Annotated in this window: 48 protein-coding genes and 3 pseudogenes (2 of these 51 cut by a window edge); 22 read left to right on the top strand and 29 right to left on the bottom strand. The window is 69.3% G+C overall.

Annotation, left to right across the window (positions count from 1 at the left end; all coding sequences use genetic code 11):
• From addA to EZH22_RS13140, 8 genes are all read right to left on the bottom strand, one after another.
• Positions 1 to 3,376, bottom strand: the 5' portion of a protein-coding gene (gene addA / locus EZH22_RS13170) for a double-strand break repair helicase AddA (RefSeq protein ID WP_203196042.1). It extends 131 nt beyond the left edge of the window; 3,376 of the gene's 3,507 nt are visible here — the first part of the coding sequence; its start codon is at positions 3,374 to 3,376; its stop codon lies off the left edge, out of view.
• Positions 3,373 to 5,493 (bottom strand): double-strand break repair protein AddB, encoded by a 2,121-nt coding sequence (gene addB / locus EZH22_RS13165; protein ID WP_231711458.1) that lies wholly within the window; start codon positions 5,491 to 5,493, stop codon positions 3,373 to 3,375. The genes addA and addB overlap by 4 nt, the downstream gene beginning before the upstream one ends.
• A complete protein-coding gene (locus EZH22_RS31785) occupies positions 5,493 to 6,419 on the bottom strand; it encodes a PD-(D/E)XK nuclease family protein (RefSeq protein WP_231711457.1) in 927 nt (308 codons plus the stop codon). Before EZH22_RS31785 ends, addB begins: the two co-directional genes overlap by 1 nt.
• A 137-nt stretch (positions 6,420 to 6,556) precedes the next feature.
• Positions 6,557 to 7,312, bottom strand: a complete 756-nt coding sequence (locus EZH22_RS13160) for a nucleotidyltransferase family protein (protein ID WP_203196041.1) — start codon at positions 7,310 to 7,312, stop codon at positions 6,557 to 6,559.
• A gap of 11 nt (positions 7,313 to 7,323) precedes the next feature.
• Positions 7,324 to 8,895, bottom strand: a complete 1,572-nt coding sequence (tsaE, locus tag EZH22_RS13155; protein ID WP_203196040.1) for a tRNA (adenosine(37)-N6)-threonylcarbamoyltransferase complex ATPase subunit type 1 TsaE — start codon at positions 8,893 to 8,895, stop codon at positions 7,324 to 7,326.
• Positions 8,892 to 11,351, bottom strand: coding sequence for a sensor histidine kinase (locus EZH22_RS13150; protein WP_203196039.1), 2,460 nt, complete (start codon positions 11,349 to 11,351; stop codon positions 8,892 to 8,894). Before EZH22_RS13150 ends, tsaE begins: the two co-directional genes overlap by 4 nt.
• A gap of 264 nt (positions 11,352 to 11,615) precedes the next feature.
• Positions 11,616 to 12,704, bottom strand: coding sequence for a M20/M25/M40 family metallo-hydrolase (locus EZH22_RS13145; protein ID WP_333473726.1), 1,089 nt, complete (start codon positions 12,702 to 12,704; stop codon positions 11,616 to 11,618).
• Positions 12,705 to 12,984: 280 nt separating this feature from the next.
• The gene (locus EZH22_RS13140; RefSeq protein ID WP_203196038.1) at positions 12,985 to 14,208 is read right to left on the bottom strand and encodes a urate hydroxylase PuuD; all 1,224 of its coding nucleotides are present in this window, start codon (positions 14,206 to 14,208) and stop codon (positions 12,985 to 12,987) included.
• A gap of 183 nt (positions 14,209 to 14,391) precedes the next feature.
• Here EZH22_RS13140 and EZH22_RS13135 point away from each other — a divergent pair, with 183 nt between their 5' ends.
• On the top strand, positions 14,392 to 15,318 hold the full coding sequence (locus EZH22_RS13135) for a LysR family transcriptional regulator (protein WP_231711456.1): 927 nt from the start codon (positions 14,392 to 14,394) through the stop codon (positions 15,316 to 15,318).
• Between the two features lie 42 nt (positions 15,319 to 15,360).
• Here the strand turns inward: EZH22_RS13135 and EZH22_RS13130 are convergent, their stop codons facing one another.
• The gene (locus EZH22_RS13130; RefSeq protein ID WP_203196036.1) at positions 15,361 to 16,752 is read right to left on the bottom strand and encodes a nucleobase:cation symporter-2 family protein; all 1,392 of its coding nucleotides are present in this window, start codon (positions 16,750 to 16,752) and stop codon (positions 15,361 to 15,363) included.
• 257 nt (positions 16,753 to 17,009) lie between these two features.
• Between EZH22_RS13130 and uraH the strand changes: the two genes are divergently transcribed.
• The 3 genes from uraH to EZH22_RS13115 are packed head-to-tail and all read left to right on the top strand — an operon-like array spanning position 17,010 to position 20,121.
• Entirely contained in the window at positions 17,010 to 17,363 is a 354-nt protein-coding gene (uraH, locus tag EZH22_RS13125) for a hydroxyisourate hydrolase (protein WP_203196035.1), read from the top strand.
• A gap of 3 nt (positions 17,364 to 17,366) precedes the next feature.
• Positions 17,367 to 18,836, top strand: coding sequence for an allantoinase PuuE (puuE, locus tag EZH22_RS13120; RefSeq protein ID WP_203196034.1), 1,470 nt, complete (start codon positions 17,367 to 17,369; stop codon positions 18,834 to 18,836).
• Positions 18,837 to 18,840: 4 nt separating this feature from the next.
• Positions 18,841 to 20,121 (top strand): allantoate amidohydrolase, encoded by a 1,281-nt coding sequence (locus EZH22_RS13115; RefSeq protein ID WP_203196033.1) that lies wholly within the window; start codon positions 18,841 to 18,843, stop codon positions 20,119 to 20,121.
• Positions 20,122 to 20,146: 25 nt separating this feature from the next.
• Here EZH22_RS13115 and EZH22_RS13110 read toward each other — a convergent pair whose 3' ends face one another.
• The 5 genes from EZH22_RS13110 to EZH22_RS13090 form a co-directional block, all read right to left on the bottom strand.
• On the bottom strand, positions 20,147 to 20,347 hold the full coding sequence (locus tag EZH22_RS13110; protein ID WP_203196032.1) for a hypothetical protein: 201 nt from the start codon (positions 20,345 to 20,347) through the stop codon (positions 20,147 to 20,149).
• A 228-nt stretch (positions 20,348 to 20,575) separates the two neighbouring features.
• On the bottom strand, positions 20,576 to 20,800 hold the full coding sequence (locus EZH22_RS13105; protein WP_231711455.1) for a hypothetical protein: 225 nt from the start codon (positions 20,798 to 20,800) through the stop codon (positions 20,576 to 20,578).
• Between the two features lie 555 nt (positions 20,801 to 21,355).
• Entirely contained in the window at positions 21,356 to 22,369 is a 1,014-nt protein-coding gene (locus EZH22_RS13100; protein WP_203196031.1) for an Hsp33 family molecular chaperone, read from the bottom strand.
• 194 nt (positions 22,370 to 22,563) lie between these two features.
• Entirely contained in the window at positions 22,564 to 23,493 is a 930-nt protein-coding gene (argF, locus tag EZH22_RS13095) for an ornithine carbamoyltransferase (RefSeq protein ID WP_203196030.1), read from the bottom strand.
• Positions 23,490 to 24,698: an aspartate aminotransferase family protein gene (locus EZH22_RS13090; protein ID WP_203196029.1), complete on the bottom strand. Its 1,209-nt coding sequence runs from the start codon at positions 24,696 to 24,698 to the stop codon at positions 23,490 to 23,492. The genes argF and EZH22_RS13090 overlap by 4 nt, the downstream gene beginning before the upstream one ends.
• A gap of 610 nt (positions 24,699 to 25,308) precedes the next feature.
• On the opposite strand from EZH22_RS13090, the gene EZH22_RS13085 reads away from it, so the two are divergent.
• The gene (locus tag EZH22_RS13085) at positions 25,309 to 25,824 is read left to right on the top strand and encodes a GcrA family cell cycle regulator (RefSeq protein ID WP_203196028.1); all 516 of its coding nucleotides are present in this window, start codon (positions 25,309 to 25,311) and stop codon (positions 25,822 to 25,824) included.
• Positions 25,825 to 26,006: 182 nt separating this feature from the next.
• On the opposite strand, the gene hisS is transcribed toward EZH22_RS13085, so the two are convergent.
• Complete coding sequence (hisS, locus tag EZH22_RS13080; RefSeq protein ID WP_203196027.1) at positions 26,007 to 27,536, bottom strand: histidine--tRNA ligase; 1,530 nt, start codon at positions 27,534 to 27,536, stop codon at positions 26,007 to 26,009.
• A gap of 168 nt (positions 27,537 to 27,704) precedes the next feature.
• Positions 27,705 to 28,412, bottom strand: coding sequence for a L,D-transpeptidase (locus tag EZH22_RS13075; protein ID WP_231711454.1), 708 nt, complete (start codon positions 28,410 to 28,412; stop codon positions 27,705 to 27,707).
• Between the two features lie 435 nt (positions 28,413 to 28,847).
• Between EZH22_RS13075 and EZH22_RS13070 the strand changes: the two genes are divergently transcribed.
• On the top strand, positions 28,848 to 29,807 hold the full coding sequence (locus EZH22_RS13070) for a homocysteine S-methyltransferase family protein (RefSeq protein WP_203196026.1): 960 nt from the start codon (positions 28,848 to 28,850) through the stop codon (positions 29,805 to 29,807).
• A 34-nt stretch (positions 29,808 to 29,841) separates the two neighbouring features.
• Here the strand turns inward: EZH22_RS13070 and EZH22_RS13065 are convergent, their stop codons facing one another.
• Together EZH22_RS13065 and ssuD (EZH22_RS13060) are read right to left on the bottom strand one after the other, a co-directional pair.
• A complete protein-coding gene (locus tag EZH22_RS13065) occupies positions 29,842 to 31,290 on the bottom strand; it encodes an FAD/NAD(P)-binding protein (protein ID WP_203196025.1) in 1,449 nt (482 codons plus the stop codon).
• A gap of 26 nt (positions 31,291 to 31,316) precedes the next feature.
• Positions 31,317 to 32,515, bottom strand: a pseudogene (gene ssuD / locus EZH22_RS13060) (FMNH2-dependent alkanesulfonate monooxygenase).
• Positions 32,516 to 32,724: 209 nt separating this feature from the next.
• On the opposite strand from ssuD (EZH22_RS13060), the gene EZH22_RS13055 reads away from it, so the two are divergent.
• From EZH22_RS13055 to EZH22_RS13040, 4 genes are all read left to right on the top strand, one after another.
• Entirely contained in the window at positions 32,725 to 33,258 is a 534-nt protein-coding gene (locus tag EZH22_RS13055; RefSeq protein ID WP_203196024.1) for a flavin reductase family protein, read from the top strand.
• A 35-nt stretch (positions 33,259 to 33,293) separates the two neighbouring features.
• A complete protein-coding gene (locus EZH22_RS13050) occupies positions 33,294 to 34,262 on the top strand; it encodes a sulfonate ABC transporter substrate-binding protein (protein WP_203196023.1) in 969 nt (322 codons plus the stop codon).
• A gap of 84 nt (positions 34,263 to 34,346) precedes the next feature.
• The gene (locus tag EZH22_RS13045; protein ID WP_408647731.1) at positions 34,347 to 35,186 is read left to right on the top strand and encodes an ABC transporter permease subunit; all 840 of its coding nucleotides are present in this window, start codon (positions 34,347 to 34,349) and stop codon (positions 35,184 to 35,186) included.
• A complete protein-coding gene (locus EZH22_RS13040; protein WP_203196021.1) occupies positions 35,186 to 36,016 on the top strand; it encodes an ATP-binding cassette domain-containing protein in 831 nt (276 codons plus the stop codon). Before EZH22_RS13045 ends, EZH22_RS13040 begins: the two co-directional genes overlap by 1 nt.
• Positions 36,017 to 36,155: 139 nt before the next feature.
• On the opposite strand, the gene EZH22_RS13035 is transcribed toward EZH22_RS13040, so the two are convergent.
• From EZH22_RS13035 to ssuD (EZH22_RS13020), 4 genes are read right to left on the bottom strand one after another with little or no spacing between them, the layout of a single operon-like run.
• Positions 36,156 to 37,019: an ABC transporter permease gene (locus EZH22_RS13035; RefSeq protein WP_203196020.1), complete on the bottom strand. Its 864-nt coding sequence runs from the start codon at positions 37,017 to 37,019 to the stop codon at positions 36,156 to 36,158.
• Positions 37,012 to 37,824, bottom strand: a complete 813-nt coding sequence (locus tag EZH22_RS13030; protein ID WP_203196019.1) for an ABC transporter ATP-binding protein — start codon at positions 37,822 to 37,824, stop codon at positions 37,012 to 37,014. Before EZH22_RS13030 ends, EZH22_RS13035 begins: the two co-directional genes overlap by 8 nt.
• Before the next feature lie 10 nt (positions 37,825 to 37,834).
• Complete coding sequence (locus tag EZH22_RS13025; RefSeq protein ID WP_203196018.1) at positions 37,835 to 38,845, bottom strand: ABC transporter substrate-binding protein; 1,011 nt, start codon at positions 38,843 to 38,845, stop codon at positions 37,835 to 37,837.
• A gap of 22 nt (positions 38,846 to 38,867) precedes the next feature.
• Positions 38,868 to 40,040 (bottom strand): FMNH2-dependent alkanesulfonate monooxygenase, encoded by a 1,173-nt coding sequence (ssuD, locus tag EZH22_RS13020; RefSeq protein ID WP_203196017.1) that lies wholly within the window; start codon positions 40,038 to 40,040, stop codon positions 38,868 to 38,870.
• A gap of 241 nt (positions 40,041 to 40,281) precedes the next feature.
• Between ssuD (EZH22_RS13020) and EZH22_RS32880 the strand changes: the two are divergent.
• Positions 40,282 to 40,413 (top strand): annotated as a pseudogene (locus EZH22_RS32880) (IS3 family transposase); the annotation flags it as partial.
• 227 nt (positions 40,414 to 40,640) lie between these two features.
• Here the strand turns inward: EZH22_RS32880 and EZH22_RS13015 are convergent.
• Together EZH22_RS13015 and EZH22_RS13010 are read right to left on the bottom strand one after the other, a co-directional pair.
• Entirely contained in the window at positions 40,641 to 42,260 is a 1,620-nt protein-coding gene (locus tag EZH22_RS13015; RefSeq protein ID WP_203196016.1) for a sensor domain-containing diguanylate cyclase, read from the bottom strand.
• A 489-nt stretch (positions 42,261 to 42,749) separates the two neighbouring features.
• Entirely contained in the window at positions 42,750 to 43,214 is a 465-nt protein-coding gene (locus EZH22_RS13010; protein ID WP_203196518.1) for an Lrp/AsnC family transcriptional regulator, read from the bottom strand.
• A gap of 182 nt (positions 43,215 to 43,396) precedes the next feature.
• On the opposite strand from EZH22_RS13010, the gene EZH22_RS13005 reads away from it, so the two are divergent.
• The 5 genes and pseudogenes from EZH22_RS13005 to EZH22_RS12985 all read left to right on the top strand — a co-directional run bounded on the left by EZH22_RS13005 (position 43,397) and on the right by EZH22_RS12985 (position 47,322).
• Positions 43,397 to 43,915 carry a cysteine dioxygenase gene (locus EZH22_RS13005; protein WP_203196015.1) on the top strand — a complete coding sequence of 173 codons (519 nt, stop codon included), beginning with the start codon at positions 43,397 to 43,399 and terminating at the stop codon, positions 43,913 to 43,915.
• A 50-nt stretch (positions 43,916 to 43,965) separates the two neighbouring features.
• A pseudogene (locus tag EZH22_RS32875) lies at positions 43,966 to 44,202 on the top strand (ferredoxin--NADP reductase); the annotation flags it as partial.
• A gap of 471 nt (positions 44,203 to 44,673) precedes the next feature.
• Positions 44,674 to 45,216 carry a winged helix DNA-binding protein gene (locus tag EZH22_RS12995; RefSeq protein ID WP_203196014.1) on the top strand — a complete coding sequence of 181 codons (543 nt, stop codon included), beginning with the start codon at positions 44,674 to 44,676 and terminating at the stop codon, positions 45,214 to 45,216.
• 25 nt (positions 45,217 to 45,241) lie between these two features.
• Entirely contained in the window at positions 45,242 to 46,948 is a 1,707-nt protein-coding gene (locus EZH22_RS12990; protein ID WP_203196013.1) for an FAD-binding protein, read from the top strand.
• Positions 46,948 to 47,322 carry a 2Fe-2S iron-sulfur cluster-binding protein gene (locus tag EZH22_RS12985; protein ID WP_203196012.1) on the top strand — a complete coding sequence of 125 codons (375 nt, stop codon included), beginning with the start codon at positions 46,948 to 46,950 and terminating at the stop codon, positions 47,320 to 47,322. Before EZH22_RS12990 ends, EZH22_RS12985 begins: the two co-directional genes overlap by 1 nt.
• 71 nt (positions 47,323 to 47,393) lie before the next feature.
• Here the strand turns inward: EZH22_RS12985 and EZH22_RS12980 are convergent, their stop codons facing one another.
• The 5 genes from EZH22_RS12980 to EZH22_RS12960 all read right to left on the bottom strand — a co-directional run bounded on the left by EZH22_RS12980 (position 47,394) and on the right by EZH22_RS12960 (position 52,134).
• Entirely contained in the window at positions 47,394 to 48,671 is a 1,278-nt protein-coding gene (locus EZH22_RS12980; protein ID WP_203196011.1) for a TRAP transporter large permease, read from the bottom strand.
• A gap of 24 nt (positions 48,672 to 48,695) precedes the next feature.
• Entirely contained in the window at positions 48,696 to 49,241 is a 546-nt protein-coding gene (locus tag EZH22_RS12975) for a TRAP transporter small permease (protein ID WP_203196010.1), read from the bottom strand.
• Complete coding sequence (locus EZH22_RS12970; protein WP_210352039.1) at positions 49,238 to 50,155, bottom strand: TRAP transporter substrate-binding protein; 918 nt, start codon at positions 50,153 to 50,155, stop codon at positions 49,238 to 49,240. The genes EZH22_RS12975 and EZH22_RS12970 overlap by 4 nt, the downstream gene beginning before the upstream one ends.
• Before the next feature lie 186 nt (positions 50,156 to 50,341).
• Entirely contained in the window at positions 50,342 to 51,538 is a 1,197-nt protein-coding gene (locus EZH22_RS12965; RefSeq protein WP_203196008.1) for an amidohydrolase family protein, read from the bottom strand.
• Positions 51,539 to 51,549: 11 nt separating this feature from the next.
• Entirely contained in the window at positions 51,550 to 52,134 is a 585-nt protein-coding gene (locus EZH22_RS12960; protein ID WP_203196007.1) for an amino acid synthesis family protein, read from the bottom strand.
• A gap of 79 nt (positions 52,135 to 52,213) precedes the next feature.
• Here EZH22_RS12960 and EZH22_RS12955 point away from each other — a divergent pair, with 79 nt between their 5' ends.
• From EZH22_RS12955 to EZH22_RS12930, 6 genes are all read left to right on the top strand, one after another.
• Complete coding sequence (locus EZH22_RS12955; protein WP_203196006.1) at positions 52,214 to 52,882, top strand: DUF4286 family protein; 669 nt, start codon at positions 52,214 to 52,216, stop codon at positions 52,880 to 52,882.
• Between the two features lie 12 nt (positions 52,883 to 52,894).
• Positions 52,895 to 53,563 carry a GntR family transcriptional regulator gene (locus EZH22_RS12950; RefSeq protein ID WP_203196517.1) on the top strand — a complete coding sequence of 223 codons (669 nt, stop codon included), beginning with the start codon at positions 52,895 to 52,897 and terminating at the stop codon, positions 53,561 to 53,563.
• Positions 53,564 to 53,878: 315 nt separating this feature from the next.
• On the top strand, positions 53,879 to 54,652 hold the full coding sequence (locus tag EZH22_RS12945; protein ID WP_231711453.1) for an ABC transporter ATP-binding protein: 774 nt from the start codon (positions 53,879 to 53,881) through the stop codon (positions 54,650 to 54,652).
• A gap of 1 nt (position 54,653) precedes the next feature.
• On the top strand, positions 54,654 to 55,442 hold the full coding sequence (locus EZH22_RS12940; protein ID WP_203196005.1) for an ABC transporter permease: 789 nt from the start codon (positions 54,654 to 54,656) through the stop codon (positions 55,440 to 55,442).
• A 19-nt stretch (positions 55,443 to 55,461) separates the two neighbouring features.
• On the top strand, positions 55,462 to 56,220 hold the full coding sequence (locus EZH22_RS12935; RefSeq protein ID WP_203196004.1) for an ABC transporter permease: 759 nt from the start codon (positions 55,462 to 55,464) through the stop codon (positions 56,218 to 56,220).
• A gap of 149 nt (positions 56,221 to 56,369) precedes the next feature.
• Positions 56,370 to 56,833 carry the beginning of an ABC transporter substrate-binding protein gene (locus tag EZH22_RS12930; RefSeq protein WP_203196003.1) on the top strand. It continues 577 nt past the right edge of the window, so the window shows 464 of its 1,041 coding nt (coding positions 1–464); the start codon lies at positions 56,370 to 56,372; its stop codon lies beyond the right edge, outside the window.

Below are 56,833 nucleotides of genomic sequence, written 5' to 3'. Positions count from 1 at the left end.
ACGACGCCGACAGCAGCGCCCCATAGACGGCAAGCTGCGCCACATAGGCCTCGGTCACCTCGCCCGGCTGCTCCGGCGGGGTCCGGTCGGTCTTGAAATCGGCCACGAGGATTCGCCCGCCCTGGACGGCGAGGCGGTCCACCCGTCCGGAAATATGGAACGGATTACCATCCAATGCGGGCAGGCGGCCGACCACCGGCACCTCCGCCCGGCTGCCGGCGCCGAACAGGTCCGCGAGCGGCGCATGGCCCAGCACCCCCAACGCTTCCTCCAGCACCTCCCGGTGCAGCCCATCGGCGACGCCGTCGGCGGCGTGGCGCAGCAGGCGCAGCCCGGCGGCCTCACGCTCGGCCGCGGGAACGTCCGGCAGGCCGGCCAGCAGGCGATGCACCAGGTCACCGCGCACCAGGGGAGAGAGCCCGGGAAGCCCCCCCGCCACGACCGACGGCGTGCGCAGTGGCGCGGGTCCCGGCGCCTCGGCCCTGGACGGGCGCAGGACGCGCAAGGCGGCCTCGGCGGGCGCAGGATGGGGAAAGGCGGCCACGGGCCCGCCGGCCGCGGCGGGCAGCGGCGCGGCCGGGCCGGCGACGGCAAGACCCGGCCCCTTGCTCCAGCGCAGCACCGTGCCCTCGAAACCGAGGGCGGGGCATTCCTGCGCATCGTCCTCGAGCGCGGCGCGCACCAGGTCGTACCAGCAGCCCTCCGGGCGGGCGTGGGGCTTGTCCTTGCCCGCTTCGCGGGTCTCGGCGCCGCAGACGATCACCGCATCCTCGGCCCGCGTGAGCGCCACGTAGAGCAGGCGCCGGTGCTCCTCCAGCTCGCGCGCGGCGGCGGCGGCGCGGGCCGCGGCAAGCCGTGCCGGGTCCTCCGCCTTGCGGGGCGCCAGAACCGGCACCTCGCCATCCGGCCCCGGCACGCAGATGAGGCCGCCGGAGGTGCGGGTGCGGGGCATGTCCACCGTGTCGGCGAGGATGACGAGCGGCGCCTCCAGCCCCTTGGCGCCGTGCACGGTCATCACCCGCACCTCGTCGCGCCCGCTCTCCATGTCGCGCTTGGTCTCCGCCCCGCCGCAGCGCAGGAAGGCGAGGAAGCCGGCGAGGCTCGGCGGCTCGCTCGCCTCATAGGCGCGCGCCAGCGCCATGAACTCGTCGAGCACGTCCGCCGCCTCCGGCCCGAGGCGCGCCAGCATGGCCCGCCGCCCGCCGTCGCGGCCGAGCACGCGGGCGTAGAAGTCGAACGGCCGCAGCGCCAGCCCCTGCCGGCGCCATCCCTCCAGCCGGGCCTTCACCGCGACGGCCCGGCCGTCGCCCGCCTCCGCCAGCGCATCGGCGAGGCGGCCGGGGCGGCCGGGGCAGAGCGCCATGAGGTCGTCGTCGGTGAAGCCGAACAGCGGGCTCTTGAGCAGGGCGGCCAGCGCTAGGTCATCGTCGGGGGACACGAGCACGTCGCCCAGCGCCATCAGGTCCAAGGCGGCGATGTGCTCGGCCACCACCAGGCGGTCGGCGCCGGCCACCTGCACCCGCGCATCCTTCAGCTCCTTGAGGGCGCGGATGACCGCCTCGAAGATGCGCCCGCGCCTTCGCACCAGCACCAGCACGTCGCCCGCCTTCATCGGACGGCCCTGGCGCGAGGGGATGGCGAGGCCGGTGGCGATGGCGTCGCGGATGAAGCCGGCGATGCGCGCGGCGAGCCGGCTGACCGGATCGTCCCCCGCCACCTCGTCGAGGGGACGGCGCCAGTTGTCCGGCTGTGGCCTGGGGTCGGGCACGGTGGTGGGCCACACCTCCACCAGCGCCGGGGCATCGGCGCGGATGGCGGCGTGCACCGGGGCGACGGCGTCGAGGGTGAGGCCGGCATGGGCCTCGGCGCGGGCGAAGATGGTGTCCACCGCCTCCAGCACGCCGGGGGCGGAGCGGAAGGAATGGGGCAGCTCCACCCGGCGGAAGGCGCTCTTGCCGGCCTTCTGCTCGAAGGTCGAGCGCATGCCGCCGAAGGCGCGCGGGTCCGCGCCCTGGAAGGAGAAGATGGACTGCTTCTCGTCGCCGACGACGAAGATGGTGCGCTTCACCCCGGGGCGGGCGCCCTCGCCGGAGAAGAAGTCGGTGGCGAGCCCCTCCACCACGCGCCACTGCTCCGGGCTCGTGTCCTGCGCCTCGTCCACCAGGATGTGGTCGATGCCCTGGTCCAGCTTGTACTGGACGAAGGTGGGCTGCGTGCCGAGGAGATGGGCGGCCTTGGTGATGAGGTCGTCGAAATCCAGCAGCCCCCGCGCCGCCTTCTCCGCCTCGTAGCGGCGGCCCGCCTCGGCGGCGAGGGTGAGGGCCGCCTCGGTGCGCTCCAGCGTGCGGGCAGCGCGCAGGTCGTCGTCGAGGGCGGCGAGGCGGTCGCGCTCGGCCCTGAGCGCGTCGGCAAGGACCGGAAGGCGGTCGGCGAGGCCCTTGGTGAGCAGGTTCCGGTCCGAGCGCGGCCCCTCGCTGCCGAAGAAGACGCGGCGGTAGGAGGCGCGGGCCGCGGCCTCCTCCTGCGCCTCGGCGGCAGCCCTGAGGTCGGCGGCGCGCTCCTGGTCCGTCTTCTTGTCCGATTGGGCCATCTCCGCGGCGAAGGCGGGCCATTCGGAGCGCGGCAGCACGTCGCCCGCGAGCATATGGGCCTCGATGTCCGCCGGCCGCGTGCCGGGGGGAAGGCCCAGAGCCCGTGCCGCCGCCGCCCGCCGCGCCCCGGCGGTGCCGCCCAGCGGCAGGATGCGGGCGCGCAGGGCGATGGCCGCGTCCAGCAGGCCGGCGAGGCCCTGGTCGGACAGGTCCTCCGTCAGCCGCCCGAGGGCCTCGCCCAGCGGCGACGCCGGATCGGCGGTGGCGTCGATGACGAGGCCGGCGCGGATGCGGGCCATGAGGTCGAGCCGGCCCACCTCGTCCAATTCGCGGAAGCCCGCCGCCGCGTCCGCCTCGAACGGGAAACGGTGCAGGAGGCCGCCGCAAAAGGCATGGATGGTCTGGATCTTGAGGCCGCCCGGCGTCTCCAGGGCGGCGGCGAACAGGCGGCGGGCGCGGGCGCGCAAGGCGGCGTCCGGCGCCGCGCCCACGGTCTCGGCAATGGCGGCGTCGAGTTCCGCATCCGGCAGCCGCACCCAGCGGCCGAGGATGGCGAGCACCCGGTTGGCCATGTTGGCCGCCGCCGCCTTGGTATAGGTCAGGCACAGGATGCGCCCCGGCGGCGTGCCGGCCAGCAGCAGGCGGATGACCCGCCGGGCCAGCACATGGGTCTTGCCCGAGCCGGCATTGGCCGAGACCCAGGCGGAAAATTCCGGATGGGAAGCCTCCGACTGCCGCCGCGTGGCCTCCGCCTTGGGGTCCTGGGCGCGCGCGGTCCCGGTCATTCGCCCTCCTCCCCGCCCAGCGCCCATTCGCGCACGCGGGCGAGATGGTCATAGTCGCCGAAGCGTCCCGACCATTGCGGCGCGGCCAGGGAGCGATAGCCCTGCGCCTCGTTCTCGAACGCCTTCAGCAGGCTCTCCAGGCCGGCGAGCGCGGCGTCGGCGAGGTCCATGGTGGAACGGTCCTTCAGGCGGACGGGCTTTTCCTCGCCGCCGGCCGCCCCGCCCTTCAGCTCCACATAAGCAAGGTCCTCCACGTCCGCCGGCGGCACGCCGGGGAAGGCGCCGCGCCGGGCCATGGCGGCTTCCAGCGGCAGCTGGGGCGAGAGGGAGGCGGCCTGCCGGGCGGTGGGCGCCGTGCCGGTCTTGTAGTCGAGGATGTTGAGGCGCCCGTCCTGGCGGACCTCGATGCGGTCCGCCCGGCCGGTGAGGAGGAAAGTGGCGCCGCCGAGGGGAATCTCCAGCCGCCCTCCGGCCTCCGCCACCACCCGGTCGAGCCCGATGCGGCGCGTCTGCTCAAAGGCGACGAGGAAGGCCGCCGCCCGCTCGAACCGCACCCACCACAAGGCATGCTCGGCCGGAAAGGCGGCCAGCGGTGCGAAGGCGCGCCGGCCCTCCTCCAGCAGCCGGTCCAGCGCGTCCGGCGGCAGCGCCTGCGGAAAGGCGGTGGTGAAGCGGCCGATGGCCTCGTGCAGGGCCGATCCCCGCTCCGCCCCGCCCGGCGCGGTGTCCAAAGGTTCCAGCGGCACGAGGCCAAGCACATGGCGGGCATAGATGGAATAGGGGTCGCGCAGCAGCGTCTCGATCTGCGTCACCGAGAGCCGGCGCGGGCGCAGGGCCAGCGGCGGCGCCGGCGCCGGGCGGGTGGCGCGGGGCACGGCCGGCGCGTCGTCGAGCCGACGCGCCGCCTCCACCCAGCGGGCGCCGCGCCCCACGGCGGCCTGCCATGCCTGCGGGCCCGCCACCGTCTTCAGTCGCTGCAGGAAGCGCGAGGGCACGCTCTGGGTGCCGCCGACCTTGGCGGCGAAGGAGAGCACCACCTCCGGCGCGCCCATGGCCTGGGCGAAATCGTGCGCGGCCAGGCCGATGCGCCGCTCCGGCAGGTCGAGCCCCAGCTGCGTGCGCATGGGGCGACTGAGCCAAGGGTCGGTCTCGGCGATGTGCGGCCACGTCCCCTCCACCAGGGCCCCCAGCACCATGCGATCCACCTGGACCAGGCGCGCCTCCAGCGGCCCGAGGATGCGGATGCGCGCATGCGGCTCGGCGGCGGGACGCACCATGGCGTCGGCGAACAGGGCGCCGGCGGCGTCCGCATAGTCCGGCAGGTCGAGGCCGGGGCCATCCCCGGCCGCGTCCGCCAGCGTCTCGAAGGTGCGGGCGAGCGCCGCCTCGGCCGCATCGTCGGCCTCGGGATCCAGCGGCCCGGCGATGGCTTCTAAGGCACCGCGATGGGCGGCGACGAGGTCCGCGAGGGGCGCCGCCGCGCGCCGCGCGCCGAGCGCGAGCAGCGGGCCGAGGGCACCGTCCAGCCGCTCCACCAGGTCCCGCGCGCGGGCGAGCGCCGCGGCGTCGATGCGCTGGCGCGGATCGCCACCACGGAAGCCGTCGCGATCGAATACCGCGATGGCCTGCCGCAGCCCGTCGATGCCGGCGCGCGGGCGCGGGCCGCGCAGGGCCACCAGTTCCAGCACCGCGACGGCCTCCGCCTTGCGCTCGGGCGCAAGCCCCAGCCCCGCGAGGGGATGGGTGAGCAGCGCGAACAGGGGCACCGGGGCCAGAGCCTCGGCCGTCGCCTGGAGGATCAGCCGCGCCAGCCGACCGGCAGGGCTGTCGGCCAGCGGCGTGCCGGCGGAATCGTCCAGCACCACGCCGAAGCGGGCCATCTCCGCCGCCACCCGCCGCGCAAGGTCGCGGTCCGGAGTGACAAGCGCTGCCGTCTCGCCGGGCCGCTCCAGGCTATCGCGCAGCAGGAAGGCGATGGCGAGGGCCTCGGCGCGCGGGTCGTCGGCCTCCACCACGCTCACCCCGGCCATGGCGCGGGCCAGCGCCTCCGGCGGCAGACGGTCGGACAGGCTCGCCCACAGGTCCGAGGTCTCGGCCTGGCGCAAGCTCTCGCTCATCAGCCGCTCGCGGCCGTGGGGCTCCGGCGCCACGAGGGGGCCACCTCCTCGCGCTCCACGCCGAGGCGGGGCAGGAGGCGGGCGAGGCCGTATTGCGGGTGGTCCGGCGCGCTATCGCGATCGTCGGTGATGCGGGCGAAGGAGGCGGCGTCCAGGTCCTGGTCGAGGCCGGGCAGCACCACGGCCCCCTTCGGCAGGCGGGCGATGGCCGCCAGCAGGCGGGCGGTGGCCGGCATGGAGCCGGTGGAGCCCGCCGCGATCACCGGCCCCGCCTCCGGACCGAGGGCGGCAAGGCGTCGCGCCTCCGCATCCACCAGCGCGTCGCGCCGCGCCGCCGGCTCCACCAGCCCCGCGGCGTCCAGATAGGCGGTGAAGGCCCGCCGGGCGATGCGGACGAAATCCAGCCCCACCTTGAAGTAGCGGTCGAGCTCGTCGGGCACGAGGCCGTCGAGCCGGTCCACCGTCAGGCCGGCGGTGGTGAGGTCGTCGAACAAGGCGCCGAGGGCATCGGCGAGGGCGAAGGTGGCGGCGGTGCCGGCGGCCACCGCCTCCCGCTCCACCGCCCTGGAAAGGGTGTCGCGCCAGTGGCCGACGAGGCGGGCGAGCACGAGGCGGCGATGCACCGGGGCGATGGCATGGGGCGCGGCGAGCACCGGCGCATCCTCGGAGAAGGCGAGCGCATCCTCGTCCACGTCGCCCAGCGGTACGATCTTCGGCAGCAGCAGCGCCGCGCCGCCGGAGGCCTCCAGCAGCGCCTGCGCGAACAGGCGCCCGGCGCGCCGCGTGGGCAGGAACACGGTGGCGCCGGCGAGCGCCAGAGGATCACGGCGCGGGGCGAAGCCCTCCACCAGCGCCCCGTCGAGGAGGGCGCGGGCCAGCGTCGGCAGAAAGGGGGCCGACGGCGGGATGGTGAGCACGCGTGGCAAGATCCCCCTCCCTTCCCTCGTCCGCCGGCCGTCCAGGAGCATGCGCATCCTCCGCCGGCGATCGACACCGGCCGCGCCCGTTCGATGGGCCCGGCCGCGCCCGAAATCTAACGGATTATCCCGGTCCCCGCCCGCTTTCAGTCGCTGGAGCGGTGGATCGCATCCTCGGCGAGGGCGATGGCATCGGGCGTGCCCACATGCATCCAGATCCCGTCGAGGCGCAGGCCGAAGAGGCGGCCGGCCGCAGCCGCGCGGTCGAACACGCGATTGAGGGAGAAGGCGCCCTCCGGCGTGTCGGCGAACAGGCCGGGCTTGAGGATGGAGGCCCCGGCGAAGACGAAGGGCGCCACCAGCCGCTCCCCGCGCCGGCTGAGCCGGCCGAGCGGGTCCATCTGGAAATCGCCCATGCCGTCATAGCCGATGGAATGGGCGGCGGAGGCGACGAGCAGCAGCGCATCCATCCGCTCGGGATCGAAATGATCGATCAGCCGCACCAGGTTCGGCCGCATGCCCTCGATCCAGATGGTGTCTGAATTGATCGCGAGAAAAGGCTCCGGCCCCAGCAAGGGCAGCGCCTTGCGCACGCCGCCTCCGGTTTCCAGCAACACGTCCCGCTCGTCCGACAGCACGATGCGCGGCGGCCCGCGGCGGGCCTTGAGGTGGGCTTCCAGCATGTCGGCATGGTGGTGCAGGTTCACCACCGCCTCCGGGATGCCGGCATCCGCCACGCGGTCGAGCACGTGGTCCACGAGGGCGCGGCCATAGACCTCCACCAGCGGCTTGGGCCGCGTGTCGGTGAGCGGGCGCATGCGCGTGCCGAGCCCCGCCGCCAGTACCATGGCGGTGCGGACCCTGGCGCCATGAACCTGCGCCTTCTTTTCGACCTCGGCCATGCCCGTCTGCGTCACGCGGCGAAATCCTTGGCTGGCAGCACCGATTCGTACCAGGTCCGCAGCGCCCCGAGGTCCTGGTGGCCGAGGCAGCGGGCGAGGTAGCGCCGGATGCGCGGCAGGTGGCGCAGGTAATGCGGCTTGCCGTCCCGTTCGTTGAGGCGGGTGAAGATGCCGAGGATCTTGCTGTTGCGCTGGGCGCCGAGCAGGGCATAGGAGCGCGCGAAGCCCTTGGCGTCGAAGGTCGGGTCCGCTTCGCGCCGGAGCTTCACGTAATGGCCGAAGAGGTTCAGCTCCAGCTCCTGCGGCACGTCCACCCGCGCATCCTGGCCCAGGGAGACGAGATCATAGGCCGCCGGCCCCATGACCGCGTCCTGGAAGTCGATGAGGCCGACCTTGCGCAGGCCCTCCCGCCCCTCCAGCCAGATGAGGTTGGGCGAGTGAAAGTCGCGCAGCACCCAGGTGGGAGGTTCCGCCAGCACAGAATTCAGCGCCCCGCGCCACAAGAGGTGGAACTCCTCCCGGACCACGCCGTCGAGCCTTATGCCGCGCGACGGCAGGTACCAGTCGAGCATCAGGTCGATCTCGGTGAGCATGGCCGCCACGTCGTAGCGCGGCAGCACCCGCTCGACCCGCGGGGCCACATGCAGCGTCTGCGGCAGGTTGCGGGTGTGGAGGGCGGCGAGCACCTCCACCGCCGCCCGATAGCGGTCGGGAACCGGCGCCGGGGGATCGCCCGCCAGCACCCCGCCGCCGCCCAGGTCCTCCAGCACCAGGAGGCCCGCCTCCAGGTCCGCCGAATGGATCAGCGGCGCCGAGAAGCCCTGCGCCAGAAGCGCCCGGTCCATGGCGACGAAGGGCTTCACGTCCTCCGCCAGATGCACCAGCTGGCTGTAGGGCAGGCCGCGCCGGATGGGTGGCCCGTCCGGCTGGCGCGGCGCGTTCATGAGGATGGCGGAGCGGTTGGGCAGGACGAGCCGCGTATAGGAGCGGCTGGAGGCGTCGCCCTGGAGGAAGACGCGGGCCGCCTCGGCGAAGCCGCTGGCCTCGATCAGCCCCTCGGCGAGCTGGAACCGGTCGAGCCGCGCCCCCACCCGCCCGAAGCCGGTGAGGATGGCAATGCGGGCGTCCGGCCCCAGGCCCTTCCCCTCGGGGGTGCCGGCGGCGATGTAGAGCGACACGTCCAGCCGGTCGGGCGGCAGGCGGTCCTCGGCGCGGTCCGCCCACTCCACCAGCACCAGCGCGTTCTCCCGCAGCTCGTCCCAGCCGAGCTCGTCCAGCTCCTCCGGGTCGACGATCCGGTAGAGGTCGGCGTGCACCACCTGGCCGCGCGGGAAGTCGTAGGAAATGAGGATCGGGAAGGTGGGGCTCGGCACGTCCACCGCCGGGCCGTCGGCGAAGGCGCGGATGAGCGCGCGGGCGAACTCCGTCTTGCCGGAGCCCAGATCGCCGGTGAGGGTGATGGTGTCCTTTGGGCCGAACCAGGTGGCGAGCAGCGCGCCGAGGCGCGCCGTGGCGGCAAGGTCGGGCAGGATCACGCGGCAGGCCACGGGCGCACCCGCGAGACGCTCGATGAGCAGGCTCATTCCGCCGCCTCCCGCCGCCCTTCGCCGCTGAGCGGGAAGATGCAGGTGGCGAGCGTCCCCCTGCCCTCGGTGCTTCTGCCCTCGGTGCCGCGCCCGGCGGGCACCACGGTGACCGAGCCGCCATGCAGCTCCATGAAGGAGCGCGCGATGGCGAGGCCCAGCCCGACGCCGCGATGCCGCGGGCCGGCGCTGCGGCTCTCGAACCGGTCGAACAGGGTGCCCGCCACCTCGGCCGGCACGCCGGGCCCCTCGTCGCGCACCGTGAACACCAGGGCTCCCTCCCGCCGCACCGCGCCGAGGCGCACCGTGCCGCCCGCCGGCGACACGGCGATGGCATTGGACAGGAGGTTGAAGAGGATCTGCCGCACCCGGCGCGCATCGGCCACGAAGCGCCCGGCGTCCGGATCGATGCTGACCGCCAGGTTCAGCCCCGCCTCCACCACCGGATCGCGCACCGCATCCGCCACGGCGAGCACTGTCTCGCGCACGTCCACCTCCGAAAGGTCGAGCTCCATGGCCCCCGCGTCGATGGTGGCGAGGTCGAGGATGTCGTCGATGAGCGCGCGCAGCAGGTCCGAGGACTGGCGCATATGCTCCAGATAGTCCCGCTGGCGGGCGTTGAGCGGGCCGGCGAGGCCCTCGCGCAGCATGTCCGCATAGCCCATCAGCGTGTTGAGGGGCGTGCGCAGGTGGTAGGAGACATGGCCGACGAAGGCGTTCTTCAGCCTGTCCGCCGCCTCCAGCGCCTCGGCCCGCTCCTCCAGCACCCGCTGCACCTTCACGCTGTCGGTCACGTCACGGAAGGTCACCATGGTGCCGCCGTCCGGCAACGGCTGGGCCGCGCCGTCCAGCACCCGCCCGTCGGGGCGGTCGAGGCGCAGCGTCACCGCCTCGCGCGGGCCGATGGAGGTCACCGCCTGGCGGATGCGGGCGAAGGCGGAATTGTCCCCGTAGAGCGGCCGGCACATGGCCGCCACCGCGTCCACGTGCGGCTTGTCCCCCAAAGCGTGGGCATCCAGCGACCAGAGGGAGAGGAAGGCGTGGTTGTAGAGGTTCAGCCGTCCGTCGCTGCCGAACACCGCCACCGCCTCGGCCAGCCCGTCCAGGGTCTCGCCCTGGATGCGGATGAGGCTGTTGTAGCGGCTCTCCAGCGCCACGTGCTCGGAGAGGTCGTCGAACAGGTAGGTGACGCCGCCCTCGGCATTGGGGGTGATGACCACGCGCAGCATCTGCCCGCCGGGCAGGTGCCACCAGTCGTTCACCGGCTCGATGGCGCGGTAGGCCTCGCGCAGCTTGGCGCGCCAGGCGCGGAAGTCCGCCTGCTCGGGCACCTTGCGGCGGGTGCGCAGGTCTTCCAGGATCTCGCCGTCCGCCGGGCGCTGGTCGAGCAGGCTCGGGGACAGGTCGAACAGGCGCTCATAGGCGGCATTGTGGAAGACCAGCCGCTCGTCGGCGCCGAAGATGGCCACCGCCGTGGTGAGCTGGTCGAGGGTGCGGCGATGGGCGGCCACCGCGTGGCCGATCTCGGCGCGGGCCGCCTCCTCCTCGGTGACGTCGATGGCGAGGCCGGCAATGCCGAAATCCCCCGCCACCTCCACCACTTCCATCTGCCGGCGCTGGCCCTTGGTCACCGCGCGCACGCGCTGGTGGAAGGCCCCGCCCGCCTTTTCCGCGCTCGACGCGGCGGCGCGGGTGCGGCCGTCGAAGAGATCAAGCCCCTGGGCGCGGGCGGCCTCGGCGGAGGCGGCACCCACGGCCGCCACGAAGGCCGGATTGACATAGGTCAGGGCGCCATCCGGCCCGCGCAGCCAGGCCGGCGCCGGGGTGGCGTCGAGCACGGCGGCAAGGCCCGCGCCCAGCGTCGGCGCCAACTGCCCAGGCCCCTGTTCAGTCTCCTGCCCCTCGACCGACGTGGGATGCAGCAGCAGCACGCCGGCGCCGTTGAGGCTGCGTCCTTCCACGCGGAACCGGACGCCGCCGGCCCCGTCGAGCCGCGCGGCATATGCGCCGTCCTCGGCCCGCAGCCGGGCGATGGCCGTCTCGACCTGCGCGTGGGAGGAGCCCAGCGCCTGGCGCAGCTCGGCCTCGGCCCGGCCGTAGACTTCAAGGCCGGCATCGCGCGACGGCCACAGCAGCACGGCCGGCGCATCGGCGCCGAGCAGGGCCTTGAAGGCGTGGGCCTGCGCGCGGGCGCGGGATGCGGCGGCGGCGGCATCGGCCGTCGCGCGCTCCGCGGCTTCGGCCTTCCGGCGCTGCGCGGCGGCGTCCCGATGCCCCCGCAGCGCGGCAAGCCCGGTGACGGCGGCGAGGGTGAGCGCCAGGACGGGCCAGAGGGCACCGGCGGCGGACGCAGCCACGCCCCAGTCGCCGGCGGACGCGGGGGAGGACAGGGCTGTCGCCCCCAGGAGCACGGGCACGGAGAGCACAGGCACGGAGAGCACGGGACCCGAGGGCACGACAGGGAGCACCGGCACGGCCGGCGCGCGGCCGGCGCCTGTGCGACGCGGAAGCGGACGCGCATGACGCGACCCCTGCGCCGGACCCCGGACGCCGCTCCTCCGGATGCGCTCCGCCATTCGCCCCGGTGTCCTTCCCCTGGCCAGCGGGCGCCGCAGCCTCTCGCCGGCGCCTCGCGAATCATCCGGCAACTCTACCGGACGGTGCGGGACCATTGAAGAGCCGCGGTGTCCCGGCCCACAGGGGCGGCGGGGCGCCCCGGCTCAGGCGAGCAGCTCGCGCAGGGACAAAGCGATGACCAGGGTCGCCGTATCGAGGTCGGAGAGCAGTAGGTTCTCGTCCGCCCGGTGGCCGTTCGCCTCTTCGATGGTGTGGGGGCCGGCGCCGTAGAGCACCACGGGCACGCCCGCCTCGGCATAGAGCCGGGCATCGGTGTAGAGCGGCACGCCGGTCTCCTGCACCTCTTCGCCGGTGACGGCGGAGGCGTTGCGGCAGATGACGGCGGCGAGCGTCTTCGCCCCCTCCCCCGGCACCAGCGGGCGGGCGATGAGGATGCGCCGCACCTCGGCCCGCGCCTTCGGCCGCTCCGCCAGCGCGGCGGCGATCACCTGGCGCACCTCCGCCTCCACCGCTTCCGGGCTCTCGCCGGGCACGATGCGCCGATCGAGGCGGAAGGTGACGCGGTCCGGCACCACATTGGTGTTGATGCCGCCGGAGATGAGGCCGACCGTGAGCTGCGGCGCGCCGATGCCCTTCACCTCCGAGACGCGGTCCTTGAGCGTGTCGCGATAGGCATAGAGCGCGGTGAGCACGTGGGTCGCCGCCTCCAGCGCGTCGATGCCGGTGAAGGGCAGCGCGGCGTGCGCCGACTTGCCGATGACTTCCACCTCAAGGTGCAGGCAGCCATTGTGCGCCACCACCACCGCGTAGGAGAAGCCGGCGGAGACGGCGAGGTCGGGCTTGGTCAGCCCCTGCTCCAGGATCCAGCCCGGGCCCACCTCGCCGCCGATCTCCTCGTCATAGGTGAAGTGCAGCTCTACCGTGCCGTTCAGCTTCAGGCCGGAGCGCTTCAGCGCGTCGAGGGCGAAGGCGTAGGTGGAGAAATCGGACTTGGAGACGGCGACGCCGCGCCCGTACATGCGACCACTCACCACCTCGGCGCCATAAGGGTCTTTCGTCCAGCCCTCGCCGGGGGGCACCACGTCGCCATGGGCGTTGAGGGCGATGACGGGACCGTCGCCGAAGCGGTGGCGGATGATGAGGTTGGTCACCGAGATCATCCCCGCCGCCTTCACCCGGTCGGCCGGCACCGGATGGCGCTCGACCTCGTAGCCGAGCGCCTCCAGCAGCACGGCGGCCCGCTCGGCATGGGGGGCGCAGTCCCCGGGGGGTTGTCGGAAGGCACCTTCACCAGCTCGGCCAGGAACTGGCGCTGCGCGTCGGCGCGCTCGGCGATCAGGTGGCGGAGGGTGTCGGTGTCGGGGGTGGTCATGGCATGTTCCTTCGGATCAAGGTCTTGCTTATCAGTCTGCACATGGCAGGAAAACGCCGCGCCCGGCACGATGCCCGGCATGGCGCTGGAGGATCGAGCCGGAATGGCCGGGCCTTCAGCCTTCCGGAAGGCCGCCCCCACTATTTGCCCAGGCCCCAGGCCTTCAGCACCGCCCGGTCCTCCTCCGAGATCTCGGTGATGTTGTTGGGCGGCATGGCGTGAGTGAGGCCGGCCTGGACCAGGATGAGCGGCCGGTTGCGGGCGATGGCCTCCGGCGTGTCCAGCAGCACGCCGCGCGGGGCGATGGTGATGCCCTCGTAGAGCGGTTCGGCGGCGTGGCACATGGAGCAGCGGCCCATGACGATGTTCTGCACCTCGTCCGGCACCACCACCGGCGGCCCGCTTTTGGCGAAGGCGGGCGTGACGAGCGGCGGCAGGCCCAGGGCGACGCGGCCAGCCGGGGTCGTGGTGGCGCTGATGAAGATGGCGATCACCACGCACAGGGCTGCCACCAGCCAGCACCAGGCCTTGTCGCCGCGCCCGGAATGCCGCTCGTTGTAGAAATAGCGGATCACCGTTCCAGCCACGAGGGCGAGGGCCACGATCACGAAGGCGTAGGGCGTGGAATAGGTGAGCGGATAGTGGTTGGAGATCATCAGGAAGACGACGGGCAAGGTGAAATAGTTGTTGTGCGACGACCGCAGCTTGGCGGTCTTGCCGTAATAGGGGTCCGGCACCTCGCCCGCCTTCAGCGCCGCCACCACCTTGTGCTGGTTGGGGATGATGACGAAGAAGACGTTGCCGCTCATGATGGTGGCCATGAGCGCGCCGGTATGGATGAAGGCGGCGCGGGCCGAGAACACCTGCTGGAACAGGTAGGCCGCCAGCACCACGCCGACGAAGACGATGGCGCCCACCGCGGTGGGATTGTCGCCCAGCTTCGAGCGGCAGAGCTGGTCATAGGCGATCCAGCCGGCGGCGAGCCCCCCCATGCCGATGGCGAAGGCGGCGAACGGCTTCAGGTTCATCACCGCCGGGTCGATCAGGTAGATCGACGACTGGTAGTAATAGATCCAGATCAGCAGGAAGAATCCGGTGATCCAGGTGGCGTAGGACTGCCATTTGTGCCAGGCGAGGTCCTCGGGCAGGAAGGCGGGGGCCACCAGGTACTTCTTGACCTGGTAGAAGCCGCCGCCATGGACTTCCCACGCCTCGCCGCCCTTTCCCGGCGGGATATCGGGGCAGGCCTTCAGGCTGGCGTCGAGATGCATGAAATAAAACGACGCGCCGACCCACGCCATGCCGGCGATGATGTGCGTCCAGCGCAGCAGCAGGCTGCCCCATTCGTGCAGGATAGGTTCCATGTCCGTTCAGTTCCCGTATCTGGAAGGCGACGGGGCATTTCCCTTAGGGCACGCGCCGACCGGCCTGCATCGCGAGCTGGTCGGATAACGCGTTCTCTTTCTTATAGGTAGAGGGCGGCGCCATTGGCCCCGCCGTTCCGCTTGCGTATCGTTGAGGATCGCAAGGTCAAGAGGCGCAGCATCGTGCTGGAGAATATGAAGGCGTTCGTCGCCTCGGTGGAGAGCGAGAGCTTCTCCGAGGCCGCCCGGCGGCTGCGCCTGTCGGCCAACGTGGTCAGCCACCGCATCCAGACGCTGGAGAAGCACCTGGGCTGCCGGCTGTTGAACCGCACCACCCGGCGCATGAGCCTCACCGAGCAGGGCCGCGTCTATTACGAGGCGATCACGGAAGCGCTGCGCCTCATCGATGCGGCGGAGAGCAACGTCTCCGAGCTCGGCGCCCTGCCGCGCGGGGCGCTGCGGGTCACCGCCCCGCTGCACCTCGGCCGCCGGCTGGTGGCGCAGGTGGCGGCGCGCTACCAGGAGCAGCACCCCGAGATCGACGTGCGCCTGCGCCTCTCCGAGCACACCCTCGACCTCATCGCCGAATCCATCGACGTGGCGCTGCGCCTCGCCACGTTCGAGGATTCCAGCATGATCATGCGCAAGGTGGCGCAGGTGGAACGCATCCTCTGCGCCTCGCCCGCCTATCTGGAGCGGGCGGGGATGCCGCGCCGCCCGCAGGACCTGCTCTCCCACCACTGCCTGCTCCTGCGTTTCGCCAGCCTTCGGGAACTGCGCTGGATGCTGACCGACGAAGGCCGCGACCTCGCGGTCCCGGTCACCGGCCACCTGGAGGCCGACGATGGAGACGTGCTCACCGTCTGGGCCCTGGAAGGGCGGGGCATCGTGGTGAAGCCCCGCTTCGAGGTGGCGGACGCCCTCGCGGACAGCCGCCTCGTGCCGGTGCTCCAGGCGCATCCGCCCAAGCCCGCCACCCTGGCTGTGCTCTACCCCGCCCGCCAGCTGGTGCCGCTAAAGGTGAAGGCCTTCGCCGACATGCTGGTGGACCAGGGCCGCCGCTACATCGCCCAGGAACTGGGAAAGATCGGGGAGCGGCTGTCCGCCTGAGCGAACCGCCGCTCCCGTCCCTTCCCGTACGCCCTGACCGGGCTAGTGCGCCTCGGCCTGCTTGGCCGCGGCGACGATCTCGTCGGTGGAGGCCTGCTTCACGCCGTTGAAGAAGACGTTCATCAGCACCGCCACGATGGCGCACAGGAGGATGCCGCTCTCCAGCAGCGGATGCAGCTCGTGCGGCAGGTTCTTGAAGAAGTTGGGCGAGACCAGCGGGATCATGCCGAAGCCCACCGACACCGCGACGATGAACAGGTTGAAGCGGTTGGTGCGGAAGTCGACGCCGGTGAGGATGCGCGCGCCGGTGGCCGCCACCATGCCGAACATCACCAGGCCCGCGCCGCCCAGCACCACCTGCGGCACCGCCTCCACCAGCGCCGCCATCTTCGGCAGAAGGCCGAGGCCGAGCATGATGAGGCCGCCCGTCACCGTCACCCAGCGCGAGCGCACGCCGGTGATGCCGACGAGGCCGACATTCTGCGAGAAGGAGGTGTAGGGGAAGGTGTTGAAGATGCCGCCGATCAGGGTGCCGACGCCGTCGGCACGCAGGCCCCTGGTCAGCGCCTTCTGGTCCACCGGCTTGCCGGTGATGTCCGAGAGGGCGAGAAACATGCCGGTGGACTCGATCATCACCACCACCATCACGATGCACATGGTGACGATGGGCACGAGGTGGAACGTGGGCATGCCGAAATGAAAGGGCACGATCACGTCGAACCACGACGCCGCCGCCACCTTGTCGAAGTGCATGAGGCCGAGGGCGCTGGCCAGCACCGCGCCGGCGATGATGCCGAGCAGCACCGCCACGTTGGCGAGGAAGCCCTGGCCCCACCTGATGAGGCCGAGGATCACCAGCAGCACGAACAAGGCGATGCCGAGGCCCTGGAGCTGCCCGTAGTTCGGGTTGGCCACCTGCACCGACTGGCCGTTGATGGTCTGGGTGAAGAACGGCAGGCCGCCGCCCGCCCAGTTGATGCCCACCCGCATCAGCGAGATGCCGATGATGAGGATGATGGTTCCCGTCACCACCGGCGGGAACAGGGGCAGGAGGCGGGAGACGAACGGGGCGACGACGATGCCGAAGATGCCCGCCGCGATCACCGAGCCGTAGATGCCGAGGAGGCCGATCTGCGGGTCCTGTCCCATGGCGACCATGGGACCTACCGAGGCGAAGGTGACACCCATCATCACCGGCAGGCGGATGCCGACGCCGAGGAAGCCCAGGCACTGGGCGAGGGTGGCGAGGCCGCAGGCGAACAGGTCGGCGGAAATCAGGAATGCCACCTGTTCCGGCGGCAGCTTCAGGGCGCGGCCGATGATCAGCGGCACCGCCACCGCGCCCGCATACATAACGAGGACGTGCTGGAGGCCGAGGATGGCGAGTTTTGGTACCGGAAGTATTTCGTCAACGGGATGAACGGCTTCAGACATGGATTTCCCCTGCAAAAGGCGGTCGGGTCTGGGCGGGAGGGCGTTCTGATTATTGGCGCCGCCATCGCATGCGGCACGGTACCGGCCCGGAGCAATTGCCCAACGCAGCGGCATGCCCAATGAAAGATCAAATCGTGCATACTGAAAACGGTTGGTTAATCGGAAGATCTTCCGATTTTTTCGGAAAATGGAGTGGCCTGGCCCGGGTTATGCTGCCATGCAGCGGAGCGTTTGCCCGCCTGGTTCGCGAGGGAAAGATGGGGCGCCTGTCCACGCATGTTCTCGACACCGTCTCGGGCGGCCCGGCGGCGAATGTGGCGGTTGAACTTTACCGCCTGGAACCCGACGGAACGCGCACGCTGGTCACCGAGCGCCGCACCAATGCGGATGGGCGCACCGACACACCGCTGCTGGCGGGCGCGGATTTCAGGAGCGGCACCTACGAGCTCCTCTTCCATATCGGCGACCATTTCCGCGCCACCGGCGCGCCCATCGCCGATCCCGCCTTCCTCGACGTGGTGCCGCTGCGCTTTTCCCTCGCGGCGGACGGGCACTATCATGTGCCGCTCCTGTGCTCCCCGTGGAGCTACTCCACCTACCGGGGGTCGTAAGCCGTGGCATCTTCCCCCGCCCCCTTCACCGGCGTCACCCGCGATCCGGTCACCGGCAAGCCCTATCCGCGCGACCTGATCGGCTACGGGCAAAATCCGCCCCACCCGCACTGGCCGGGGGAGGCCCGCATCGCGGTGCAGTTCGTGGTGAATTACGAGGAGGGGGGAGAGAACTCCATCCTCCACGGCGACAACGCCTCGGAAGCCTTCCTGTCCGAGATCATCGGCGCCCAGCCCTGGCCCCGCCAGCGGCACATGAACATGGAGTCCATCTACGAATACGGCGCGCGCGCCGGCATCTGGCGGCTCCTGCGCCTGTTCACCGAGCGCTCCATGCCGGTGACGGTCTATGGCGTCGCCACGGCGCTGGCCCGCAATCCGGATGCCGTCGCCGCCATGCAGGAGGCCGGCTGGGAGCTTGCGAGCCACGGCTACAAATGGCTCGAATACAAGGACTTCACCCGCGAGGACGAGCGCGAGCACATTCTCGAGGCGGTGCGCCTGCACACGCAGGTGACGGGCGAGCGGCCGCTGGGCTTCTACCAGGGCCGGTCCGCCGAGCACACCGTGCCGCTGGTGATGGAGGAAGGCGGCTTCCTCTATGCCGCCGACAGCTACGCCGACGACCTGCCCTACTGGATCTTCGGCCCCAAGGGCCCGCAGCTGGTGGTGCCCTACACGCTGGACGCCAACGACATGCGCTTCTCGGTGGCCGCCGGGTTCGGCTCTGGGACCGAGTTCTACGACTATCTGAAGGACAGCTTCGACTGCCTCTACGCCGAGGGGGAGCGCGCGCCGAAGATGCTCTCCATCGGCCTCCACCCCCGCCTCGCCGGCCGGCCGGGACGGGCGGCGGCGCTCGCCCGCTTCCTCGACTATGTCGCCGGGCACGAGAAGGTGTGGGTGGCGCGGCGCGTCGACATCGCCCGCCACTGGATCGCCCACCACCCGCCCGCGGGCGGCTACCGCCCCACCTACATGCCGCGCGGCCTGTTCGTGGAAAGGTTCGGCGGCGTCTACGAGCATTCCCCCTGGATCGCCGAGACCGCCTACGACCGGGGCCTCACCGCCAGCGAGGACACGGCCGAGGGCCTGAATGCCGCCTTCGCCGCCGTCCTGCGCGAAGCGCCCGTCGAGCGGCAGATGGCGGTCATCCACGCCCATCCGGACCTCGCCGGCAAGCTGGCCCAGGCCAGGCTCCTCACCGCCGATTCCACCGCCGAGCAGGCCTCCGCCGGCCTTGACCGGCTCACCGCCGAGGAGAAGGCGCGCTTCACGGCGCTGAACGACGCCTATACCGCTAAGTTCGGCTTCGTGTTCATCATGGCCATTCGCGGCCGCGCCAAGGCGGAGATCCTGGACGCCTTCGAGCGCCGCCTGCGGAACGACCCGGAAGCCGAGGTCGCCGAAGCTCTCAGCCAGATCGAGCGCATCGCCCTGCTCCGGCTGGCGCAGATGCTCCCGGAGGCCTGACGCCGTGAACAAGGTGTTTCCCGTGCCGCAAGCTGCCCCTGCCCCCACCCTCGCTCCGCTCGACGGCGACCTCATCACCGCCCGGCTGAAGGAGCTCGCCGCCTTCACCGACGTGCCGGGCGAGCTCACCCGCCTCACCCTCACCCCCGCCCACAAGCGCGCCGCCGCCCAGGTCTCCTTCTGGATGCGGGAGGCCGGCCTCACCCAGGTCCACATGGACGCCACCGGCTCCATCGTCGGGCGCTACGCGGCGGACCGGGCCAATGCCAGGACCCTGCTCATCGGCTCGCACATCGACACGGTGCGCAATGCCGGCATCTATGACGGCAATCTCGGGGTGATGACCGCCATCGCCGCCGTGGAGGCGCTGAACGCGCAGGGCCTCCGCCTGCCCTTCGCCATCGAGGTGGCGGCCTTCGCCGACGAGGAAGGCGTGCGCTTCCTGTCCACCCTCACCTCGTCCAAGGCCATGGCCGGGATCTTCGATGCAAAAAGCCTCGAGGATGTGGACGGCCAGGGCATTTCCCGCGCCGAGGCGCTGCGCTCCTTCGGCGCCCCGGCCGACCGCATCGGGGAATGCCGGCGCGATCCCGACGACATGCTGGGCTATGTGGAGGTGCACATCGAGCAGGGGCCGGTGCTGGAAGCCGCCGGCGCGCCGCTCGGCATCGTCACCGGCATCGCCGGCGCCTCGCGCGGGCACGTGCGGGTGCGCGGGGAAGCCGGTCATTCGGGCACCCTGCCCATGGCCATGCGCCACGACGCCCTGGCCGCCGCCGCCGAGATGATCCTCGCGGTGGAGGCGCGCGGCCGGGCGAACGGCGACAGCCTCGTCGCCACCGTGGGCACCCTGATCATCGCCGGCAGCGCGGTGAACGTGGTGCCCGGCGAGGTGCAGTTCTCCCTCGACGTGCGCACCCTTTCCGACGACCTGCGCCTCAGGGCGGTGACGGACATCCGCGCGGCTGTGGGCGAGATCGCGGCGCGGCGGGGCGTGCGGGCGAGCGTCGACATCGGCCACGAGGTGCCGGCGGCGCCCTGCCACGGGCCGCTGAAGGAGCGCATGGCGCAGGTGGTGGAGAGCCTCGGCCTGCCGGTGGTGCGCCTGCCCTCGGGCGCCGGACACGACGCCATGGTGTTCCGCGGCGTGATGCCCATGGCCATGCTGTTCGTGCGGTCGCAGAACGGCAGCCACAACCCGCGCGAATACGCCGCGCCCGCCGACATCGGCCGCGCTGCGGAGGCGCTGCACGCATTCCTGCTGAAGACCGCCGCGGAGATGTGAGGAAGGCAAGCAAACCTCCCGCTCTCTATTTCGCGCCGTTCATCTCGCGAGCCGTGTCACGGATAAAGGCGAAAAGGACGTCGGGACGACTCCCCCCTTCGCCAGGACGGATATAATAGCCGTCGCAGTGATCATTCCAGACGCGCATCAACTCCGCCGGCGCAAGATCGAGTGCAAGGACGGAATCGAGAAAGCCCGCCACTGCACTGCGCTCGTCTTCGGTCAACCCTTTGAGGGCCTTGCTGACCCAAGCCCATGTGTCCGACGCCCGCTCACGGCTGCCCTACCAGAGGCGGCACAGAAATCGCTTCCACTCATCGGGAACCTCCATTGTTAATCCCCCTTCTGTTGGTATGAATTCTTCGGATACGCCGTAATGACGGTATAGCCGCGCGATGAGCGACGATCCCGAGCGATAAGAACGCCGACGTCATATGTCGGGCTTATGTAAGGATCAGCGTCGGAACGCCTCCTTACCAGTCGGATACCCCAAGCGGGCTTCCATCCATTCTTCATTGGATTCGCCGCTCACGACGCGATCGATTTGATCGGGATGGGTTTCCAGGACGCGATTGACGAAGTTGTTCGCTGATTCCAGGAAATCAAACGTTCCCTGAGCGGCTTTACCCTCACTAAAGATGAAGCCCCGGTAGGTTTGAGCTCCCAGCGTCTCAGACAATTCCGCATCGGTTTTTCCAACATGCGTCCTGATGGCATGTCCGCCGCGAGCCTCCTCCTCCGGCAGGGAGACCCGATAGTGGTCCGCCCCACCCGCCTGGGCGACCTGTGTGCCTCATCCGGCACCGACCCAACGCCGTGATCGTCGCGAGGCTGGTCAGGATTGAACCCCGCCTTGAGCAGGAGCAGCAGGCGCAGGCCACGAACCAGCATCTGCAGGTGCGCAAGGTCCGCCTTCATTTTGAGGAGCAGAGGCTCAACTCTCTGCGGTCGGCTGAAATCCCTGGACGGGGGCATGAGGCACTCTCGCTTTCGAAAGCAATCGTGCTTCATTTTGCAGCCATACGGCCGCACGAGGATTTGCGATCACGGACAGTGTGCCTCGCCACATACCCCGGAGCCGGACCCGCGCCTCTTCGGTGCACGGCAAGGGGTTGCATTCCATAAGGAAATGTCAGCCGGGCAGGCCGGTGCGAAAACCACGGCCTGCCGCGGGACAGGGGTATCCGTCTCGAATCCATCCCCACCGCCGGGCAGCCGCGGAGATGCCGGGCCTTCAGCCGTCCGTGCGCCCGCCCAGGATTTCCTCGGCGCTGAACTTGTAAGTGCGGCCGCAGAACTCGCAGGTGACGCTGACCTTGCCGTCGTCCTGGATCATGCCGCGCCGGTCCTCGCCCGAGAAGGCGGCGAGCACGCCCGACACCCGCTCACGCGAGCAGGAGCAGTGCGCCATCATCGCCAGCGGATCGAACACCCGCACCCCGCGCTCGTGGAACAGGCGGAAGAGCAGCCGCTCGCTGGAAAGCTCGCGGTCGATCAGCTCCACGTCCTCCAGCGTGCCCACCAGGGAGCGCGCCTCCACCCAGGCGTCGTCCTCATCCGTGGCGTGGGTCGCCATGCCCTCGGGTGCATCGCCCGGCCCGAGGTCCGCCATGCGGGAGCGGGAGGCATCCTGCGGCAGGAACTGGGCGAGCAGACCGCCCGCGCGCCAGCTGGAGGCGGCGCCGCCGGCCTTCATCTCCTCGCCCACGGCGAGGCGCACGCGGGTCGGGATCTGCTCCGACTGCTGGAAATATTCGTGCGCCGCCGCCTCCAGCCCGGTCCCGTCCAGCGCCACCACCCCCTGGTAGCGGTTGGTGGAAATGCCCTGGTCGATGGTCATGGCGAGGTGCCCACGCCCGAGCAGCGCCGCCGGAGAGGTCTCGTTGCGCCGCTCGGCCTCGGCGAGGCGCTCGGCGTCGAAGCGGGCATAGGCGCGGATCTTGTCGGGGCTGACGAAGTCGGCCACCACCATGTCCACCGGACCGTCGGTCTGCGTCTGCAGGATGAAGCGGCCGTCGAACTTCAGCGACGAGCCGAGCAGCACGGCGAGGGTCACCGCCTCGCCCACCACGCGCTTCACCGACGCCGGGTAATCGTGATGCGCGAGCACGGCGTCAAGGGTCGACCCCAGCCGCACCGTGCGCCCGCGCAGGTCCAGGGCATCCACCTGGAAGGCGGTGACGATGTCGTCCTGCGCCGCCGCCCCGGCCGCCGGCCGCTTCGTGCCGCGGGCTGTCTCGCCGCTCATAGGCTCTCCTCGGAACGATCGGCCGGGCGATCCGCCCGGGCCAAGGTGACAGGAACCGCGGGAGCGGGGCGCATGGGCACCACCTTCCCCCGGGACCTGTCCTGAGGCCACAGACATATACACGGTCCGGCTTGTTTCAACCCGGCCCGCCTTCGCCCGATGCTTCCCGGCGGATGCGACCCGCCGGGACCGCCTCACGCCCCGGCGGCGTTGAAGCACCAGGCGAGGATGCCCTTCTGGGCATGCAGCCGGTTCTCGGCCTCGTCGAACACCACCGATTGCGGCCCGTCCATCACCTCGTCGGTCACCTCCTCGCCCCGGTGGGCGGGAAGGCAGTGCATGAAGATGGCGTCTTTGTCGGCGCGGGCCATGAGGGCGGCGTTCACCTGGTAGGGCTTCAGCAAATTGTGGCGGCGCTCCGCCTCCTTGTCACCCATGGAGACCCAGGTGTCGGTGATGATGCAGTCGACGCCATCCACCGCCTCCTCCGGGTCGCGCATGAACTTCACCTTCGCCTTGGTGCGCTTGACGAAGTCCTTCAGCGCCTGGCGCGGCGCCAGCTCCTTCGGGGTCGCGACCCGCATGGAGAAATCGAAGCGCTGGGCCGCATGCACCCAGGAGGCGAGCACGTTGTTGGCATCCCCGGTCCAGGCCACGGAGCGGCCCTGGATCGATCCCTTGTGCTCCTCGAAGGTCAGCACGTCCGCCATCACCTGGCAGGGATGGGAGATGCGCGTCAGCCCGTTGATCACCGGCACGGTGGCGTAGTGGGCGAGCTCGGTGAGGTCGTCATGGTCCAGGATGCGGATCATGATGGCATCGACGAAGCGCGAGAGGACACGGGCGGTGTCGGCGATGGTCTCGCCGCGCCCGAGCTGCATCTCCTGGCCGGTGAGCATGATGGTCTCCCCGCCCAGCTGCCGCATGGCGAGGTCGAACGACACGCGGGTGCGCGTGGATGGCTTGTCGAACACCATGGCCAGCGTCTTGCCGGCGAGCGGCCGGTCCACCTCGCCGGCCTTGCGCCGGGCCTTGAGGTCCTTGGAAAAATCCAGAACCCGGCGCAGTTCTTCGGCCGGGATCTCGGACAAGTCGAGAAAGTGGCGCACGCCGTTCCCCTTCATTCCGCCGCCCCCTTCACCGGAGCGGCGACGAGGCCCTCCTCGATGCGCCGGCAGGCGGCTTCGATCTTCTCCACGGCGATGCCCACGTCTTCCTCGCTCACGATGAGCGGCGGCAGGAGCCGCACCACGTTGTCGCTGGCTCCGGGCGCGAGCATCCCCTCCTCGCGCAGGGCCGCGATCAGGTCGCCCGCCGGCACGTGGGCCTTGATGCCGAGCAGGAGCCCCTGGCCGCGCACGTCGGCGACCACCGCCGGATGGCGGTCCTTGATCTCGGCGAGGCGCTGGAGAAGGCGGGTGGACATGGCGTTCACATGATCGAGGAAGCCGTCCTCGAGCACGATGTCGAGCACCGCATTGCCCACCGCCATGGCCAGCGGGTTGCCGCCATAGGTGGAGCCGTGGGTGCCAAGCGTCATGCCCTTGGCCGCGTCCTCGGTGGCGAGGCAGGCGCCCATGGGGAAGCCGCCGCCGATGCCCTTGGCCACTGCCATGATGTCCGGTGTGATGCCGACCCATTCGTGGGCGAACAGCTTGCCGGTGCGGCCCACGCCGGACTGCACCTCGTCGAGCACCAGCAGCAGGCCCTTGTCGTCACAGAGCGCGCGCAGGCCCTTGAGGAAGCCGGACGGCGGCACCCGCACGCCGCCTTCGCCCTGCACCGGCTCCACCAGGATGGCGCCGGTCTGCGGCGTGATCGCCGCCTTGACCGCGTCGAGGTCGCCGAACGGCACCTGGTCGAAGCCGGGCATTTCCGGACCGAACCCCTCCAGGTACTTGGCGTTGCCGCCGGCGGCGATGGTCGCCAGCGTGCGGCCGTGGAAGGCGCCCTCGAAGGTGATGATGCGGTTCTTCTCCGGATGGCCGCTCACATACTGGTATTTGCGGGCCATCTTGATGGCGCATTCCAGCGCTTCCGCACCGGAATTGGTGAAGAACATGGTGTCGGCGAACGTGACGGCCTTCAGCCGCTCGGCGAGGCGCTCGCCGCCGGGAATGCGGAACAGGTTCGAGGTGTGCCACAGCTTCTTCGCCTGCTCGGACAGCGCCTCGGCGAGATAGGGGTGGGCATGGCCCAGCACGTTCACGGCGATGCCGCCGGTGAAGTCGAGGAAACGTCGCCCGTCCGTCGTGACGAGCCAGCAGCCCTCTCCCCGCTCGAATTCGAGGTCGATGCGCGCATAGGTCGGCAGAACGGCGGTAATCACGATATTCCTCCTGAAAGGGTATGCCTGCCCTTCGAGGTGACACGGGTTGACGAACGAAACGCGACACCGGCCCCGAATGGGGACCTGCGCCGCAAACTAAAAAAGGCCGCCCAAGCGGGGGCGGCCCGACGCCGGGATTCTAATGATCACGCGCCCGAGGTCAACTGATGCGCCGCTTTCGACCGCGGCATCCGCCCGCGCGCAGCGGCCGACACGGCGGCGTGGTTTTAACGAAGCCTTAAGGAGCTGGGGAAAACGGCCTTGACGCCGTCGGCGACTCTATATTGCGCACCAGCCATATTGTAGGTTCTACCTCGTGAGCCACGACATGTCGTGCTCCAGAGACGTCAGGGACGATTTCCAGGGACTTGAGCCGGGCCCCACCCGCGCGCATGGAGCGTGCGGGAGCGTTGGGGGAGTCCGGCGGCGAGCACCATCCGCGTAGAGCGCGTGCGGAGCCCGGCCCCTTGTATCGCGTTGCTTCGGCATTCGGCACGGCGGGTGCGGCCCGGCGGCTCCGGATCACGCCACGGCGACGGCGAGGCGACCGCCCGGCGCCGGTAGGAAACCGGTGTCGGCGGCATCAGATGCGGCAAATGGAGAAAGAGCGATGAGCTGGAACGACGAGCGCGTCGAACTCTTGAAGAAGCTCTGGAGCGAAGGCCTCTCCGCGAGCCAGATTGCAAGTGAGCTCGGCGAGGTCACCCGCAATGCGGTGATCGGCAAGGTGCACCGGCTCGGCCTGTCCGGACGGGCCAAGACCGCCCCCGCGCCGACCCGCCCCCGCGCCAAGACCGGCCGGCCCGAGGGGCAGGAGGCGCGCCCGCAGCGGCCCGCCACCATCGGCAACACGGCGCTGGCGCAGGACCTGGAGGAGGCACCGGAAGAGGCACCGGCGCCCGCCCCCCAGGTGACGGACAACGTGCTGCCCATGGCGCAGCGCTGCACCATCATGAACCTGACGGAATCCACCTGCCGCTGGCCTCTGGGCGAGCCGGGCACGGACTCGTTCCATTTCTGCGGCGGCAAGAGCAATCCGGGCATGCCCTATTGCGCGGCCCACGCCCGCATCGCCTACCAGCCGGTGCAGGACCGCCGGCGCGACCGGCGCCTCGCTTATCTCTGAGAGGCGGTCGGGAAAGGGTCGACGCAGGGTCGATACGGGGTCATGGCCATCCCGCCGTCATGGCCGGGCTTGTCCCGGGCATGACGGGCCTGTGGCCAACGGGATCGGGATCGCTGTCCGGATGGTCTCCGGGGGCGTGCCGGGCGCATGCCGCTCGGCAACGAGAGGCGGAAAGTCGCCCGTCAGTCCGCGAGCCCGAGGGTCGGGACGGCGCGGCGCTCCAGAACGTCGCGAATGGCGGCGACCAGATCTTCTTCCTTCACCGCGAACTGGGCCGGGCGGGCGGCGCGGTATTCCGCATTGTCGGCGATGGAGGCCGCGATCTTCGCCCCCTCCACCAGATCCTTGATCTGCACCTCGCCGGCGAGCTTCTCGTTGGACCCCTGGATGATGACCGCCGGCGCCCCACGCTTGTCGGCGTATTTCATCTGCGCCTTCATGCCGGCGCCGCCGAGATACATCTCGGCCCGGATGCCGTTGGCGCGCAGGTCCGCCACCATCTTCATGTAGTCGGCGATGCGGGCGGGCTCCTTGTCCATGGCCAGCACCACCACCGGACCCAGCTCCGCCTCGGCATCCATCTTGCCGAGGAAGGCCAGCGCAGCCAGCAGGCGCGAGACCCCGATGGAGAAGCCGGTGGCCGGCACCTTCTCGCCGCGGAAGCGGGCCACCAGGCCATCATACCGGCCGCCGCCCGCCACCGAGCCGAAGCGCACCGGGCGGCCGTCCTCATCCTTGATTTCAAACGTCAATTCGGCCTCGTAGACCGGGCCGGTGTAATATTCGAGGCCGCGCACCACGGATGGGTCGATCCTCACCCGGTCTTGGTAGCCGGCGGCCGCGACCAGGGCGGCGATGTCGCGCAGCTCCGCCATGCCTTCGAGGAAGGCGGCGTTGGAGACGAGCGCCGCCGCCAGCTCCACGTCGCCGTCGAGCTCCACCCGCACCCCGTCGGCGTCGGCGGTGAGACCCGCGCCGGTGAGCATGGCCAGCACCACCGCGCTCTGGCGCGGATCCAGCCCCGCCCCCTTGGTGAAATCACCGCTCTCGTCGCGCCGGCCGGCCCCGAGCAGGAGCGCGACGCCCTCCACCCCGAACTTGTCGAACTTGTCGACGGCCCGCAGCACGGTGAGGCGACGGCCGAAATTCTCCTCGCCGCCGAGGCCGATGGCCTCCATCACCCCGTCCAGAACCTTGCGGTTGTTGACGCGGATCACATAGGAGCCGCGCGGTACTCCCACCGCCTCCAGCGTGTCGGCCGCCATCATGCAGATCTCCGCGTCGGCGGCCACCGAAGGGGCGCCCACCGTGTCGGCGTCGAACTGCATGAACTGGCGGAAGCGGCCGGGGCCGGGCTTCTCGTTGCGGAACACGGTGCCCGCCCGATACGAGCGGTAGGGCTTGGGCAAGGCGTCGAAATGCTCGGCGACGTAGCGGGCGAGGGGCGCCGTCAGGTCGTAGCGCAGGGACAGCCACTGCTCATCGTCGTCCTGGAAGGAGAAGACGCCCTCGTTGGGCCGGTCCAGGTCGGGCAGGAACTTGCCCAGCGCATCGGTATATTCGAACGCCGGGGTCTCCAGCGCCTCGAAGCCGTAGAGCTCGTAGACGGCGCGGATCTTCTCCAGCATGGCGCGGGTGGCGGAAAGCTCCGCGCCGGTGCGATCGGCAAGGCCGCGGGGAAGCCGCGCCTTCGGCTTGAAGTCTTTCGCCATGGAAATGTGTGCGCCCGTTTCGGTCTGAAATGGAATGGCGCGTCTTAGAGGACGGGGGCGGCAACGGCAAGGATGAGGGCCGCGGCGGCTGCCCTCTCGGCCCCCCTCGGCCGCCGGGCGGACGAGGAGAAACCTCGGCCGTGCCGGGGGCACCCCGCCCCCGTGACCTCAGCCCTTCACGTAGACCCGGGTGCCCAGCGGCACGCGCTCGTAGAGGTCGATGATGTCCTGGTTGAGCAGGCGGATGCAGCCGGAGGACACCTGCTGGCCGATGCTCCACGGCTCGATGGTGCCGTGGATGCGGAACATGGTGTCGCGGTCGCCGTCATACAGATAGAGGGCGCGCGGGCCGAGCGGGTTGGTCTCACCGCCCGGCAGGCCGGCGGCGACGGGCCCGTAGCGGGCCGGCTGCAGGCGGACCATGTTGGCGGTGGGCGTCCAGTGGGGCCACTTTTCCTTGCGCTTGATGGTGGCCCAGCCCTTGAAGGAATAGCCCTGCTTGCCGACGCCGACGCCATAGCGGATGGCCTTGCCGTCGCGCCCGATGAGATAGAGGAAGCGCTCGTTGATATCGACGACGATGGTGCCAGGCGCAGTGCCGGACGGCGCCGGGACTTCCTGGCGCAGGAAGCGCGGATCGACCTCCGAGAGGTCCACCTCGTCCACCGGGAAGGGCTCGCCGTCCACCGGGCCGTACATCAAAGCCGCGCGGCCGAGCGGCGCCGGGGGGGCGTTGGTGACGCAGGCCGCGAGCGCCAGCGGCGCGCCGAGGACGAACAGGCGCCGGGCGACGAGGGGGCCGTCAGACGCGGCGGCCGCCCGGGCAGCCTTGTTGAACACGTTGGGAAACAACACCTTCGGGAACATCGGGGCCATGTTCTGTCCACTCGGAACGATACGATTACCGACGCGTATCAACGCCCGGCACGGGGCGACGGTTTCGTCCCGCGGTCTGGCGCATTCAATCGTGATCAGGTGGCGTTAAGGTTAACGCCGCGCCGCCGGTGTCGATCGGAACCTCGGCCGGCAGCGCGACTGCAAGAGCCGTCTACCACCGATGCTGCACTGCGGGGGTGGCCTTTGCGCCACACGGCTCCGCAGATCGACATCGCGAAAATGTGAAAGGAGCGCTCCCGGTCCGCCGCCGATGCGCTTGCCTGCGGCACTCGCGGGGTGACCCGGCTTCCGCGCCGGGATGGGGCGGCATATTGTCATATGCCGCTGGCTGGACCTGGCATCGGCCGGCGGCGCGGCCGGAGCCGGCGCGAGCGCCCGCCTTGCCTGCATCCGCGCCCGAACCTGGAGATCGCCGTGGCTGGATCCGCCGAGTTGCTTCTGTCCGGCCCGCTCCTTGCCGACGGTGCCATCGAGACCCGCCTGATCTACGAGTTCGGCCTGCCGACGCCGGATTTCGCCGCCTTCGTCCATCTCTTCTCCGACACCGGCCGGGCCACGCTCGCCTCGATCTATCGGGGCTACCTGGAGATCGCCGCGGAGAGCGGCCTGCCCATGCAGGTGGGCACGCCGACCTGGCGGGCGCATCCCGATGGCCTGGCGCGGCAGGGCTTTTGCGCGCCGGGCGACCTCGCCTGCGTCAACGCCGCCGCCTTCGAGCTGCTTGCAGGGCTGCGGGCCGAACTGGGCCTCGAAGGGCGCGTGCTCATCGCCGGCGTCATCGGCCCGCGCCGCGACGGCTACGACCCGGCCGGCGCGCCGGATACGGCGGAGGCGGAGGCCTATCACGGGGCGCAGGCGCGCACCCTCGCCGCCCTCGGGGTGGACCTGCTCTATGCGCCGACCTTCGCCAGCGCGCCGGAGCTGGAGGGCGTCGCCCGCGCCTGCGCCGCCACCGCCCTGCCCTACGCCCTCGCCCCGGTGGTGGACGAGGCCGGCCGGATGCCCGACGGGACCGCCCTCGCCGACGCCGTGGCGCGGGTGGATGAAGGGGTGACCCCGCCGCCGCGGCATTTCCTGCTCGGCTGCGTCCATCCCGCGCGGGTGGACCAGGTGGCCGGCGCCGGGGCCCTGCCCGGCCATCACCGCGTCGCCGGGGTGAAGGCCAATGCCGCCGACCTGCCGGCGGAGGAGCTGAACCGGCTCGACCGGCTGGCGGGCGACCCGCCGGAGGCGTTCGCCCGCGCCATGCTGGGCCTGCGGCGGCACGGGCTCACGATCTTCGGGGGCTGCTGCGGCACCACCGACGCCCATATCCGCGCCCTCGCCCACGGCATGAAGGCCGAGGGCTGGGCCACGGGCGAAGCTCCGGCCTGACCCTGGCGAAATCCCGACGGCGCCGGGATCGGTCTCAGATCCCCTCGCCGAGATTGACGAAATCGGCGATCAGCCGCGCATCCGGCCGATGGGGCGCGAGCGAGGCGCGCGACAGGTGCTCCACCAGGCGGTGCACCTGCGCGGAAATCTCCGGCACCGCGGTCACCTCCCAGAAGGCCGGCCGGGTGAGCGGGCCGAGGGCGTACAGCCAGTCGGACGCCTGGCCGTAGCGGTCGAGCACCGCCGCGCCGCGCGTCTCGAGGCCGAGGCCCAGGGCGTCGGGGACCACCCGGCCGGCCTCCCTGAGCCCGGCAAGCGGCGCCACGGCAAGGCCGGCGAGGTCCGAGCGGGGCCCGGTGCAGTTGACCACCCGCGCCACCTCCAGGCCGAGGGCGCGGGCGCTGCCGCGCCGGCGCACGCTCACCGCCACCCCGCCCGGCACCCGTTCCAGCCCGGCGATGCGCCCGGCGACCACGCTGAGCTGGCCCGACGCGGCGAGCGCGCCGAGACGGTCGGCGAGCCGCGGCGCCATGCGGTGGCGGTGGATGTCCCAATAGGTGCGTCCGTGGCGCAGGAACCGCTCCCGCGCGCGCTGCGGCCAGGCACTCCACACCAGGGCGATGGAGGGGCGCACCGCATCCATCACCCGCTGCCACGGCACCCCTTGCTCCGCCGCCCGCGCCACCGCCGCCCGGATGAGGCGCAGGGCGGCGACGGGATCGGAGGCCTCCGCCGGATCGAGGAACGGCTCGAAGGTGCCGCCCTTGACGTGGGCGTGGGGCAGGAGGCCATGGCGGGAGACCGCGTACAGCGGTCCCTTGTGCCCGTGCCCGGCGAGCCTCAGCGCCACGTCCACCATGGTGAGGCCGGAGCCGATGAGCAGGATGGGCGCGTCCGCGGGGAGCGCGGGGAGATCCTCCCAGCGCCATGGGTCGGGCACGAACAGCGGGCTGTCGTAGATGCCGCCGTCGCGGCAGCGGGGTGGCTTCGGCGGAAGGTTGCCGGTGGCGAGAACCACGTGGCTGCCCTCGATCCGGCGCCCGTCCGCCAGCACCACCGAGGGCACCGGGCGGTCGAGCACCGTCATCACCTCGCCGCGCACCCGGCGCAGCCGACCGCCGCTGGTGGCCAGGGCATCGTCGAGCCGCGCCGCGAGGTAGGCGCCGAACAGGGCCCGGGGCACGAAGGCCTGGGCGAGATCGCCGCCGGCCTCGGCGAGCGCCTCGGACAGATCGGCGCCGCTGCCGGCGAGCCACTGGGCGAAGGTGGGCTTCAGGCCCACTTCCATGCGCGCCACGGGCACGTTGAGCAGGTGGCAGGGATCGCACGCGCCGTAGGCGAGGCCCGGCCCCGCCACCCGCTCGCGCTCCACCAGCACCACGTCGAACCCCGGCGCGGCGGACGCGGCGAGGGCGAACAGGGTTCCCGAGAAACCGCCGCCCACCACGATGATGGACTTGCGCCCGTCCCACACGTTCAGCATGTCGGGTCCTCCTCGCCGGCCGGGCCTCAGGACGCCGAGGCCCGGCGTTCCTGCGGAACAATGGTGTTGCCGATGATTTCGCCGAACGGCCCGCGATGGTTGGTCACCGCCTTCGGGCTGCGGGTGCCCGGCGCCAGCGGCAGCAGGGGCAGCACGCTCTCGGCGAAGCGGTAGGCCTCCTCCAGATGCGGATAGCCGGACAGCACGAACGTGTCGATGCCGAGGGCCATGTATTCCTTCATGCGCTCCGCCACCGTCTGCGGGTCGCCGACGAGGGCGGTGCCGGCGCCGCCGCGCACCAGGCCGACGCCGGCCCACAGGTTCGGTGCCACCTCCAGCTTGTCGCGGCGCCCGCCGTGCAGGGCGCTCATGCGGCGCTGGCCTTCCGAATCCATGCGCGCGAATACCGTCTGCGCCTCGGCGATGGTGGCGTCGTCGATGTAGCGGATGAGGTCGTCCGCCGCCGCCCAGGCTTCGCGCGCCGTGTCGCGGACGATCACGTGCAGGCGGATGCCGAACGTCACCTCGCGGCCCACCGCGGCGGCACGGGCGCGGATGTCCCTGATCTTCTCCGCCACCTGCGCGGGGGCTCGCCCCAGGTGAGATACTTCTGTACCTGCCGGGCCGCCACCTCGTGCGCCGGGGCCGAGGAGCCGCCGAAGAACAGCGGCGGGTGGGGCTGCTGCACCGGCGGATAGAGCAGCCTGCCGCCCTCCACCTGCAGGTGCTTGCCGGTGGAGGTAACCTCCTCGCCCTTGAGCAGGCGGGTATAGATGTCGAGGAACTCGCGGGTGATCTCATAGCGCTCGGCATGGTCGGCGAAGAAGCCGTCGCCCTTGTTCTCCACCGGGTCGCCGCCGGTCACCACGTTGATGAGGGCGCGCCCGCCCGAGATCCGGTCCAGCGTCGCCGTCATGCGCGCGGCCACTGCCGGGGAGAGCAGGCCCGGCCGCACCGCCACCAGCAGGCGCAGGCGCTCGGTGAGACCGGCGAGGGCGGAAGCGACGATCCAGCTGTCCTCGCAGGAGCGCCCGGTGGGGATGAGCACGCCGTAATAGCCGAGCTGGTCCGCCGCCTGGGCGACCTGCTTCAGATACGGCAGGCTCACCTCGCGCGCGCCGTGCGACGAGCCGAGATAATGCCCATCGCCATGGGTGGGCAGGAACCACAGCACGTTGGCTTCGCTGGCGGCGGGCAGGGGCGGATTGGCGGCGATCACGGACATGGAGAGGCTCCGGCTCTGGGGATGTCGGCGTGGCGGGAGAAGGCGGCACCGTAGTTAGTCAATAATTTTGATAGAAGTTATTGATTATTTTCCGCCGGCCTGTCTATCCTTTTCTCCGATCCGCCGCCTCCGGAGTGTCCCGGAGGTCTCCCCAGGCCCGCGCGATGCCTCCTGCCGGCACCAGCGTTCCGCCCCGCGAAGGCTCCCCGATGAACGCACACGCTTCCCTCACCGCCGCCGTCCGCGCATCCGAGCTGCCGGACGGCGCGCTCGCCTTCCGCGCCGCCATGCGCAAGCTCGCCGGGGCGGTGAGCGTGCTGACCGTCGGCCAGGGCGAGGCGCGCACAGGGCTGACCGCCACCTCGGTCACCTCGCTCTCGGTGGAGCCGCCGACGCTCCTCATCTGCGTGAACCGCGCGGCCTCCTCGGCGGCGCCGCTGCTGAAGGAGCGGGCCTTCGCCATCAACGTGCTGCGGCCGCACCACCAGGATGTCGCCGACCGCTTCGCCGGCAAGGGCGGGCTGAAGGGGCCGGAGCGCTACCAGGGCGCGGACTGGACCCGGCTGGAGACCGGCGCGCCGGTGCTGGCCGACGCCCTCGCCGCCTTCGACTGCGAGCTGGAGGACGCCATCGAGCGGCACTCCCACCTGATCGTCATCGGCCGGGTGGTCGCCTCCCGCATCACCGAGAGCGCCGAGCCGCTTCTCTACTGGGCCGGCGACTATCGCGGCCTCGCCCTCTGATCCCGCCCGCACTCCCAGCGAAGGACCCGCTTCCCATGTCTTCCGGACTTTCCCGCCGCAGCCTCGCCCGCCGCAGCTTCGCCCTCCTCGCCGCCGGCCTCGCCACGGCCCTCGCCGCCGCTCCGGCGCTGGCCCAGGAGAAGGTGGTGCGCATCGGCTACCAGAAGTACGGCACCCTCATCCTGCTCAAGAACAAGGGCTTGCTGGAGGCGAGGCTGAAGCCGCTGGGCTACACGGTGAAGTGGGCCGAGTTCCCCGCCGGCCCGCAGCTTCTGGAGGCGCTCAATGCCGGCGCCATCGACTTCGGCAACACCGGCGAGGCGCCGCCCATCTTCGCCCAAGCGGCCGGCGCGCCGCTCGTCTATGTGGGCTTTGAACCCGCCGCGCCGCAGGGCGAGGCCATCCTCGTGCCCAAGGACAGCCCGCTGAAGACGGTCGCCGACCTGAAGGGCAAGACGGTGGCGCTGAACAAGGGCTCCAACGTCCACTATCTGCTGGTGAAGGCCCTGGAGAAGGCGGGCGTCGCCTACGCCGACATCAAGCCCGCCTTCCTCACCCCGGCCGATGCCCGCGCCGCCTTCGAGCGCGGCGCGGTGGACGCCTGGGCCATCTGGGATCCCTTCCAGGCGGCGGCGGAGAAGACCATCGAGGCACGCCAGCTGGCGGACGGCACCGGCATCGTCTCCAACTACCAGTTCTATTTCTCCACCAAGGCATTCGTGGACCAGGCGCCGCAGGTGGTGGACGCGGTGCTCGCCGGCGTCGCCGAGGTCGGGGCCTGGGTGAAGGCCAATCCGAAGGCCGCCGCCGCCGAGTTCTCCCCCCTCATCGGCATTCCCGCGCCGATCCTGGAGGTCGCCCTCGCCCGCCAGCAGTATGACGTGAAGCCGCTGACCCCCGACGTGGCGGCCCAGCAGCAGCAGGTGGCGGACGCCTTCGCCGCCCTCGGCCTGATCCCGAAGCCGGTGCGCATCGCCGACGCCCTGCGCGCGCCGAAGTCCTGAGCGCGGTCCGCCATGAGCCCGTCCGCCCCCACTGACGCCATCGCCCTGACGCAGGGCGCCATTCCGCCCCACGCCGTGCCGCAGCTGGCGCTTCAGGATGCCCCACCCGCCGTCCCGGCGCCGGAGCGCCTGAAGGCAGTGGGGCGCGGGCTCCTGAAGGCGCTCATCCCCTGGGCGCTGCCGCTCGGCGTGCTCGCACTGTGGCAGGCCGCGGCAAGCCTCGGCTTCCTGTCCTCGCGGGTGCTGCCGGCGCCGAGCGACGTGGCGCTCGCCTTCTGGCGGACGCTGGGGGACGGCTCGCTGATCGCCAACATCTCGGTCTCCACCGGGCGCGCCCTCACCGGGCTCGCCATCGGCGGCGGCATCGGCTTCGCCCTCGGCGTGCTCAACGCCGTGTGGCGGCCGGCCGAGACCGCCTTCGATTCCACCCTGCAGATGCTGCGCAACGTGCCGCATCTCGCCATCATCCCCCTCGTCATCCTGTGGTTCGGCATCGGCGAGGAGGCGAAGATCTTCCTGGTCGCGGTGGGGGTGGCCTTTCCCATCTACCTCAACACTTTCCACGGCATCCGCACGGTGGACCGCGGGCTCATCGAGATGGCGCGGGTGTACGGGCTGTCCCCGGCCGCACGGTTCGCTCGCATCGTGCTCCCCGGCGCCCTGCCCTCGGTGCTGGTGGGCCTGCGCTACGCCCTCGGCATCATGTGGCTCACCCTGATCGTGGCCGAGACCATCTCCTCCACCGAAGGCATCGGCTACATGACCATGAACGCCCGCGAGTTCCTGCAGACCGACGTGGTGGTGCTGGGCGTGCTCGCCTACGCCCTGCTCGGCAAGCTCGCCGACAGCCTGACGCGGGCCATCGAGCAGCGCGCGCTCGCCTGGCACCCGGCCTACCAGCCCGGCGCGCAAGGCGTAGCCTGATGGAGATCTTCGCCGCCACCGACGCCGATGTGGCCGCCGCCGTGCGCGCCACCGACATCCGCGCCACCTTCGGCGCCCCGCAGCCGCCGGAGGCGGCGGACCCGAGGCCGAGGCCGCAGGGCGAGCGCATCAGCCTGCGCGGCGTGGTGAAGAGCTTCGGGGCCCGCCCGGTGCTCCGCCGCCTCGACCTCGACGTGCCCGCTGGCCAGTTCCTCGCCGTGGTCGGCCGATCGGGGGGTGGCAAGACCACCCTCATGCGCCTCATCTGCGGCCTCGATGCCGCCACCTCCGGGGAGGTGCGCATCGGCGAGACCCCGGTCACCGGCCTCATGCCCCAGGCGCGGCTGCTGTTCCAGGACGCCCGTCTCGCGCCGTGGCAGCGGGTGCTCGGCAACGTGGGCATCGCCCGCGGGCCCGGCTGGCGGGAAAAGGCCCACGCGGCCTTGCGGGACGTGGGCCTCGCAGACCGGGGCCGGGAGTGGCCTTTCGTCCTCTCCGGCGGGCAGCGGCAGCGCGTGGCCCTCGCCCGCGCCCTCGTCTCCCGCCCCGGCGTGCTGCTGCTGGACGAGCCGTTCGGCGCCCTCGACGCCCTGACCCGGGTGGAGATGCACCGCCTCACCGAGCGCATCTGGACCGAGCACGGCTTCACCGTCGTCCTCATCACCCACGACGTGGCCGAGGCGGTCTCCCTCGCCGACCGGGTGGTGGTGCTGCGCCAGGGCGAGATCGCCCTCGACGTGCAGGTGGACCCGGCGGGGGAACTGCCGCGCGGCCGGCGTTCCGGCGCCGCGGCGGCTGCGCTCCACGAGCGCATCCTCGCCGCCGTCTGAGCCGCGCAGGCCTCACCGCCTGTCGGTGCCTGTCTGTGCCGGCGGCATTCGCGCCATTCGATTGACACCCGGCCCGCCGCGATGGCGGCCGGGCATTTCGCCTTTCGCTCCGCCCACCACGGCCGGAACCCGCATGCGATCAGCGCTGCAGGCCCCAGCGGCGGACCGTGCGCTGCTCCACCACGCGGAACAGCCCCTCCACCATCAGGCCGATGAGGATGACCGTCACCAGGCCGGCGAAGACCTTGTCGGTGAGCAGTTCGTTGCGGTTGCGATAGATGTACCAGCCGAGGCCGCCGGAGCGGGAGGAGACGCCGAACACCAGCTCCGCCGCGATCAGCGTGCGCCAGGCGAAGGCCCAGGCGATCTTGAGGCCCGACAGCAGGGACGGAAGCGCCGCCGGAATCAGGATGAGGGCGATGTAGGAGATGCCCCGCAGCCCGTAGTTTCGCCCCACGAGGCGCTGGGTTTCCGGCACCTGCTCGAAGCCGGTGAGCGCGGCGAGGGCGAACGGCCACAACACCGCATGCACCATCACCAGCAGCAGGCTCGCCTCACCGAGGCCGAGCCACAGCATGGCCAGCGGCAGGAGGGCAATGGCCGGCAGCGGGTTGAACATGGCGGTGAGCGTGAGCAGCACCTCCTTCACGAACGGCACCGCGATGGCCACCGAAACGAACACCAGCGCCAGCGCGATCGCCAGAACATAGCCCTTCAGCAGCACGGTGATCGAGGCGACGGATGCCGGGAAAAGGTCCTCGTGGCGCAGCCCCTCGGCCAGCGCCGAGATGGTATCGGTGAAGGTGGGGAAAAGCAGCGGATTGTTCTGCCAGAGCGCGGCCACCTGCCAGAGGGCGGCGAGGCTTGCCAGCACCACCGCACGCCGCACCAGCGTGACCTGCCACAGGGCCGCGAGCGCCGCCGAAGGCTGGAAGCGACGCCCCGATACGCCCGGCGCGCCGGCAACGAGCCGGTCGGCGCGGGCGAGGTCAGCATCAGACATGGTGGCCTCCATCGGCGAACAGCAGGTCGTGAACGTCCCGCACCACCTGCTCGAAGGGCGGGGAGCCGCGCTCGGCAAGGCCGAGGCCCGCGGTCTCGAAGGTGGCGATGGTCCGGCCCGGATGGGCTGCGAGCAGGTGAAGCCGGGTGCCCACCAGCACTGCCTCGTCGATGGCGTGGGTAACGAACACCAGGGTGAAGCCCTGCTCCTCGGCGAGCTTGAGCAGGTCCTCCTGCAGCGTCCGGCGGGTTAGAGCGTCGAGCGCGGCGAAGGGCTCGTCCATCAGCAGCACGTCGGGCTCGGCCGCGAGCGCACGGGCGATGGCCGCCCGCTGCTTCATGCCGCCGGAGAGGGTGTGCGGATAGGCATCGAGGGCACGGGCGAGCCCGACCTTCACCAGCGCCGCGTCCGCCCGCTCGCGCGCCTCCCTGAGCGGCACCTTGCGGGCGACGCGCAGCGGGAAGGCGACGTTGTCGCGCACGCTCTTCCACGGCAGCAACTGGTCGAACTCCTGAAACACGACGATGCGCTCCGGCCCGGGTCCCCTGATGGCCCGGCCGCGGATGTGCACGGTCCCTGCGGCGGGCTTCAGGAAGCCCGCCAGCGCCTTGAGGATGGAGGACTTGCCGCAGCCCGAAGGCCCAAGCAGCACCAGCCGCTCCCCGGCCGCGACATCGAAGCTCACGTCCTCCACCGCGCGGTGCCGCCCGGCGGCGCCCGCATAGTCGAGGGTGAGGCCGCGCGCCTCCAGCACCGGCACGGCGCTGCGGATTTCGGCGGGCGGGATCACGGGCAGGGCCGTCATGCGCCCCTCCTCAGCTGCCGGATGCCGAATGCAGGTCTTCGAAGGTGAAGTCCCTGAAGCTCGCCGGCTTCGCCTTGATGGCGCCGATGCGGTTCATGAAGTCCGCGAACTTCAAGGTGCCGAGGGGCACCAGGGTATATTGAGTATCGGGATCGGAAAGCACTTCGGTGATGAAGGCCGGGTCGAGCCTGGACTGCTCCACCTTCACATAGATCTCCGCTGCCTCCCTGCGGTTCTGGTCCACCCATCTCGTCGCCTCCTCGAAGGCATCGAGGAAGGCCTTGTAGGTCTTGGGATTGTCCTTGCGGAATGTCGCCTTCGCATAGGCCACGGTGGGCGTCACCGGGCCACCGAAGATCTCGTAGGAGGAGAAGACCTTGCGGATCTTCGGGTCCTTCAGCGCATGGTTCTGGAAGGGTGCGTTGGAGAGATAGCCGGTGATCTCGGTGGAGCCGGAGAGGAGGGCGGCGGTGGCGTCCGGATGCGGCAGCGTCACCATCAGCTGATCCAGCGTCTTCGCATGGCCGGGGCCGAAGGTCTGCTCGGCCGCGAGCTGCAGGATGCGGGCCTGCACCGACACCCCCGCGACCGGCATGGCGATGCGGTCCTTGTCGGTGAAGTCCTTGATGGTCTTCACGTTGGGATTGTTGGTGAGCAGGAAGTTCGGCTGCGCACCGAACGCGCCCACGATCTTCACCTCGTTGGCCGTGCCGCGCGTCTTGTCCCACAAGGTGAGGAACGGCCCGATGCCGGCGGAGGCGATGTCGATGGTGTCGGCGAGCAGCGCATCGTTCACCGCCGAGCCGCCGGACAGGCGCGTCCAGTCCACGGTGATGTCGATGCCGAGCGCCTTGCCGTGCTTCTCGATCAGCCCCTTTTCCTTCATCACATGGAAGGGCGTGTAGAGGGTGCCGAACTGCTGGGCGATGCGCAGCGTGCCCTCGGCCCGGGCGGGGAGCGCGGCGAAGGCCGGCGCGAGGGCGAGGGCTGCGAGGCGAAGGAACCTGCGGCGACTGGTCATGAATCTGTCCTCTCGATCGCGGTCAGGAGATGGCGGCAAGGCGCCGTTCCGCGCTGTGGGAGCCCACGGCGAACTCATTGACGATATTTTCGGAAACCTTGCGGCGGCGGCCGTCGATGCCGAGCTCGGGGAACAACAGCTCGGCCACCCTGTAGGCTTCCTCCAGGTGCGGATAGCCGGAGCCGATGAAGGTCTCGATACCGATCTCCTGGTATTCGCGGATGCGCGCGGCCACGCTCTTCGGGTCGCCCACCAGCGCCGTGCCGGCGCCGCGCCGCACCATGCCGATGCCGGCCCACAGATTGGGCGCGATCTCGAGCTTGTTGCGGTCGCCCGGCTGGAGCGCTGCCATGCGGGCCTGGCCGACGGAATCCATCTCGACCTTGAAGCGCTTCTGCGCATTCTCGATCTGCTCGTCGGAAACACGGGAGATGAGCCTGTCGGCCGCCGCCCAGGCCTCCGCCTCGGTCTCGCGGACGATGAAGTGGATGCGCAGGCCGAACTTCAGCTTGCGCCCGCGCTTTGCCGCCCGGGCCTGCACGTCCGCCAGCTTGTCCTTCAGGATATGGGGCGGTTCGCCCCAGGAGAGATAGACGCTGGCGTGCTCGGCGGCCACCTCGTGGCCGGCGTCCGAGGAGCCGCCGAACCACAGCGGCGGATGGGGCTGCTGCACCACCGGGAAGTCGAGCCGGCCGTGCTCCACCCGGTAATACTTGCCGGTGAAGTCCACCGTCTTGCCGGCGACGAGATCGCGCCAGATGGTCAGGAACTCATCGGCCTGCCGGTAGCGTGCGTCATGGTCGAGGAAGATGCCGTCGGCGGCGAGCTCGGCCGGATGGCCGCCCACCACCACGTTGAGCAGCAGCCGCCCGTCGCTGAGGCGGTCGAGCGCCGCCGCCTGACGCGCGGCGAAGGCGGGGGAGGTGACGCCGGGGCGCAGGGCCACGAGGAAGCGCAGCCGCTCGGTGACGGTGGCAAGGCCGGCGGCGGTGATCCAGCTGTCCTCGCAGCTCTGGCCCGTGGGCAGCAGGACACCCTTGAATCCGAGCCGGTCCACCGCCTGCGCGACCTCACGGAAATAAGCGAACTCCGGCGGGCGCTGCCGCGTCTCCGAGCCGAGATAGGCGCCGTCCCCGTGGGTCGGAATGAACCAGAGGAAGTCTGGGCCGGCAGCCGCCGCGTGAAGCGCATTCATCAGGAGCCTCCGTCATCTCCATGAAAATGACGGAATAAATTATATAATGTCAATTGATTTAATATTATAAATGCCTGCCCTTGGAGCCCCCACATAATATTTTTTGATTTCAATAAGATAAGCGTTGCCCCGTCGCCTTTGCGGCGCAAGGCGATGCCGGAATTCCCCATAGGATGGGGTTGACGATGTAACTTATAAGTTTATTAATCGATTTTATTAAACTAGGGCACAGATCGCATTCATGCTGAAGCAGGCGGAAGATGGGACACCGGGAGCGGAGGTGTGCCGGAGTACCGCGATTTCGGACGCGACGTTCTACCGCTGCGTTCTACCGCTGCGCCAGCTGGAGGATGAGAACACCAAGCTGAAGCGGTTCGCCGGGAGGGGTTTGTGATGCGCGATGCACGGGCCTGGTGGCAGCCGTGGAGCTTGGCCCCATCGGCGAGGCCCGCGTGGATGTGCGTGGCGGCCTGAACGAAGGCGATGTCATCCTGGCGCAGCCCGAGGGCGCGTTCACCGGCACGAAGATCGCCGGTCCATCGGGGAGCCGGGGCTGGCGTCCCTGCAGCGATCTAAGGCCGGTGGCCGGATCGCGAGCGGTCACTCGGTGTGGCAGTCTAGCGGCTCTGCGCTCAGATGACGAAGTGACTGCGCGCTTCGTGCCCGTTTGTCGGCATACATAAGCTTATCGGCTAGCTTGAGCGCGGTGCGCAGCGAACTCACGGACGGATCGACGCTGACAATGCCAAAGCTTGCGCCTGAATAGTCGAAACTGCACCCGGAAATAGCATAGGTGCCGATCAGCAGCGGCGCCAGCCGGCGGCGCATCGCGTCGACTGCCTCGTCCGGATCATCAGGGCCGGGCGGCGCCACCAATCCGATCACGATGAATTCGTCACCGCCGAACCGCCCTAACATATCGCTCGCACGTAGTCCGACCGACAGGCGCTGTCCGACCTCGACCAGAAATTTGTCGCCGACCGCGTGTCCATACGTGTCGTTAATCGTCTTGAACTCATCCAGATCGACAAACGCCACGAGAACCCATTGCTGCGTCCGTTTCGCTAGCGCGAACAACCGATCCAGCTCCGTCAACACCGCGCGCCGGTTCGGCAGATCGGTCAGCGCATCATAGTTAGCCGCATATCGTTCATCCTGGCGGCGCATCATCATCTGCCTGGTCGCCTGGCCAGCGAGCAGGATAAGGACGAGGCCGAACACCGCCACGAGTCCTGCGGCCCAAAAGTGCTGCCAGCGCATGGGCGCCAACTGTTCCAGCGAGGCCAGGGTGAACAATTGGTACGGGGTACCGGCCAGCGGCTGACGCCGCAGCAGGTAGGGCTGGCCGTCGATGAGCCATTGATCGGCATGAGCAGAGCCGGCCATCGCGCGGATGTCCAAGGGCTCGCCCGGCTCTTCTTCGCCGTCCGGCGGCAGTAGCGTGCCGGGCGGCAGAAGTGCTGCCACATTGCGGAGCATGAAGGGTTCGGACGACGTGGTGATCACGCGCCCCTGACGGTTCACGATCAGCGCGATATGCCGCCCTGTCAGGTAAGTTGCCACATCGGGCGCGTCGAACTTCACCGTGACAGAACCGAGCGGCACGTCGTTCGCGTCATCAATGCGGCTGGCCACGAAATAGGACGGGGTTTTGAGCAGGCGGGCGATGCCGAACGACGAACCCTTACCATTACGCAACGCGTCGATGAGATAGGGCCGACCTGAGTAGATCATGCCCACGATGCTGTCAGACTCGGCCCAGTTGCTGGCCGTCACGGTGTCGTCGGATGTGTTGTTCATGTAAATGCGGGCATAGCGCAGGTCACTCGCCAGCGCGTTCATGAAGTCGCCGACCTTGCGCACCAGGGGGTCGCGCGTCAACTCCGCGGCGCGCTGCTGGCGCGTCAACTCGGCAAAGCCGGGCGGATCTGCGCGATAGCGGGTGGCAAGCTGGATCACCTGGGTCTGGCCCGCCACCATATTGGCCACGCTGACCATCTCGGTGAACAAGCGGTCCATGACGCGCGCGGTGGTGACGACCTCATATTCGGCGCTGGCCGCCAAGCTGTCCAGATGCGCTGTCACGATCAGCTGCGACATCCACCAACCCAGGCCGGTCACCAACGCCAGCCAGGCCGTGGCCAGGCACAGTGTCATCCGCCGCACGATGGGCAGCTTCCGCCGCCCGCCCGCGCCTTGCTGCGACAGCGCGTCGCTCACGCCGTTCCCGCCAGAAAGGCAAGAGTCCAAAACACCTTCATTTAGTCTCCGCTTCCGTCTTGCACCTGCTCTGCCGTCCTTACGGCAGAAGAATTTAAGACAACAAAGCTCAGAGATACATTGGCCGAAGGATTACTGTTGCGTAAAGTCCTCCCTGTTGCGGCAGCCAGCCCTCCCACCCATGTCTTCGGAGCGGAGCCCGGCGCCGCCACTGGCTCAACTTTTTGCCCCATACGCCCGCAACCGCTATGGGATTTGCATTACCACAGCGACCTATCAGATGGAATACAGCGACGGCGATGAGTGGTCCGTAGCAAAGCACATCCGCCTCCGCCGCGGCATCTCTCTGCCCTTTTAATCTTCGTTGTTCGGCCGCACCGACCTCGATACGGACGGCAAGGCCGCCCTCTCCCGATACGACCTTCTCGCCTGCCAGAGGGAAGGCCCGCCCACCCGCCGCGGACGGCAGGATCAGGACGGCGCCGCCCCTCAGCTGGCGGCGAAGCCGAGCGGGATCTCGGTGGTGGACTTCAGCTCCTCCATGGCGAACATGGAGGTGACGTCCGACAGCTCGATCTTCGATATGAGCTTGCGGTAGACCTGATCATAGGCCGCGATATCCGGCACCAGCGCCTTGAGGAGGTAATCGATCTCGCCGCTCATGCGGTAGAAATCGACGATCTCGGGAATGTCGCGCACGGCGCGGGCGAACTGCTCCAGCCAATCGGCGGAATGCTTGTTCGTGCGCACGGCGATGAACACGGTGACGTTGGCGTTCAGCAGCTTACGGTCGAGCAGCGCCACGCGGCGGCGAATGACGCCGGCGCTCTCCAGCTTGTGGATGCGCCGCCAGCAGGGCGTCGGCGACAGGCCGACCTGCTCGGCGAGATCGGCGAGGGGCAGGTTCGCGTCAGCCTGGAGAATCCGCAGCAAGCGCAGGTCGACGGCATCCAGCTTCAGAATCGGCGGACGAGGCAATGCATTCTCCATGCTGGCTCATTGCCGCGATATGATTTTTGAATGGACGTTATCGAGAGAAAATTATTCCTCGTTTTAGAGCAAACAGCGCAAAGTTTGCAATCTCGTTCCCGGCTGCGGCGCCTATCCTTTTTTCGCTCCTGCGAGAAGGATGTGAGATGAACGCACTGCACCACAGCCACGACGCGGACCTCCTTTCCCGCCTCGGCGCCGCCAGCCGCAGCATCGCCGAGACCTATCTTGAGGCTGCCCACGCCACCCTCGCCGAGCTCGTCGCGCGGCCCGGCCTGTTGGATGGCATCTCCCTCGCCCGCAAGCCCGGCAACTATGCCCGCAACCTCGTCTATGGCGACGAGGACATCAGCGTGTGGGCGATGGTGTGGGACGTGGGGGCGCGCACGTCCATCCACGACCATCACTGCTCCTGCTGCTTCGCCGTGCTGAAAGGCACCATCGAGGAAAGCTGCTTCTCGGCCATCGACACCAAGCGCGCGGTCCTGAAGTCCACCGTGACCCACGGACCCGGCTTCGTCGCCTGCATGCTGCCCACGGGTCCCAACCTGCACCAGATGGCCTCCCTCGGCCCGGAGGAAGCCATCTCGCTGCACGTCTACGGCTTCGACCACCGCCGGCACGCGAACTCGGTCGAGCGTGAGTACCAGCTCGCCGCCGTTTGACCCGGCCGCGCGCCGCCCCTTCAAAAACAAAACCTTCCAGAACAAGCGCCATGAGCAGCTTCAACACAGAAGCCGTTCCGTCCGTCCGCCACTGGACCAACATCCTGTTCAGCTTCTCGACCACGCGTGATCCCGCATTCCGCTTCGCCAGCGGGCAGTTCAAGATGATCGCCCAGCAGCGGGCGGGCCCACGGACCTCGCGGCTCCAGCACCTGAAGCAGGGCGACCGCATCCTCGCCGGCCGCAAGCCGACCGGCACGCCGGTGCACGATGCGCTGCTGCCGGGCGCGCGGCGCGAGCCGTCCGCCAACGCGGGCCGCATCACGGGCGCGTTCGCCTCCGGCCGCCGCCGGGCGATCTTGAGCGGCCCAGGATCGGCGCAGCCAATGACTGTTTCATGCTTTGCGGCAGCCGGCCATGCTCGCCGACATGACCCGGAGGTTCGATGCCCAGGGCCTTGAAGAAGGCAGGAACGCCAACCCCGGTCACGATGTGATCGGGAAGGCGTTCATGGAGCGTTAGAGGCTGGCACGCCGCCTGCATCGCCGTGCCTGATAGTGAGAAATTACAGGTAAAAAGTAGGTAAGATGGATGGAAGGAATGCAGGACGGCTCCGGGGCTGCCGGCGATCTCCACGTTCAAAAACTTATAAATAAAGCCAAAAATCCAGCCGCCTACGATTTGGACAGAAGGATGGAATCTTGATCGATTCAGATTTCGAACCGGCTTGCAGCGCGGCCGCCACGGGAGGCTGGGATATGAAGGGTTCCAAGCGCAGGCCGGCCGATGCGGCCATCTACGATCCCATCGTCTCGTCGGCGCATCTGGCGGCCGGCGGGTCTCCGGCGCTGTCGGAGACCGAGTTCGGCCTCATCCTCGCGGTCCACGCCTTCGAGCGCTGGATCGTGCGCTGCATGGCGGCCGCCGGCACGCCCAACCTGTCGCCGCTCGAGGTGCTCATCCTGCACATCGTGCGACATCGGGATCGGCCGAAATCCTTCTCGGACGTCTCCCTCATCCTCGACATCGAGGAGACGCACGTCGCCACCTACGCGCTGCGCAAGCTCGAGAGCGCCGGCCTCGTGAAGACCCGGCGTATGGGCAAGGAAAAGGTGGTGGAGGCGACCCCCACCGGCATCGCCGCGTGCACGCGCTACGCCGCCATCCGCGAGCAACTGCTGGTGAAGCCGCTGCGTTCGTCCGGCGGCCCGTCCGAGGAGATCCTCTCCGAGGTCGGCGAGGTGCTGCGCGCCGTCTCCGGATACTACAACCAGGCGGCCCGCTCCGCGGCCACGGTCTGACGCAGGGCCGATCTCGAAGAAAGGCATGACAGTGGCAATGGATGTGGTCCAACTCGAAACCGACGTGCTGGTGATTGGCTCCGGCGCCGCCGGCATGATGGCGGCGCTGGAGGCCGGCAAGGAAGGCGCCGGCGTCATCCTCGCCGACCGCAGCCTCATCGGGCGCAGCGGCGCCACCATCATGGCGCAGATGACCGTGGCGGTGGCGCTCGGCTCCCAGACACCCGACAGCTGGGAGCATCACCTCGCCGATACTCTCGCCGCCGGCCGCGAGCTGTGCGACGCCTCCCTCTCCCAGCTGGTGTGCGAGGAAGGTCCCCGCGACATCCTCCAGCTCGACGAGTGGAAAGTGGGCTGGGCGCGCAACGACGACGGCTCCATCCGCCAAGCGCTGGCCCCGGGGCACGACCGGCCGCGCTGCGTCTACGTGGACTTCCTCTCCACCGGCCCGGCGGTGGCCAAGACCCTGCGCGGCCGCGTGCTGCGCCAGAAGGAGGTCGCCCGCATCGGCGACCTCTACATCACCGACGTCCTGGTGACCGACGGCGTCGCCACCGGTGCCGCGGGCTTCTCGCTGGCCGACGGGCGGCCGGTGATGGTGAAGGCCAAGGCGGTGGTGATCGCCACCGGCGGCCTCACCCGGCTTTACCAGCGCAACAGCGCCTCCGCCAACATGGGCGGCGACGGTTATGCCCTCGCCCTGCGCGCCGGCGCCGAGCTGACGGACATGGAGTTCGTCCAGTTTTTCCCCATCGGCCACCTCGCGCCCCGCCTTGTGGGCATGGACCCCATCATGTGGGACCCCTTCCGCTACAAGCTCGGCGGGCGCCTGCTCAACGCCGAGATGCGCGAGTTCGTGAACGACTACGGCAACGAGGAGGCCGGCACCTATAACGTGACGCGCGACCGCGCCACCTTCGCCATCCTCTCCGAGGTAAAGGCGGGCCGCGGCTCGCCGGCGGGCGGCGCCTACCTCTCCTTCCAGCACATCCCGGCGGAGACGCTGCGCGCCTCCTTCGGGCCAGTGATCGACCGGCTCGCCGCCAACGGCATCGATCTCACCCGGATGCCCATCGAGGTGGCTCCCATCGCCCACTACCACATGGGCGGGGTGAAGGTGGACGCCCGGATGCGCACCAGCGTGCCGGGCCTGTTTTCCTGCGGCGAGGCCAACGGTGGCTCCAACGGCGCCAACCGCCTCTCGGGCAATGCCATCACCGAAGCCTTCGTGTTCGGCCGCACTGCGGGCCGCACCGCGGCGCTCCATGCCCGAGCCGCCGGCAATGCCGATGCCCCGGTGCCGGCCGGCGCCCTCGACCTCGTCTCGGCGGTGGCGCCGGAGCACGGGGAGAACCACGCCGGCCTCATCGCCGAGCTGCAGCAGGTCATGTCCGTCGACGTGGGGCCGTTCCGCACCGAGGACGGCCTCAACAAGGCGCTCGCCGCCATCGCCGTCCTCAAAACGCGCGTCGGTGCGCTGCCGCCCGGCGCGCCCGGCCCCTACAACATGGCGCGCCTGGACTGGTTCGACCTGCGCACCATGCTGCTCGTTGCGGAAGCGGTGACGCGCTCCGCGCTCGCCCGCAAGGAGAGCCGCGGCGCCCACCAGCGCGACGACTTCCCCGCCATGGATCCCGCCTTCGTGCTGCACCATACGGTGAAGCTGGCGGGCGACGACATCGTGCTCGGCCGCGCCCCGGTCGAGGGACACACCCTCTGCGAGGTCGCCTGATGCGTGAGACCGCCACCCTGATTGTTCGCCGCGGCAATGCCGGCGAGGACGCCCCCACCTCGTCCTACGAGGTGCCCTACACCCCCGGCCAGTCGGTGCTGGACGGGCTGCGCTTCGTACGCGCCCATCTCGATGCCACGCTGTCCATCCGTCACTCCTGCATCAGCGCCAACACCTGCAAGGAGTGCATGATCATCGTCGACGGCAAGGTGGACTATGCCTGCACGGCCCGCCTGGAGCCGCGCGAGATGGTGCTGGAGCCGCTGGGCAACAAGGCACACCTGCGCGACCTCGTGACCGAGATCACGCCTCCGGACGAGCGCATGGAGCATGCGCTCAAGTCCGGCCTCGGCAAGGTCGTGGCGGGTGCCTGAGCATGACCATCGCATCAGGTTTCCATGCCGATTGACACCGGAGGGGGCGCCTCGCTCCCTCCGGGGGCGTTTCACCGGTACAGGGCCATGGGCGCCAACGTCAGCGCCGGGACATAGGTCAGCAGCATCAGGATCATGAGGTAGATCACGAAGAACGGCACCACCCCGCGATAAAGACGCGGCAGGGGCGTGCCGAAGATGGCGTGCGCGGCGAACAGGTTCAGGCCGAAGGGCGGCATGAACATGCCGACGGCAAGGTTCACCGTCACGATGATGCCGAAGTGCAGCGGATTGAGGCCCGCCTGATGGGCGATCGGGGTGAGCAGCGGCGCCATAACGAGGATGGCGGCGGGCGGCTCCAGAACGCTGCCGACGCACAGCAGGATCAGGTTGATGGCCAGCAGCAGCATCCAGGTTTCCAGTTGCAGGCTGGCGATGCCCTCCACCAGCCGGGCGGGGAAGCCGCTGGTGGTGATAAGCCAGGAATAGGCGCCTGCGGCCGCGACGATGATCATAATCTGCGCCACCAGGACACAGGACTCGAGCGTGACCTGCCAGACCTGCGCCAGCGTCATCTCGCGGTATAAAAATACCGAGACGACGATGGCGTAGACGCAGGCGACGCCTGCCGCCTCGGTGGGCGTGAACACGCCGCCATAGATGCCGCCGAGCACGATCGCCGGCGCAAGCACGGCCCAGATCGCGCCGCGCGCAGCCACCCGGATCTGCGACCAGCGCGGGCGCGCGCCGATGGCGATGTTGTGCCAGCGGGCATGCAGATAGACATAGCCCGCCAGCGCCGCCGCCACGACAAGGCCCGGCACGATGCCGGCCAGAAACAGTTCGGAGGCCGACTGCTGTGCGGCGATCGCGTAGATGATCATCGGGATCGAGGGCGGGATGATCACGTCGATGACGCCGGTGGCGGTGATCAGGCTGACCGAGAAGATGCGGGTGTAGCCCCCCTTCTCCAGCGCGGGGATGGTCAGCTTGCCGATGGCCGCCACGCAGGCCACGCTCGAACCGGACATGGCGCCGAACGCCGCCGCCGAGGCGACGGTGGCCATGGGCATGGAGCCGCGCACGCCGCCGATCATGGCGAGGATCAGTTCGATGAGCCGGCGTGCGATGCCGCCCCGCGCCATGATGTCACCGGCAAGGATGAACAGCGGGATGGCAAGCAGCGAGAAGACGTCCAAACTGCCGAAGATGGCGGTGTGGACGGCCCGCAGCGGAATGTCGCCGATGAACAGCATGCCGGCGCAGGTCGCGATCAGCAGGACGACGAAGATCGGCGCGCCGAGCCCGAGCAGGCCGAGGGGCAGGACACCAAAAACCAGGGCCCCCATGACGGGCCTCCCTCTTTCGAATCCTCAGTCGAGGCGGCGCTCCGGTTCGTCGAGCCGATAGGCCAGAAGGCGCAGCACGGTGAGCGCACCCGCAAGCACCAGCCCGACCAGAATGCAGCCCTGCGGAATCCAGATCGGCATTTCCAGGGCGTCGCTGCGCTGGTCGAAGGCGTGCAGCATCGAGACCACCTCGTAGCTGGATGAGGCGACGAGAAGGCATGTGGCGACGGTGAGCACGATGACCAGCAGGCGCGCGGCCTTTCGCGCCGCCGCCGGCATGAGGTCCGCCACCAGCTCGATGGAAATGTGCCGCCCTTGCCACGTCACCGTGGCCATGGCGCTGAAGACCAGCAGGACCATCAGATACAGCATCGCCTCTTCCGCCCAGCCGATGGGGGCGGCAAAGAAATAGCGTCCGACGACGTTGGCACAGTTGATGGCGACGATGGCGAGAAGCGCCACGCCGGCAATCCGCACCGCCACCGCCGCAATCGCATGTCCGGCGCAAGTGGCGACCGCCGACAAGGTGTCCCTGGACGGCGGGACGACCCGTTCGGCCTGCGCGCTCATGCCTTGGTGGCCGCGGTCTTGACCAGCAGGTCAAACAGCGCCTTCGCCTGCGGGTTGCGTGCCGAAACCTCCGCGCCGATTGGGCGCAGCATCGTCATGAACTCGGCTTCCTCAGCCGATGGCAGCTTGGTCAGCACACCGCCGGCAGCGGTCCACGCTTCGCGCTGCTGGCGGGCGAAATTGACCGCCCACGGGGCGACTTCGACACTCGCGACCGCGCCCGCCTCGGCCACCGCCGTCTGCAGATCGCCCGGCAGCTTGTCGAACCAGATCTTGCTGACCACCGAAACGACGGTGACCATGGCCTGGTCTGTCTCGATGATATATTTGGCGGCATCGTAGAAGCGCATGGCGGTGAGCACCGGCAGCACGCTCATCAGGCCGTCGATGGTGCCTTGCTGGAGCGCAGGCAGGACCTCGCCCAGCGACATGGGTACCGCAGTCGCCCCGAGCTTCCTGATCTGCTCGGTCTGGATGGGCGACGCGAAGACCCGAAGCTTCTGCCCCGCGAAATCCTTCAGGTGCTCGACCCTGGAGCGCGTGTTGAAGATGGCCGGCGCATTGACGAAAATGCCGATGCCCTTCAGCCCCTTGTTGGCGCCGATGGACAGAAACTCCCGGTTGAACGCGGGGTCCTGAATAGTGGCGGTCGCCTGCGCGACATCTCTGAATACGCCGGGGGCGCCGATGATCTCGAAGCGTGTATCCACGCCGCTGAGGAATTCCGGCGGCGCAACCACCGCCTGGATGGAGCCGAACTGCGTGCCCTCCACCATGCGGGGGATCGAGCCGAGTTGGCTGGAGGGATAGATCTCCACCTTGATCCGGCCCTTGGCCTGCGCGTCGACGAGGCGAGCGAAGATCTTCATCCACTCGTGCTGCGCATCGTTGAGCGTGGCGGTGCCGATCTTCATGGTGATCGGGGCCTGCGCGCGGACGATTGGGGGCGCGGCGAGAAGCGCAGAGCCGCAAGCGGCGCCGCGCAGAAGCGAACGTCGGGAAATCTGGTGCCGGAAGGTCATTGTGATCCTCACTTTGTGTGAGTGAATACGCGCCGTCTCATCTGCGCCCGCCGCTGGATGGCGGGTCGTTGGACCGGCTCAATGAGCCTGACCGGAATAGTCCTGAAGGATGCGGTTCTGGGCGACGCGCACCGTGCGGGTCGTCGCCGGGGTGTTGCGGCTGCGGCCCACAAAACGCGGAATGCCTGCCGTGAGGACCGCGCCGACCGCCGGAATATCGCCGTTGCGCAGCGCGCACATGGCATCGTCCTGCGAGCCGCCGGCGCAGGCGTCGATCACCACCAGATCGGCTGCGCGACCGGGAGCGAGAACGCCACTGTCGAGCCCATAGACGCGGGCGTTGCTGCCGGTGGCGGCGGCGATGGCCACTTCGGGTTCCATGCCGCCGAGCGCGACGAGATGGCTGATGGTGTAGAGCAGGCCGAGGGGCATGATGCCGCTGCCGGTTGGCGTATCGGTGGCGATGAGCAGGCGCTCCATCTGCCCGGCATCCGCCAGCAGCTTCGCCACAAGAAGCGTGGTGCGAAGGTTGCCGGCGGTGCAGACCTGAAGCGCCATGCCGCTCTCGTTCACCAGCCGCGGGAAGTCGGCATCGGGGATCGCCACCGGGCCGCCGTTCACGTGATAGGACACGTCCGGCTGCATGGCGAGCAGATGGTCCGCCCAGATGCCGGACGAGCCTGGAATGGACGAACCGCCGGTGTGAACCATGGAGATCATGCCGAGCTTGCGCGCCTCATGCACCAGCGGGGCATATTCATAGGGCGTGGCGAAATCGCCGAAGCCGGCCTTGACCATCCACACGCCGAGGGCGCGCACATCGGCGAGATCCTGCGGCGTGAGCCCCGGCTCCAGAATGAGGTTGCCGGCATAGACCCGCATGCCGCCGGGCCGGTAGGTCGCGAAGCAGCGCTGGGCGGCCACCGCGAGCGCCTTCACCCCTTCCGGATCGCGCGGGCGCCCCGGCACATGCACCTCGGACGCGCTGATGGCGGAGGTGACCCCGCCATGCAGGTAGCTTTCCAGAAAGCCGACGGTCTTCTGCCGGGGCGTATAGTCGCCGAAGGTGATGTGGACGTGGGAATCGATCAGCCCCGGCATCACCATGGCGCCATCGGCGTCGATCACCACGTCGCAATCCGCCACGGCGGCGGCGGACAGAGTGCCGATTTCAGCGATCTTGCCTTCGACACAGAGCACGCCATCCGCCGCGATGACCGGCTGATCGAGGTCGCCCGTGATGACCTTCGAGAGGTTGACAATCGCCGTCTTCATCCCCGCAGCTCCTACGCTTGCGCGCCCTTCGGCCGCGCGGCAACCTCTTCATGGGTGAGACCGCCCACGCGGGCATTCAGCCGGCCGATGCTGGCCATGCAGAAGATGACCGCGATCTCGTCCGGCATCGGTCCGTCGGGCAGCACCAGCGACATGCCGTCATAGTGCGAGCGCACGTAGACATCGTCCTTGTGGTTCATGGGAATGTCGATCAGCGCACCGGGGGCGGCCACCTTGGTCATGGACGAAATCCACGCTTCGCCTCCGCCGATCATGGAACGGAAGGGCGTGGCGAAGGCGGTGGTCAGCAGGGCATTGGCATGCTCCTGCTCGCCGGAGAGACCGACGATGCCGCCCTTGCCATAGCTCTGCACGCCGCGCCCGCCGAGCGCCTCGCGAGCCAGTTCAGCCATGGTCTCGCCGAGCGGGACGCTGGCGGAAACCAGCTCGCTCAGGTCGTCGACATAGCCACCGAGATAGGGATTCTTGACGATGGCCACCACCGCCACCTTGCGCTGGGGCACCGGACTGACACGGCCGGCTTCTTCGTTCTTGTCGCCAATGATGACGCAGGTGCGCCTTATGGTGAGCTGCATTTCCAACCCTCAAGCCTTGACACTCTGCCTGAATCGACTATCAGATCGTCTGACATTATGTCAATCGGGGAGCATGGCGATGGCGGGCAAGGGCAAGTCGACGCTGTTCTCGGAGATGACGCCCGGCGCGGACTTCGAGGCAAGGTTCAACGCCTGGTATGACACCGAGCACATCCCCATCCGCATGGATTGCCCAGGCTTCGTCAGCGGCCAGCGCTACCGCCGGCACGACGGCCCCGGCTATCTGGCGGTTTATGAAATGGACACTCTCGGAGCCATGTCCACCGAGGCCTATACCAAGGTAAAGACCCAGCCGTCCGAAGAGACCGCCTGGATGCTCAAGAACGTCACCGGCTTCACCCGCTATCTGGCGGACGAGACTTCGGTTCGGGCGAACATCGATCCGCAGGAGGCGCTGGACGCCCCCTTCCTCTATGCCGTGTCCTTCACCGTGCCGGCCGAGGCCACCGCCGATTTCGACGACTGGTACGAGCAAGACCACGTGCCGCTGCTGTTGAAGGAGCCGAAATGGCTCATGGTCCGCCGCATGCGCGTTGCAGACGGTGTTCCCGAGACCTATACCCACCTAGCATTGCATTATCTCGCGGATGCAGACGCATTGCAGTCGCCCGCCCGCGACGCGGCGCGGGCGACCCCCTGGCGGGCGCGTCTCGCCAAAGAGCCATGGTTCAAGGGTTCGTATACAGTCTTCAGCCGCCACGGGCAGCGCCACTTTGCAAGAGTGTGAATTGTGATCGAGATGAATCTCCGGGTCTCACCCCGTACCGTGCAGGGCCAGGCGGTCGAGAAACTGCGTTCGGCGATCCTCGCCGGCATGTTCAAGCCGGGCGATCGCTTGATCGAAGCAGATCTTTGCGAACTGCTCGGCGTCAGCCGGCCGTCCGTGCGCGAGGCGCTGCGCAGCCTGGAAGCGGAGCGGCTGATCGCGATCATCCCGAACCGCGGGCCGCAGATTCCCATCCTGTCGTGGCAGGAAGCACAGGAAATCTACCAGGTGCGCAGCCTGCTCGAAGGCGAGGCGGCCGCCCTCTCCGCCCTGAGGTCGCGCCCGGAGGACCACAAGCGCATGCGCGAGGCCCTCGCCAAATTCGGCAAGGCCACCCGGCAGGGCGAAAAAGTCCTGCAGATCACCTCCACCGGTGAACTGTATGACGTGATCCTCAACACCTGCGGCAATCGTATCATCGAGGAAATCCTCCGCGGCCTCCTGGCCCGCATCAACTTCCTGCGGGAACGCTCCATGTCCCTGCCCGGCCGGGCGAAATTCAGCCTCAAGGAAATGACCGGGCTGTGCGATGCGATCGAGCGCGGCGACGCGGACGCGGCCCGCGCCGCTGCCATCCATCACGTCGAGCAGGCCTGCGCCGCCGCGCGGGAAGCCTACGACCGGGACGCGCGCAGAGACTGACGGCCCCTGCCGCGAAATGCGGGAAAGGGCCGAAGCACGATTGACATAATCGTCTTACAATCTTAACATCTGATCATGAGGCGCCAACCTCATGATCTGGCAGGCGAGAACGCAACGCCCCGCAGGGCACGCGAGCCTCGCACGGCATGTTCGGCCCCGCATCGGGCCAGCCCCGCCCACGAAGCCGGCCGGCGACGCGATCGTCACCAAGGCCGCACGCCCTCGACATGGTTTTGCCCGGCGCAACGCCGCCGACCGGCGCCCGTGGCCATTCGTTGATCGCATCTCCCGTCACTCAAGCGAAGAGCAGAAGGAATGAGCGGATCCGACAAAATCGTGGTCGAGGCAATCTCCAAGTCGTTTGATGAAATGCGTGCGCTTGACGAGGTCAACCTGACCGCGAAGGAAGGGGAGTTCGTCTCCATCGTCGGTCCCTCGGGCTGTGGAAAGAGCACCCTGCTCTACATCATCGGTGGCTTTGTGCAGCCGACGCACGGCGTGGTGCGCGCGGGCGGCAAGGTTGTGAAGGCGCCCGGGCTGGACCGCGGCGTGGTCTTCCAGGAATATGCGCTGTTCCCGTGGCTGACCGTCTCGCAGAACATCTCCTATCCGCTGGATCGCATCGGCATGCCGGCTGCCAGGCAGCGCGAGATCGTCGAGCGCTATCTGGAGCTGATGGGGCTTACCCAGTTCGCCAACGCTTTCCCGCGCATGCTTTCCGGCGGCATGAAGCAGCGCGTGGCACTGGCGCGCACCTTCGCCTACGACCCGGACATCCTGTTGCTGGACGAGCCGTTCGGCGCGCTCGATGCACAGACCCGCGAGGTGATGCAGGACGAATTGCTGCGGCTGTGGCGCACCAACCGCAAGACGGTGATCATGATCACCCACGACGTGGACGAGGCGGTCTATCTCGCCAACCGCATCTGCGTCATGTCCCAGCGTCCCGGCCGTTTCGTCGCCGAGTTCGACATCGCCCACGACACCAGCCTCACCCGCGAGCAGGTGGTGCTGTCCGATTCCTATCGCAAATGGCGCAATGCTGTGTGGCTGAGCGTGCGCGAGCAGGTGACCGGACTGAAGGTGTGAGATGAGCACGGCATCCCGCACCGCCCCTTTGGTCGCCATCCTCAGCTATGTCGGCTCGCTGGCCGCCTGCGTTCTCGCGTGGGATCTGGTCGTCCGCCTCGGCCTCGTCGATCGCTCACTTCTTCCCCTGCCCGGTGACGTAGCGGTCGAGCTTGTGACCCTGATGGGCACGGCTTCATTCCGGACAGACCTTGAGCAAACCGTCATCCGCAGCATGCTCGGCCTGCTGCTCGGCACCTCGATCGCGGTTCCGCTCGGCGCCACGATGGCGCTTTCCAGGCATGTCCGCGGCTTCTTCGAGCCGATCGTCAAGGTCACATACACCCTCCCCAAGACCTCGTTGATCCCGCTGTTCATCCTCTGGTTCGGCATCGGCACCGTGACCAACGTGCTGGCTGTGATGCTGTCCACCCTGCTGCCAGTGCTCGTCTACACCTATCACGGGGTGGAGGGCGTGCCCCGCGTGCTGGTGTGGAGTGGCCGGGCCATGGGCACCGGTCCCGTCGGCATCCTGTTCCGCATCCAGCTGCCCGCCGCGCTGCCCGCCATCCTCATCGGCGTCCGGGTGGCGCTCGGCTTCTCCTTCGTGGTGGCCATCGCGGCGGAAATGATCGCCTCCAGCTATGGCATCGGGAAGCTGATCTTCATGTACGGCGAGAACGGCGCCTACGTGCCCATGTTCGCTGCGGTCACCGCCATCGTCATCGTCGCCGCGACGATTGATTTCCTGTTCGCGCGCGTGTCGGCCTACGCCCTGCGCTGGAGCGACACCTACAGCGCGCAACGCTGATCGAGAGGCGATTTCGGACATGGCAAGGGTCGTTTCCCTCTACCCTCTGGTGCTTCTCGCCGCGGTCTGGGAGGTGGTCGCCCGCACCGGGCTCACGCCGCCCATTTTCCTGCCGGCCTTTTCGCACGTGGTCGCGGACCTGTTCACGCAATTGCTGGCCGGCCAGTTCTTCGGCCCCATGCTGGTGAGCCTTTACCGGGCCTTCGCCGGCTTTGCGATTGCCATGGTCATCGGCGTCACGACCGGCATCGCCATGGCGCAGTTCACATGGCTGAACCGTTTCATGACGCCGATCATCTCCACCGGCTTCCCCGCACCCAAGATCGCCCTTTTGCCCATCTTCATCCTGTGGTTCGGCATCGATCACATGTCGAAGATCCTGCTGGTTGCCTTCGTCTGCGTCTTCCCCTTCATCGTCGCCGCCTATGGTGCCGCCTCGACCGTGCCCCGCGCGCAGATCTGGGCGGCGCAGGCGATGGCAACAACGCGCGCCGGCATGATCTTCCGGGTCGTGCTGCCGGCCTCCCTCCCCTCGCTGCTGAGCGGCGTGCGGGTCGCCATCCCGCAGGCGCTGGTCAGCGCGTTCACGGCGGAGATGATCGCCGGCGGTGGCGGGCTGGGCGGTGAACTGGTCTACGCCCAGCGTTTCTTCGAGACGACGACGGTGTTCGAGATCCTCATCCTGATGCTCGCCATCGGCTACGTGATCGACACCCTGTTCCTCAAGCTTCGCATCCACACCCTGCGCTGGCACGAGCAGACCGCCAGCAAGGACTGAGCCTTCCGGCGGACAAGCAGGCCCGCCTGCCTACCCCCGTAGGAGGCGGCAGCGCGCCGACCGCCCGCAAGGGCAAACGAGCCCGGCAAAAGAAACGGGCCGCATCCATCCTTCCACCAGCGTCTTGTTCGCAAGAGGGGATATTGAGCATGGGCATCAAGTTCGGGATTTCCAGACGTACGGCCCTCATGGGCATGGGCGCCACCGCGCTCGCGGCGAGTACCGGAACGCCGCTGCGCGCACAGACGCCCCCGACCCTGCGCTACGCCACGGGCGGCGGGTTCGGCCCGAACGAAATCGACACCGTCTTCTTCACCGACTTCATGAAGAAGAACATCCTGAAGCGCTACGGCAAGGACTATCTTCTGGACGTGACCTATACGCGCGGCACCCCGGAAGCGACAGCGCTGATGGCCGCCGGGCGCATCGACCTGGCCGCCCAGTCCTGCGCCAGCTTCGTCTCCGCTCTTGCCAAGGACGCCGTGCCCGGCGGCATGAAGGTGATCGCCGACGAGCATGACGTCCGCGCCGGCTATTCCGCCCAGTCCTTCTATGTGCTGGAGGGCAGCCCGATCACCGACCCCAAGCAGCTCAAGGGCAAGATCATCGCGGT

Source organism: Xanthobacter dioxanivorans (assembly GCF_016807805.1).
Lineage (GTDB): Bacteria > Pseudomonadota > Alphaproteobacteria > Rhizobiales > Xanthobacteraceae > Xanthobacter > Xanthobacter dioxanivorans.
This window is presented reverse-complemented; position numbering and strand designations above follow the sequence as displayed.

What these genes read in the sequence shown, in the direction of transcription:
- tsaE (WP_203196040.1), bottom strand. Translation starts at nt 8,895, where the DNA reads ATGAGCCTGCTCATCGAGCGTCTCGCGGGTGCGCCCGTGGCCTGCCGC.
- EZH22_RS13035 (WP_203196020.1), bottom strand. Translation starts at nt 37,019, where the DNA reads ATGTCTGATGCTGACCTCGCCCGCGCCGACCGGCTCGTTGCCGGCGCG.
- EZH22_RS13040 (WP_203196021.1), top strand. Translation starts at nt 35,186, where the DNA reads ATGGAGATCTTCGCCGCCACCGACGCCGATGTGGCCGCCGCCGTGCGC.
- EZH22_RS13055 (WP_203196024.1), top strand. Translation starts at nt 32,725, where the DNA reads ATGAACGCACACGCTTCCCTCACCGCCGCCGTCCGCGCATCCGAGCTG.
- EZH22_RS13140 (WP_203196038.1), bottom strand. Translation starts at nt 14,208, where the DNA reads ATGGAACCTATCCTGCACGAATGGGGCAGCCTGCTGCTGCGCTGGACG.
- EZH22_RS13065 (WP_203196025.1), bottom strand. Translation starts at nt 31,290, where the DNA reads ATGCTGAACGTGTGGGACGGGCGCAAGTCCATCATCGTGGTGGGCGGC.
- EZH22_RS12935 (WP_203196004.1), top strand. Translation starts at nt 55,462, where the DNA reads ATGGCAAGGGTCGTTTCCCTCTACCCTCTGGTGCTTCTCGCCGCGGTC.
- EZH22_RS12995 (WP_203196014.1), top strand. Translation starts at nt 44,674, where the DNA reads ATGAAGGGTTCCAAGCGCAGGCCGGCCGATGCGGCCATCTACGATCCC.
- EZH22_RS12985 (WP_203196012.1), top strand. Translation starts at nt 46,948, where the DNA reads ATGCGTGAGACCGCCACCCTGATTGTTCGCCGCGGCAATGCCGGCGAG.
- EZH22_RS12980 (WP_203196011.1), bottom strand. Translation starts at nt 48,671, where the DNA reads ATGGGGGCCCTGGTTTTTGGTGTCCTGCCCCTCGGCCTGCTCGGGCTC.
- EZH22_RS13030 (WP_203196019.1), bottom strand. Translation starts at nt 37,824, where the DNA reads ATGACGGCCCTGCCCGTGATCCCGCCCGCCGAAATCCGCAGCGCCGTG.
- EZH22_RS12955 (WP_203196006.1), top strand. Translation starts at nt 52,214, where the DNA reads ATGGCGGGCAAGGGCAAGTCGACGCTGTTCTCGGAGATGACGCCCGGC.
- EZH22_RS13075 (WP_231711454.1), bottom strand. Translation starts at nt 28,412, where the DNA reads ATGGCCCCGATGTTCCCGAAGGTGTTGTTTCCCAACGTGTTCAACAAG.
- argF (WP_203196030.1), bottom strand. Translation starts at nt 23,493, where the DNA reads ATGAAGGGGAACGGCGTGCGCCACTTTCTCGACTTGTCCGAGATCCCG.
- EZH22_RS12960 (WP_203196007.1), bottom strand. Translation starts at nt 52,134, where the DNA reads ATGCAGCTCACCATAAGGCGCACCTGCGTCATCATTGGCGACAAGAAC.
- uraH (WP_203196035.1), top strand. Translation starts at nt 17,010, where the DNA reads ATGGGGCGCCTGTCCACGCATGTTCTCGACACCGTCTCGGGCGGCCCG.
- EZH22_RS13100 (WP_203196031.1), bottom strand. Translation starts at nt 22,369, where the DNA reads ATGAGCGGCGAGACAGCCCGCGGCACGAAGCGGCCGGCGGCCGGGGCG.
- EZH22_RS13005 (WP_203196015.1), top strand. Translation starts at nt 43,397, where the DNA reads ATGAACGCACTGCACCACAGCCACGACGCGGACCTCCTTTCCCGCCTC.
- EZH22_RS12940 (WP_203196005.1), top strand. Translation starts at nt 54,654, where the DNA reads ATGAGCACGGCATCCCGCACCGCCCCTTTGGTCGCCATCCTCAGCTAT.
- EZH22_RS13050 (WP_203196023.1), top strand. Translation starts at nt 33,294, where the DNA reads ATGTCTTCCGGACTTTCCCGCCGCAGCCTCGCCCGCCGCAGCTTCGCC.
- EZH22_RS12990 (WP_203196013.1), top strand. Translation starts at nt 45,242, where the DNA reads ATGACAGTGGCAATGGATGTGGTCCAACTCGAAACCGACGTGCTGGTG.
- EZH22_RS13025 (WP_203196018.1), bottom strand. Translation starts at nt 38,845, where the DNA reads ATGACCAGTCGCCGCAGGTTCCTTCGCCTCGCAGCCCTCGCCCTCGCG.
- EZH22_RS12945 (WP_231711453.1), top strand. Translation starts at nt 53,879, where the DNA reads ATGAGCGGATCCGACAAAATCGTGGTCGAGGCAATCTCCAAGTCGTTT.
- ssuD (WP_203196017.1), bottom strand. Translation starts at nt 40,040, where the DNA reads ATGAATGCGCTTCACGCGGCGGCTGCCGGCCCAGACTTCCTCTGGTTC.
- EZH22_RS13160 (WP_203196041.1), bottom strand. Translation starts at nt 7,312, where the DNA reads ATGGCCGAGGTCGAAAAGAAGGCGCAGGTTCATGGCGCCAGGGTCCGC.
- EZH22_RS13130 (WP_203196036.1), bottom strand. Translation starts at nt 16,752, where the DNA reads ATGTCTGAAGCCGTTCATCCCGTTGACGAAATACTTCCGGTACCAAAA.
- EZH22_RS12950 (WP_203196517.1), top strand. Translation starts at nt 52,895, where the DNA reads ATGAATCTCCGGGTCTCACCCCGTACCGTGCAGGGCCAGGCGGTCGAG.
- EZH22_RS12975 (WP_203196010.1), bottom strand. Translation starts at nt 49,241, where the DNA reads ATGAGCGCGCAGGCCGAACGGGTCGTCCCGCCGTCCAGGGACACCTTG.
- hisS (WP_203196027.1), bottom strand. Translation starts at nt 27,536, where the DNA reads ATGGCGAAAGACTTCAAGCCGAAGGCGCGGCTTCCCCGCGGCCTTGCC.
- EZH22_RS13085 (WP_203196028.1), top strand. Translation starts at nt 25,309, where the DNA reads ATGAGCTGGAACGACGAGCGCGTCGAACTCTTGAAGAAGCTCTGGAGC.
- addB (WP_231711458.1), bottom strand. Translation starts at nt 5,493, where the DNA reads ATGAGCGAGAGCTTGCGCCAGGCCGAGACCTCGGACCTGTGGGCGAGC.
- EZH22_RS12965 (WP_203196008.1), bottom strand. Translation starts at nt 51,538, where the DNA reads ATGAAGACGGCGATTGTCAACCTCTCGAAGGTCATCACGGGCGACCTC.
- EZH22_RS12970 (WP_210352039.1), bottom strand. Translation starts at nt 50,155, where the DNA reads ATGAAGATCGGCACCGCCACGCTCAACGATGCGCAGCACGAGTGGATG.